The sequence below is a fragment of the Neptunicoccus cionae genome (assembly GCF_014643735.1).
In the GTDB taxonomy this organism is placed as follows: Bacteria; Pseudomonadota; Alphaproteobacteria; order Rhodobacterales; family Rhodobacteraceae; genus Amylibacter; species Amylibacter cionae.
This window is the reverse complement of the sequence record NZ_BMKA01000007.1, coordinates 1-57671: the sequence shown is the minus strand read 5'-3', so window position 1 is coordinate 57671 and position 57671 is coordinate 1. Positions and strand designations below refer to the sequence as shown.

Here is a 57671-nt window from a genome sequence, read left to right as displayed (position 1 = left end):
GTCCACGCCAGTGATTTTCCGGCCCTGTTTGCTCATTCCCGTGACTTTGGTGCGTTCAATCACGCGGGCACCGCGATTGCGCGCACCTTTGGCCAGCGCCAGTGCGATATTGGCCGGATCGCCCTGCCCGTCCAGCGGCAGCCAGACACCCGCCTTTACGTCGTCAATGTTGAGGTGTTCGTATTTGGCTTTCACCTCGGCGGGCGAGATTTCTTCAACCTCAACCCCGAAGGCCCGCGCCATGCTGGCTTGACGAAAGATTTCCTCGCGCCGTTCATCGGTCAGGGCAACGGTGATCGAACCGCAGCGCTTAAAGCCTGTGGCCACGCCTGTTTCCGCTTCCAGATTGCCGTACAATTCCTGCGAGTATTTCGCCAGTTTGGTCATATTTGCCGTTGCGCGAAGCTGCGCAATCAGCCCTGCCGCGTGCCATGTGGTGCCGCTGGTCAACTGCTTGCGCTCCAGCAGAACCACATCCTTCCAGCCCAGTTTGGTCAGGTGATAGGCCACGGAACAGCCGATCACACCGCCGCCGACAATGACCACGCGGGCCTGATCCGGTACATTGCTCATGGGTAGAACTCCGCAAATTTGGTCTTGTAGGTGGCGATCATTTCAGCTTCGGTTGCGCCGTCATCATAGGGTGGTGTGCTCAGGGGTTTTGCCTCTGACACAGGAATTTTCACGATCACATTGATCCGCGCTGCCAGATCACCCCACAGGGTTTCCCAATGGCCGATCAGCGTATCAAATTCCTCCGTCCCACGCCGCACCATCTGCGCTTCGCCGCGCACCCGCACACCTTTGCGGGTGAATTGATCCACGAAGTTCACTTCCAGTTCGGGCATGTTGGTCAGATTGGTTATGGTCTGCGGCGAACGGATTTCACCAAAGGCAATGGTTTGTTCGTCCAGCACCACGAACGTGCCTTTGGGTGAAACATTGGGTCGCCCCCCTGCTGTGACCGTGGCCACGAAACCAAGGCGCCACATTTCGATGGTTTCAATCGCTGATTTGGGCAGTTTCATCCTGCAAACCTCCGGCTGAGTTCGGCAATATGGTCTGGTCCGACCTCGCAACAGCCACCGATTATGGTTGCGCCAAGGCTGACCCATTCCGCCGCAAAATCGGCGTATGCCGCTGGCCCCAGATCGGTGCGTGCTTGCAATCCATCCACTGTTCCGCCGGGCTGTAAGGCCGAAATTGACGTGAACCCGTTGGCGTATGCGCCGAACCGAACGCCCCGTTGTGCCACCAGTGGCAGGGCAGCGCTGATCGCTTCGGGGATGGAGCAGTTCAGCAGGATCGCCGCCGCCCCCAGCCCCTCTACCGCGTCGAGCGCCTGTTCCAGTGGCTCGCCTGACCGCAACGTGTTGCTGGCATCATCAGCCACCGATAGGCCCAGCCAGACCGGAAGACCGGTTTCCACGGCTGCGGTACAGGCCGCCGTTGCCTCGGCGATGGAGGACATGGTTTCGCATTGGATCAGATCCACATGATCCTTTTGTACCGCCACGATTTCTTGGTAACGGCGCAAATTGTCTTCAAAATCCGGCGACAGGTCAGGACGATAGGATGCCCGCAACGGCGGCAGACACCCTGCGATCTTCACCGAAGGATCAATCCCGTCCCGCGCCGCCTTGGCCAGCGCAATCGCCCGTTTTTGCAGCGGCTCGAACCAGTCCGGCTTGCCGTCCCGCGTCAACCGTTCCGGTGTAGCGGAATAGCTGTTGAGCGTGATCACCTGCGCACCGGACCTGATGAAATCCTCGTGCAGGCCTTGCACAATTTCCGGTTCATCCATCAGCACCTTAGCAGACCACATAGGGTGGGCCGGATGGGCCGATCGGCGCAGCAGTTCCTGCCCCATGCCACCGTCAAGAATTGTAATCGTCATCGTAATCTCCCTTCTATCAGGCGCGCAAACGTTCGTTCTGCGGGTCCCAAAGCGGCGCATCTTCCTGCACCACGGCTTTGAACCGCTTGCCGTAGATTTCCACTTCCAATTCGGTTCCGGCTTCCGCCAGATCAGCCCGCACCATGCCCAGCGCAACCGAGGCATTCACGCGGTAGCCCCAATCCCCCGAAGTGGTTTCACCCACGACCTGCCCGTCATGCCAAAGCGTTGACATATATGGCGCATCGGATTCTCCAGCGTCCACCAGCAGCGTAACAAACGCCTTCTTGCGGCCCTGCTGCTTTTCGTTCTGGATCGCAGCCTTGCCTGTAAACTCAAACGGCTTGTCCAGCTTGACGAAACGCTCCAGACCGCCCTCCAGCAGGGTGTAATCCGTAGACAGATCGCCCTTCCACGCGCGGTAGCCTTTTTCGATCCGCAGGGAATTGAGCGCATACATGCCAAAGGGCTTGGCCCCCGCATCCAGCACCGCCTGATAGATCGGCGGCATATCGGCGTTTTCGGCGTGGATTTCCCAGCCGAGCTCCCCCGCAAAGGAAACACGGATCAGAAACGCCTTTTTCCCTGCCACTGTCGCCCACTGGTGGGTCAGCCAGCCCTGTTCCAGATCGGCATCTGTAATGCCCGACAGAACCGCGCGGGATTTCGGGCCGGTCACGATCAGCGTGTCCCGTTCGGTGGTGGTTTCGCGGACCGTCACGCCTTCGGGCACGGAATTGCGGATCAGCTCTCCGTCGTGCCACTGCGCTGTGGCGGCGGTGATCAGGACGAAACTGTTCTCTTCCAGACGAATGCAGGACATTTCTGTTAAGATCCGTCCACGGCTGTCCGATACATAGATTAGGTTCATCCGCCCTGCCTTGGGGATGCCGCCGGTACAAAATCCGCGCAGCCAGTCATCAGCGCCTTCGCCCTGTATCCAGAACCGCGAAAACCCCGGCAAGTCGAGCACACCGCAATGGTCGCGCACCGCTTCGCATTCCTCTTTCACGCGCTGGGTCCACGGCCCCTGTCGGTTCCACGTGTGGGTGGAGTCCTCCGAGGTGTCATCACCGTCCTTGGCAAACCAGTTGGCCCGCTCCCAGCCGTTATAGGCCCCCATGACGCCGCCCAGTTCGACAACCTTATCGTGGTTCGGGGACAGTTTCTTGTCCCGTCCCGCAGGCCATTCGTGGTGGGGGAAGTGCATGGCGTATTCGTGGCCGTAGACCTCCATCCCTTTCTGAACGCAGTAATCTTCGTCTGTGTAATCGGTATAGCGGCGCGGATCGACCGCCCACATATCCCACTCGGTCTCGCCCTCGGTGATCCATTCCGCCAGCACCTTGCCAGCGCCACCGGCCTGCGCGATGCCAAAGGTAAAGACACACGCCTCAAACGCGTTTTTCACACCAGGCATAGGGCCAAGCAACGGCAAGCCGTCAGGGGCATAGGGGATCGGGCCGTTGATCACCTTGTTAATGCCGCTTTGCCCCAGCAACGGCACACGGGCCATTGCGTCTTCCATATACCATTCCAGTCGTTCCAGATCATCGGGGTACAGTTGAAAGCTGAAATCCTCGGGCATCGGGTCTTCTGGTGTCACCCAATGGGCCTTGCAGTTGCGTTCATACGGGCCAAGGTTCAGGCCGGTCTTTTCCTGCCGCAGATAGTAAGAGGAATCCACATCTCGCAGCAAAGGCAGCTTGCCGTGTTCCTTGGTATAAGCCTCTATCTCGGGGATTTCTTCGGTCAGCATATACTGGTGGCTCATCACCATCATTGGCACAGTGCGCCCGCCATAGGGCTTGAACCATTCCCCCACACGCTGTGCGTAATAGCCCGCAGCATTCACCACAAATTCGCAGCGGATTTCGCCCTTTTCAGTCTCCACAATCCACTCATCGCCTTCGCGCCGCACGCCGGTTGCAGGGGTGAACCGCAAAATCTGCGCCCCCATATCCCGCGCGCCCTTGGCCAGCGCTTGCGTCAGCTGCGACGGGTCCATATCGCCGTCATAAGGATCGTAAAGCGTCCCTTCGAGATCGTGGACTTCAAGGAAAGGATACCGCTCCTGCGCTTCTTTCGGGGTTTCGATGGTAATATCCATCCCCTGATAGCGCCCCATCCCTGCGGCCCGTTCGAACTCTTGCATCCGTTCCTTGGAATGGGCCAGCCGGATCGAACCGGTGACGTTGTAGTTCATCGGGTAATCCACTTCTTCGCCCAGACGGCGATACAGCTCGGTGGAATAGCGCTGCATGTTCATGATCGACCAGCTGGTGGAAAACGTCGGGATATTCCCTGCCGCGTGCCACGTGGACCCGGCGGTCAGTTCGTTCTTTTCCAGCAGGACACAATCAGACCAGCCCGCCTTAGCCAGATGGTAAAGCGCGGACGCCCCGACAGCGCCGCCGCCGATGATGACCACGCGTGCAGTCGTTGGAAAATCAGCCATGTTGAACTCCTTAGTCGATCACCAGTCTGGCAGCGAGACCGCCAAACAGGATTGCTGTTATCTTGTTGAGGATTGCGACCCGCTTGCGCAGAGCCGCCGAAAAAGCACCTGCCGCTGCGCCAAGGCAGAGACAGAAAAGTAAGCCGAAGAACTGGAACACTGCGCCAAGCACAAGGATCTGCATCCAGATCGGGCCGATCATGGGATCGGTGAATTGCGGAATGAAGGCAAAGATGAACAGGGCGGTTTTCGGGTTCAGAACATTGGTCACAAACCCGCGCCGGATCGCGGCTGTACCGCTTTGGGCGGCACGGCCCCGCGCCACATCGCTATCCGCCCGCCAAGCCTGAACTGCCAAAACCAGTAGATAGGCCGCCCCCGCATAACGGATCGCGCTATAGGCGGCAGGGTGGGCCAGCAGCAAGGCAGACAGCCCCGCCGCCGCCATCAGGATATGCACAGCGATCCCGCAGTTGACGCCCACAGCAGCCGCCATGCCGATGCGCGGACCGCCCGACATGCCCGAGGCCGAGACAAAGACGAAATCAGCGCCCGGTGTCAGGTTCAGCAAAAGGCCAGCCCCGATAAAGGCCATCATCACCGCAGGGTCAAATCCGGTCAGAACATCCCACATCAGGTTTGTTCCTTCTGGGGCAGTCTGTCGGCAATCTCGTAATAATCGCCTTTATCCGCAACAAAGATATGTTTCTCTGTGTGCAGGCCCGTGTCCCCGTCAATGGTGCCGGTGCCAATCGACGTTGCCGCCTCGCTTTCCATTTCCCAGAACAGCGATGATCCGCAGACCGAACAAAACCCGCGCCGTGCGGTGGGCGAGGATTGATACCATTGCAGACCGTCACTTCTAGTCAGGGTCAACCTATCGCTTGGCACCTGTGTCGCGCTCCAGTAATGGCCGCTGGTCTTGCGGCATTGGGTGCAATGACAGGCAACCGAGGGACGCATTTCCCCGCTAACCTCAAAGGTAACAGCGCCGCACAGGCACGATCCGGTTTTCATCAGTCTCTCCCTTAAAGCTGCATCAGTACACTGGTGGCGCGATGGCCCAGACCGCCACCGCGTCCTGATCCCACGGATTGGCCCAGCGGTAAGGTTCGCCGCGAATGCGAAAACTATCGCCCGGTTGTAAGTCGAACTGATGCGCCCCAACCCACAGCCGCAGCCGCCCTGAAATCAGATAGCCGACTTCCTGCGTCGGGCGGCTTTCAAAATGGTCCATCTGCGCACCGGACTCAAATGTTGAATGGAACATCTCAAAGTCATCGGTCAGATCGGGCGACAGCAGTTCTTCGACCAACCCATCGTTGGTGGTCCCGATCTGACGCCGCGCGCCTTTGCGCACAACGTAGCCCTCTTCCCCCGCAATTGCGGGGGCTTGCCCGAAAAACAGTGATACGGATACATCCAGTGCTTGCGCGAGGGTCTTAAGCTCCTCAATCGAGGGATGGGAAATATCCCGCTCCACCTGACTGAGCCAGCCAACAGATTTCCCCGAAGCCTCCGCCAATGCGGTCAGGGTCACATTGCGCAGCTTGCGCAAGGCCCGCAGATCAGCCCCGAGAGATGCAGAAAGGTGGTGCGACGTATCCGGCATGATTCCCCGTGCATGAAATTATACATGAAAATTTCACCACATTTTTCATATCCGCAAGCCTAAATGCGACAAAATCAGGATTTTCAGCCGTTTTTGACCATTTGGGTGCTATTCTTGAATCCATACCCGCGCCATAGTGTCGGGAATACTGGGGAGAACCATGCAGCGAAACGAGCTGACATTTCCAAGCACGTCTTTCTTGGGCCGCTTAAGTGATGAGTCATGGAACGAGTTGTCGTCCCTGTGGACGGTAAAAACGTACCGTGCCCGTCATTTCCTGATTTCGGCAGACGACAAGGACAGTATGGACGTTTATTTCGTCATCGACGGTTCTATCCGTGCGACGGTCTACACCGATGCCGGACGAGAAGTGTCTTTGCTGACTTTTTCCAACGGCGACTGCATCGGAGAGTTCTCGGCGCTCGACGAAGCCCCCCGCTCCAGTGACGCCATAGCCGAGCGGGACAGTATCGTCGCGCGCATCACACCTGAACAGTTCAGGGTACTGGTGCGCAAGAATCCCGACCTCAGCTATACCTTGTTGATGCTGCTGGTGGGGCATTTGCGGCGGCTCTCCAAGCGGGTGATTGATTTCAATGCGAAATCCGCTGATGAAAGGCTTCGCGATGCGATCCTTGATTTGGTGGAAAAACGCGCAGGCAACGGCGATTCCGTGTTGATCGACCGCCCGCCGACCCAATCCGAACTGGCCGCTGTGGTGTTCTCTTCGCGCGAAAGCGTTGCCCGCGAAATGGGCCGGATGCGCAACGCTGGCGTATTGTTGCGGGTCAAACGCAGCCTGCATATCCCCAGCGTAACAAAGCTGCGCGAATACGTAGAAGCGGCTGCGCCCTAACTGTCTGTTCGGTTATCTGCGGGAATCATCTCGACTCCGCACTGCGAATCTTGATAAGAACAAAACAGGAACACAACTCTGTTAGTTTTATGCCGATCCGCCGAATCCTGTCCATCTGGTTTCCCCATCTTGCTGCCGAACGGGTGCTGCGCAACCATCACGGGGCTTTGCTGCACCCGTTTGCGATTGTGGCCCAGCAAGGCAACGCGCTATCACTGGCCTGTCTCTCGCCCGAGGCTGCTGCCGAAGGATTGCAGGTGGGACAGTCCCTTTCGGATGCGCGGGCGTTTTGCCCCGAACTGCTGACCGCGCCGGAAAACCCGCTGCAAGAAGCCGCTTTTCTGGCCAGTTTGCGTCGCTGGGCGGGGAAATATACCCCTTGGGTCGCGAGCGAGGCTCCGGCCTCGCTATTGCTGGACATCACCGGCTGCGCCCATCTGTTTGACGGGGAAAGCGGCATGGCCGAAAGCATCACGCAGGATCTGACCGATCTGCGGCTGACCGGGCGTTTCGGGATTGCCGATACGCCGGGGGCTGCTTGGGCACTGGCCCGCTATGCCGGACACTCTGCTGGCGCGCATCGCTCCGGTGATGCCATTGATCAGGAAGCCCGCGCCACCCGCTCCCGTGCCTTCAAACGGCGCAATTGGGAAAAGGGAGGCGCCGCACCAAGCCGGATTGCCGCCAACCCCGACGCTCCGAGCATTGCATCACCGGGCGAAACCCGCGCCGCCATTTCCCGCCTGCCGGTGGCCGCCCTGCGGTTGTCACAACAGGATTGCGTCAATCTCAACCGGTTGGGAGTGCGGATCGTCGCGGACCTGATCGGCCTGCCCCGTGCCGCCCTTGTGCGCCGCTTCGGGCGCGATGTGGTGATGCGGCTGGATCAGGCGCTCGGGGTGGATCCCGAACCGGTTTCTCCGGCGAAACGGACCCATCATTTTGCCACCCGCCTGTCCCTGCCTGACCCGATTGGTCTGGAAGATGACATAAGCGCCGGAGTGGATCGCCTGCTGCCCCCGCTTTGCGAGAAACTGCGCAAGGCAGGGCGCGGCGCACGCCAGTTGCGGCTGTGGTGTTTTCGCACCGATCATACGGTCCAGATCATCGAAATCGGACTGGCCCGCCCGAACCACGATCCCGACCGCATCCGCCCGCTACTGTTGCTGCGCCTGCCCGATATAGAGGCCGGTTTTGGCATCGACACCTTGCGGCTGGAGGCGTTCCTCACAGAACCTTTGTCCAACATCCAGCACAAAGGTCACGCAGATGCCGTGGCCGCCGCCCGCGAACGCCGCGACAATACCGACGCTATGAGCGATCTTTTGGGGCGGCTTGGTGCGCGTGTCGGGTTGGACAGCCTGACACGCTTGCATCCCGCCGACAGCCATATTCCGGAAAAGACCGCCACCCGTATGGCTGCAGCTTATTGCGCACCGGCAAAACACTGGCCCGAAACTTACCTGCACCGGCCTGTGACGCTTTTCCCGCCGGAAATTGTCACCCCCGTTACGGATCAGGCCACGCCGTCTTCTACCGCCACAACTCCGCCTGCCTCTGGTCCGATGCCTCCGCCCCCGTGCTTTCGCTGGCGGCGGCGGGAATTTTACACCCGCAATGCCAGCGGCCCTGAACGGATTTCCCCTGAATGGTGGCTGGACGACCCCAACTGGCGCAGCGGCACACGAGACTACTGGCAGGTGGAAACCCGCACGGGGGAACGGCTCTGGCTGTTTGAAACAAAAACACGCACGCGGTCAGGGGACTGGTTTTGTCAGGGGGATTTCGGCTAGGCCGCCCCCCGGTCACAGCCGCAGCCGCAGCAATCCGTAAACCGCCAGCGCAATGGCAATGCAACTGGCCACAGCATAGGGCATCCGCAGGGCAAGCTCCCGCCCGATCTGGGGCTCGGCCACAGAAACCACCCAACCGGCCAGCAGCGCGCCCAATGGCATCATCCCCCAGCCGAAAAACCGGTAAATGCTGTTCACGCGCCCCAACAACCCGTCTGGAATCAAGCGTTGGCGATAAGATACCGTCACGACATTCCACAACAAAGCAGCGAACATCTCGATGAACAACGCAAGGGCAACCAGCCAGGGATTGGAGGTCACATAGATGAGAATGAACATCACAGGAAACAGGCACAACACCACCTGCAAGCTGCGCTCTGCCCCTAAGCGCGCCGCAATACCGGGGCAGACAATCCCCCCGACGACACCACCCGCAGCCCCCGCAGTCAGCAGAAACCCGTGGCCCACGCCGCTTAGTCCGAGGATTTCCTGAGAGAACAACACCAGCACCGTCAGCGCCATAACCGCAAGCATATTGGACACACCCAACATAAGCGCAAGGCGCATCAGTTTGGGGTGTTGCATCAGCCACCTGAAGCCCTCAAGAACCTCCGCGCCCATGCTGCGCTTGGCTGGCATGGCGCGAGGCGGCACCACAATCAGCCAGACGACCCAAGCCGCAACCGCGAATGTCACAGCATCCAGCGCAAACGGCGCAGGCACCGCATAGGCAATCAGCACACCGGCCAGAGGCGGACCGATGAAGCTGCCCATAATCTGCTCGATGCTCCAGATCTGGCCATTTGCCCGTTCCAGATCTCCGGGCGCGACCACAGAGGGCAGCGCAGTCTGCGCCGCATTGTCCCGCACCACTTCGGCAGAGCCGAGCAAAAAGGCCAAGCCGCAGAGCGCCAAAATGTAAAAGTTCACCCTATCGTCGGGCGGCAGGTCCGGCAGAAAGGTAATCAGGGCAATCACACCGGACGTCAACAAAAGCCGCAGCAGATCGGCCATCACCATCAACCGCTGCCGGTCACCCCGATCGGTGATGACACCGGCCGGCAGAGAAAACAGCAACCACGGCAGGCGGGTCGCAAAAGCGACATAGCCGATTAAAACCGGATCCCGCGTGATCAGGGTCGCCAACCAGGGAAAGGCCAATGCGGAAACCCCATCCCCCAGATTCGAAATAGCAGAAGCTGAAAAAAGCAGCCGGTAATTCCGATTAGAATACAACAAAGACATGGGCTACTCTGTCCTGCCTTTCAGCTTCAAAGTCAACTACCACAAGTAGAAGGGACGCCGGTAGGTCGCGTCTGTTGCGAAAAAATGAACAAGGCGCTTCTGCTGGCAGGTACGGCACTGCGAACGAACCCTCCAGCCACCGGCGCCCGTTATGGTAGAATCATTAGCATTCCGAGCCGACACAGAAACCCGACAAATCTACTTCTATCCTGCCATTTCAGAGCGTCGCAGCCTGAAGGCGTCCCGCATCAGCCAGCACTGCGGGTAAACGTCAGGGTCTTTTCATCGGATAAACCCGGTTGGAACTTATATCCGTCCAGATCAAAATCCTTCAGGCCTTCTACCGTTTGCACGCGGTTTTTAATGATATAACGGGCCATCGCCCCGCGCGCGCGCTTGGCAAAGAACCCGATCATTTTCAATTCACCGTTGCGGTCTTCTTTGAAAGACGGGGTGATAACGGGCGAAACCATTTTCTTTTCTCTGGCCGCCTTGAAATATTCGTTACTGGCGAGATTGACCACAGGCGCACCACTAGAAGCCGCGTCGAGCGCACCGCAAAGTTTTTCGCCCCAATAAGCATAAAGCGTTGCACCCTCGTCATTTTTTAACTTGCTGCCCATTTCCAGCCGATAAGGCTGGATCATATCCATCGGGCGCAGCAGACCGTAAAGGCCGCTTAGGATCCGCAAATGATCTTGGGCATAACTGCAATCAGATTCATCAAAACCCGTCGCTTCGAGACCGGTATAGGTATCGCCCGCAAAGGCAAACATCGCCTGTTTCGCGTTATCCACCGAGGATTGCGCAGAGAACCCGTCGAACCGCGCTTTGTTCAGCTTGGCAAGGTCTTCACTGATGTGCATCAGGCTGCGCAAATCGCCCACGCTCAGCTTTTGCGCAATCGTTGCCAGCCGGTTTGCGTCCTCCTGAAACGCCGGATAGGTTTCCGGCATCGGCTTCGCAGGCCGGTCAAAGTTGAGCTTTTTTGCAGGCGAAAGCACGGCCAACATATCGGGTCTCCAAATTTTTATGGGCCGCTATTACATGAAGATCAGCCGGAAGACCAACCCCGAATAGCCAACGGGCCGTCATCTACGGCTAAGCCGTTCACGATCGTGCAAATTAAATCACTTTGCCTGATTAAGCGGCTTTGTCGGAATGAATTTCATCCAGAAACGCCGCGCCAAACCGCTCGGCCTTAACCTCACCAACACCCGAGATCCGTGACAGCGCGTCAAGATCCGCGGGACGGGATTTTGCAATTTTCGACAAGGTCGAATTGCTGCAATTGAGATAAGTATCCATGCCGCTCTCGCCCCGCGCCAGCCGCAACTGCGCCTCTTGCAAGCGGTCGAACAGATCGCCTGCCTCGCGGCCTGCCAGTTTGCGTCTGGCGGGATGGACCTGTTCGGACTCTCCGTTGATCACCTCAAGAAAAGCCGCGCCGTAGCGTTCCAGTTTCACCGCACCGACACCTGCAATCCGTGAGAATTCATCCAGAGAACCGGGCCGCGCCTCGACCATGCTGATCAGGGTGGCATCGGGAAAAACAACATAAGCTGGTGCCTGAATGGCTTCTGCCAAAGCGCGCCTTTTCGCCTTCAACGCGGAAAGCAGTGGCTCATCCTCTTCAGAAACCATCGCCCGCGCTTTGCTGGTTTTGCGGTTCTGCCGCTGGATCGTGTCTCGGCGCAGCTCTATGCTTTCCTCGCCCTTCAGGATCGGCCGAGCCCGTTGTGTCATGCGAAAAGCTCCGTGCCGTTCCATATCCGGGCGGATCAGGTCATACCCCATCATTTGCCGGAAAATCGCCTGCCACTGCCCTTTATCGTATTCTGCACCAACCCCGAATGTCGGCAAAGATTCGTGCCCACGCTGGCGGATTTTGTCTGTTGTGACCCCGCGCAGAATGTCGATCAAATGTCCCGCACCAAAAGTTTCTCCGGTGCGCAGCACAGCGGACAAGGCTTTGCGCACAGCATCAGTCCCGTCGAAAACCTCTGGCGGACTGGCGCAGAGATCACAGTTTCCGCATCCGTCGATTTCGTCCCCGAAATAGCGCAGCAACACACGGCGCCGGCAACGCCGCGCCTCAGCCAGCCCAAGCAGCGCGTTCAAACGCCCGTGATCTGCCTCTTTACGCTCAGGCGGGGCAAGCCCCTCATCAATCTGGGCGCGGCGCAAACGGACATCATCCGCACCATAGAGCGTCAAAGTATCCGCAGGCGCCCCATCCCGTCCTGCGCGACCGATCTCCTGATAATAGGACTCCATCGACTTGGGTAAATCCGCGTGGGCCACCCAGCGGATATCAGGTTTGTCGATCCCCATACCAAAGGCCACCGTTGCGACGACGATCAACCCGTCCTCCCGCTGGAAACGGGTTTCCGCCAGCCGCCTGTCATCCCGCTCCATTCCTGCGTGATAATGCAGCGCTGAGTGACCTTCCGCCCTTAAGGCAGTCGCGAGGGTTTCACACTTGTTCCGCGACGAACAATACACGATCCCGGATTGCCCCTTCCGCGCAGCTATAAACTCAAGCAACTGCCGGCGCGGGCTGTTTTTGGGTTGAAACGCAAGGTTTATATTCGGTCGGTCGAACCCCCGCAGAAAGGTCGAAGGTAACGCGCCATCAAAAAGGCGGGTCACAATTTCATCCCGCGACTGAGCATCAGCAGTCGCAGTAAAAGCCGCCAGAGGAACGTTCAACTCTTTACGCAGCGCCCCGATCCGCAAATAATCAGGGCGGAAATCATGCCCCCACTGACTTACACAGTGGGCCTCATCAACAGCGATCAATCGCGTATTTATCTTGCGCAGCAGCATCACCGTGCCCGGATTGGCCAACCGTTCCGGCGCAATATAGAGCAGTTTGAGCGCGCCATCCTCCAGCGCTTGAAATACCTCTTCCGTTTCCTCCTCGCTATTCCCAGAGGTCAGCGATCCAGCCCCGACACCCACGGCATTCAGCGCGCGAACCTGATCACGCATCAACGCAATCAAGGGCGAGATCACAACAGTCACCCCATCCAAACAGAGCGCTGGCAGTTGAAAGCACAAGGATTTCCCGCCACCTGTCGGCATAATCGCCAATACATTTTCACCGGCAAGGACCGCGTCCACCACTTCCTTCTGGCCATCGCGGAATGCGGTGAACCCGAATATTTCTGCCAGTAAATCCTGGGCTTTCGCCTGTCGGTCTAACATGTTTGTTTTTCGTCTGCTCGTTCACTTATAGTTTTGACAGGTTGATAAACGCTTAACAACCCGCAACCAACCGAAGGAATCCCCATTCCCAAGGGCAACTTCATCTATTAGAAGGCGCGGTATCATGGCGTCAGAAAAACCGAAATCCCTGTTATACTTCCTGCAATACCTACCCGTTGCGATGTTGCTGGCAGTCTCAAAACTACTGCCCTTTGATGCGCGCGGGACTCTGTCTGGTGCCGTCGTCAGCTTTGCGGTGCGCTGGCTTCCCCCCTTCCGCAAGCGGATCGAAGAAGGGTTATGCCGCGTTTATCCTGAAATGACACGGGCGGACAGAAATCGTATCGCAACGGCTGTTGGGCGAAACATGGGGCGGACCCTGACCGAGATTTTGTTCAACTCCGAATTTGCCACCAAAACCGACCGTTTTGTCGCAACAGGCCCGGGGTTGGCTGCGTTGCATAAGGCCCGCGCAGAAGGTAAAGGCGCGCTGATCGTCTCGGGCCATTTCGGTCAGTGGGAGGCAATTCGTCACTACCTAAAGGCAGAGGGGCTTGAAACTGGAGCGGTTTACAGGCCCAATTCCAACCCTTGGTATGAACCCCACTTTCTTAGGGGTATTCGCGATGGCGGCGCGCCAATTGTGCCACGCAGCAACTCCGGCACGCTCCAGATGGTGCGCCATATCCGCAAGGGCGGTTTCTTTGCAATTCTGGCAGACCAATACGTGCAGTGGGCCGAGAAAATCCCGTTTCTCGGGCATATCACCTCCACGACTACTTCCCCGGCTGAATTGGCACTCAAGTACAATCTGCCTCTGGTTCCCGCCTTCGGGTTGCGCGATTCTGATGGCCGGACCATTCATATTACATTCGAAGAACCGATCGCCCATACAGATGCGACAACTATGATGACAGAATTTAACGAGCGGATCGCTGCGCGGATACATGCCAACCCCGGTCAGTGGTACTGGTTGCATCGCCGCTGGAAAAACCTGTAACACCTCCACAATTGCCCGTATTATCTGGCCAAAACTGCCTTGGAAGAAACCGGTGCCGCACGTTGTGATCAAACTCCTAACCTTTCTGGCAACTATTCCGTTGCTGATCTGGGTGACACTTCAAGTCGTGCTCCGGCAGAGCAGCTTGGATACTGCAAAAAACCGCCTTGGTATTGCAACGGATCGTCCCCCTGAAAAGCCGGTGATCTGGCTGCACGCGGCGTCACTGGGGGAACTGACTTCGATCAAGCCGTTTTTGCTCTACCTCGCGCGTAATTTCCCTGATCATTTATTGCTGATAACCACGAATAATCCTGCGGCATTGAAAGCGGCACGGGGTTGGGCCGATCTTCCGATGATTTTACAAACCGCTCCGCTGGACATCCCGTTTGTGGTCAACCGATTTCTCGCTTACTGGTCCCCTGCAGGTTTTGTTAACATCGAAGGCGAAATCTGGCCGAACCGGTTCATATCGCTGGCTAAAAAACAGGTTCCTTCCATTATGTTGAATGCTCGCCTGTCGGATCGCTCTGCCAAGAAGTTGTCTAAACTCGGCGCAAGCGCACTGGGTCTGGTACATTTCAACCAGATCTATGCGCAGGACGCGTGTTCAGCGGATCACTTTTCAACACTCGGCATACCGCAAGACTGCGTCCGGACCATTCCGAATTTCAAGTCATTGGTTTCACTTCCTCCTCCGGATGTCCGCATGCAGGCGCGGTATGATCGTTGTAATACCTTATTAGCCGCATCAACCCATGAGGGTGAGGAGCCGTTGATTTTGGACGCGTTCCAATCATTATCCGAGCAAAATCCTAATTTAAGATTAATACTGGTGCCAAGACATCCAAATCGCGTACCCGAAGTGATGAAATTCGCGCAAGACAGGAAACTGGAAGTGGGGATCTACGGTGAAAAAAGCGAGCCGGAACAAGTCACTGTAGTAGATTCCCTGGGTAGCTTGCAGCGCATCTACCCGCTTGCGCAGGTGACGCTCGTCGGTGGCTCCCTTGTGCCTGACATCGGGGGACACACGCCCTACGAGCCGCTTCGAGCCGCCAGTGCTATTGTAAGCGGCCCATTCCATTCAAATTTTAAGCAAGAATACGAAACACTGACGCAAGCGGACGCTTGCATACTATCTAAGTCAGGCGAACTTGCGGACGCACTGAGCACCGCTTTCTCCCTTGCCGACGAATTGGCTGCAAGGGCCCAAAAAGTTTACCCTTCGGCCGCTGATCCGACGGTGCTTTTCAACGATATTGCGCGGAAGGTCGGGCTTTCATGATCTCACAGATAGCATTTACATTAAAACGTATCTTGTTTGGTGAGGATTTTCTGGCACAGCATTCATGTAGTCTTAACACTTTGCATGAAGACTTAGCAGGGAAGACCGTAGCAATTGTCGGGAATGCCCGCAGCCTGAGCAAGCAATCCTTCGGTAAGACGATCGACCAATATGATGTGGTCATCCGCATGCATGCGGCTCCTCTGCCGCAGGTGGAAAGCCACGGCACGCGCACGACCTGGTTGGCATTGGGAATGCCAGTGTCTCAGGAAATTATTGACGCGCGGGCCCCCGTTCGCCTGTTGTGGATGGCAAAGAAACGCAAACGCCTGCGGGCACGGTTTGCAAAAGCGAAAGGATTTTATCTTCATCCCAAAAACGAATGGGACCGTATGGCGACCGAACTGGCAGCCCCTCCAACCACGGGCGTCATGCTGATAGATTTGGTCGCACGGTCAGCGGCGGCAGAGATACACCTGTTCGGCTTTGACTTCTTCACCAGCCTGTCGCTGTCGGGGCGCCGCACAGCAGCGCAGGTGCCCCACGACTTTGCGGCGGAAAAACTGTTCACCCAGTCTTTGGTCGCGCGGGATCATAGGGTTGTACACCACACTGATTAACACTAACCACAGTCCCAAAGACAGATCAGGTGGACCAATGGACAAATCGGTATCAATTAAGGACGCGATTCAGACCAACCTAGTGGGGCTACGCGCGCTGGAAGAGCAACTTGAATCTTCCGAACTATCCGCAGCTTTGGATACTGCGCTGGACTTGCTTTTTGCAATGAAAGGCCGCCTTATTGTTGCCGGTGTCGGGAAAAGCGGGTTGATCGGACGAAAGCTTGCAGCGACTTTTTCTTCCACAGGAACGCCAGCCTATTTCGTCCACCCGGTAGAGGCCAGCCACGGTGATTTGGGGATGATCCAGTCCGACGATGTGGTGATGTTGCTGAGCTGGTCCGGCGAGACGCGGGAGCTTTCGGACTTGCTGGCCTACACCCGCCGCTTTGGTGTTCCAGTGATCGCCATCACCGGAAGCGCAAACAGCACATTGGCCCGTTCTGCTGATGCAGCGCTGGTTCTGCCCAAAGCGCCTGAAGCCTGCCCGCACAACCTGGCCCCGACCACATCGACGTTACTGCAACTGGCAATTGGTGATGCGCTGGCTGTAACCGTGCTTAAGATGAAAGGCTTCTCGGAAGAGAGCTTCCGTGATTTCCATCCGGGCGGCAAGCTTGGTGCGGCTTTGACGCCGGTGCAGGACATTATGTTTAAGGAAGCGAACCTGCCGACGGTACGAGAAGACGCGCCCATCATAGAGGTTCTGGGGGAGATTTCCCGCAAAACTCTCGGCATCGTCGGCGTGCTTGACGATACCGGCGTCTTAAAAGGTGTGATAACGGACGGGGACATCCGCCGCTATCTTGAAGCAAATTCCGCAGGCTCAATGAAGGAAGCCATGTGGGAGAAACTGGCGGCTTCCCTTATGACGCCCGGATCTGTCCATCTGGAGCCGCAGCGATCCTGCGCGCGGGCTCTGCATGTTCTGCAAAGCAATAAAATCTCTGCGGCTTTCGTTATCGAAAACGGCAAGCCGGTTGGCGTTGTCACTCTGATCCAGCTTCTCTCACTCGGCGTTGCTTAAGGACGGGGGTAAAAGCGGGTCACATATCGATGCACCCGGCGACCTCAACGCTGCCACTTTTCAGGATAGGACACCCTTTTGCCAGCTCCACGGCATGGTCGATCGTGTCTGCTGATACGATGGCATAACCGGATGCGGGATTAGAGCCCCCGTCGTCGGCAACACCGACTGCGTTAACAGTTTTGCTTTTGCCGACAGGCGCACCACCGTCTACGACAGCATCGCCCATGTCCCCGTACCATTTTTGCCAGGCCTCCATTTCCCGTGCGCCTTCTTCGGGGGTGTCAGGCATCTTTCCGCCATGAAATACAAAAAGAAAATTGGGCATATTATCCTCCAGTCGGGTTTGATTAAAATCGAACTGCGCGAAAACAGAAACCTGTGCGTCAAGGGGCGACAACTTTGGCAGCTGCGCTTGAACCTGGCACGCATGACCTGACAAAACCTGCGTCTTCCAGACTAGCACGTTTCGCCGCTTGAAAGTATGTAATTTACCAGTAAGGTCGGCCCGATACACCCCAAGCCCTTTCCCACCACAGGCCCCTGCGATGAAACTCTCGGATAACATGCAAGGCGCGGCTTTGATGACGGCCTCTATGGCGGGGTTTGCGCTGAATGATGCTGCGTTGAAATTCGGCGGCAGCGACATGGGGCTGTTTCAGGCTATTTTCATCCGCGGGATATTTGCCGTTCTGCTGATCGGCGGCTTTGCTTTTATGCGTGGCGCGCTATCGGCCTTGCCAGCAAAGCGAGATCTGCGCTGGATCTCGATTCGATCCCTCGCAGAGATCGGGGCAACGCTGTGCTTTTTGACCGCGCTTTTCCACATGCCGCTCGCGAATGTCACGGCAATTTTGCAGGTTCTTCCCCTAACGATCACGCTCGCCGCTGTGGTGTTTCTTGGCGAACCGATTGGCGGGAAACGCATTTTAGCAATTCTTGCCGGCTTTCTGGGAGTTTTGATCATCATCCGTCCCGGCACATCTGACTTTAACGCCTATGCGCTGCTTGGACTTCTGGCCGTGGGCTTTGTCACCCTGCGCGATCTGTCCGCCCGCCAGCTGAGCGTGAAGGTCTCCAGTCTTTTTGTCGCTTTTGTAGCGGCTTGTGTCATCACGCTGGCGGGGGCTGTTGGCGTATTCGTCAGCCAAAGTTGGACGCCCGTGGACCCGACGGAGCTAGGGATTCTCGCGCTCGCGGCCTGTTTCCTGTTTGTGGGTTATTACTGCTCTGTTGCGACCATGCGCGTGGGCGAAGTGGCGGTTGTGACGCCGTTTCGCTACTCCATCCTTTTGTGGGCAATCGCGCTTGGCTGGCTGCTGTTCGGGGACATTCCTGACGGCTGGTCAATCCTTGGCATGGCCATTATCTTCGGATCGGGCGTTTTCACCATGTGGCGCGAGCGTAAAGTTAAGCGCGCAGCAGAGCGTACGACAAAGCAACGGGAAACAGCTGTGAAAGCAGGGCTTGCAAGCGACATGCCTCCGGTTAACCTACGTTAAACACACGGGGCAGATGATCCTGCAATAGAAAGAAATTAAAATGCCGCAAACCATTACAAAACACGTCAAAGACATGGTCGCAGAGGCGAACACCCGCGTCACGACAATCCCCACAACAGAAGCGTTTGATCTGGTGGACAGCCCTGATCACGTGCTGATCGACCTGCGGGATTTTCGCGAACTAAAGCGAGGCGGCAAAATACCGGGTGCGTTTTCCTGCCCGCGCGGGATGCTGGAATTCTGGATCGATCCGGACAGCCCCTACCATAAGGACGTGTTTAATCAGGATAAAACCTATGTGTTTTATTGCGCCAGCGCATGGCGGTCCGCATTAAGCGCGCTGGTCGCACAAGAGATGGGGCTAAAACCTGTCGCCCATATCGAAGGCGGTTTCGGGGCGTGGGTGAAAGCCGGCGGTCCAGTAGAAACCATCGAGTAACGCCAGCCCCTTCGGTCAGGCACGGTAAGTAATGCGCCCGCCGCAGATGGTCGCTACGGGTCGGGCCTTACCCAGTTGGTCCGGCTCGATCCCTTCCAGATCAGTGTCCATCACCACCACATCTGCCATCATACCGGCCCGTAATTTGCCTTTGCGGGTCTCGTTGAACTCCACCCAAGCATTGTCGCGGGTATAAGACGCCAGCGTCTCGCGCAGGTCTTGGCGTTGGTCGGGCCAATGTTCCGGCAATTCAACACCTACCACGGCCCCTTGGATCGTGGGCATCACATCGACAGGCACCACCGGCCAGTCGGTTGAGAAGATCACCTTGGCGCCTGCGTTCCGGATGGTCTGCCATGCGAAGGCGTGTTCATATTGAAAGTCATGCAGAAGGTAGCCCTTTTCGTAGGGCGGGAAAAACCCGCCAAGGGGCGAATGTAATGGCTGGATTGACGCCACGACCCCAAGCTCTGCAAAGCGCGGAATATCGTCGGGATGCACCGTTTCGATATGTTCGATGCGGTGGCGACTGTCTCGTGGACCGTTGGCCCTGCGCGCGGCTTCGTAACCATCGAGCGTCTGGCGCACGGCGGCGTCCCCTATGGCATGAACCGCGATTTGCAATCCCATGCTATCGGCGCGGGTGCAGGCCTCGTCAAAGTGGTCGGGGGAAAACAACGGCGCGCTGCAACTGTCGGTGCCCGGATAAGGCTGCAACATATAAGCGGTGCGGCTGTCGATCACCCCGTCCATGAACATCTTGACCCGCGAAGACCAAACCATATCGCCGCTATAGGCCGCACGCATTTCTGCGGCTTCTTCGATCCGGTCGAGCGGATCTGTGTGTTTCAGATGCATCGGCACTTCGGTTCGGCACAGCAGATCGCCGTCTTCTTCTAGCGCGGTCAGCAGTTCAAGCTGATAGAAGTTACCGTCCATGTTATGCAGGCCGGTGATCCCGTGAGAGGCGCAATGCTCCAGTCCGCGCAGCATCACAGCTTTGTCCACAGCCCGTTCTTTGGCGGTTACAGGAGGTTCGGGATTGGCGCCAGTCATCAGACCCAGCATCTCCCGCCCGCCCAGCGCGGTACAATCCAGAACCGCCTTATAGGCCCCCGGCTCCCGCAGTTCGCCAACTGCGGTGCCATCTCCGGCCATGACAACTTCTGAACCTTCATCCACCACGGCGCCGTGCAACAGCCCAGCCATTTCCAGCGCTTTGGTATTGGCCCAGACCGTGTGATGATCCGAGGCCATTGCAGCAAAGGGACGGTCCGGCATTGCCGCATCCAGATCCTGACGGGTGATCGGGCGGTCGCCCATCGCGTGATAGTCGATGGCGCTTGCAAACAGCAGCGGATCATCAGGACGGGAGTTTGCATAAGGACGCACAGCCGCCGCGATTTCATCAACGCCTTCTGCGCCATAAAGATTCAGGTAATCCAGTTCTGCTGCGCCTTGAAACAGATGCACATGGCTGTCGATAAAGCCGGGGAGCACGGTGCCGCCTTCGGCGTCGATCACTTTGGCCGTACCTGCAATCTCTTTGATTTCAGCGGCACTGCCAACGGCTGCGATGATGCCGTCCTTAATTGCCAATGCCTCGGCGTCCGGCCCGTCAAAGGTGATGACGCGGCCATTCAGGATTACCAGATCCATAATTTCGGTCCTTTAAATAAAAAACGGCGCACCCGTTCACCGGATGCGCCGAAATGGGTATTACTTTTGCAGTTCGGTCCAGATTTTTGTATAAATCTTGGTGGCCTCTGGCGGGCAAACTTCGGCGATATAGGCCGCTTCTTTCAGGTCCGCAGGGATATTCACCTCAGGGGCATCTGCCATATCTGCTGGCATGAACTCCGCAGAACCTGCGATCCCGTTTGCATAACGTGCAAATTCAGAGATCAGCGCCGCATTTTCCGGTGCCATGATAAAGTTCATGAACGTCTTGGCGTTATCGGGATTCTTCGCATCAGCCAGAACCGCTACGTTGTCCATCCACACCGGATAGCCTTCTTGCGGGTACCCGAATACGATGTCCTCATTTTGAAGACGGGCGCGGAAGGATGCGCCGTTCCAGTTTACACCAGCGGACAGGTCGCCCTTGGCGTATTTCTCAATCGCGCCGTAATCAATCGACAGCCAGTGCGGTTTCGCCGCCATCAAAGTGTCGCGCACTTTCTTGAGCACGTCTTTGTCAGCGGTGCATTGGTCCCCGCCCACGTATTTGATCGCCATGCCCATCACGTCGTTCATTTCGGGAACCACGTTGATCTTGCCCTTCAGCTCCTCCGGTGGATCAAGGATGATAGACGAGGTGTTCGGGTCGCCGCCATAAACAGCGGTGTTCACCGTCACGCCCACGGTTCCCCATTGCCACGGCACAGTATAATTGCGGCCCGGATCAAAGGCGACGTCTACCCACTGCGGGTCCATGTTTTTGAAGTTGTCCATTTCGTTGGGCTTCACTTCCATTAGCAGCCCTTCGTTGATCCAGATTGGAACATAGGTGCCGGATGGAACAACAATGTCAAACCCGTGACCGCCCGCCTTGATCTTTGCCAGCGCCGTATCGTTGCTGTCGTAATCCGTCACAGTCACCTTGATGCCGGTTTCTTCTTCGAATTTGCTGATCAGATCGGGGTTTGTGTAGTTGCCCCAGTTATAGATGTTCAGCTCGCCATCTGCAAAAGCAGGCACGCCCAGCGCAGCCGCAATCCCGATCGCAGTTACCAACGTTTTCATGTCAGTTACTCCCTGTTCGTTTGTGTTCCGCTCTTGGAAAGTAGATAGAACGCGATCACAAGAGCGACTGAGATCGCGAGCAAAGCTGTCGATATGGCGTTGACTTCCGGTGTGACCACGCGGCGCATCTGCCCGAGCATATAGGTCGGCAGCGTATCCTGCCCCGCGGATTTCACAAATTCGGTAATCACCACATCGTCCAGCGATATCACAAAGGCCAGCATACTGCCCGCCAGCACACCCGGCCACAACTGGGGCAGCGTCACACGGCGAAACACCCGCCACGGCGTGCCGTAAAGATCTGCCCCTGCTTGTTCTAGGTTCAGGTCCATACCCTGAAGCCGCGCACGGATCGGCATATAGGCAAACGGAATACAAAAGGCAGAGTGCGCGATGATAAGATACATCAATCCGGTGTAGCCCGTCGCCACTTTGATCATCGCAAAGAAGATCAGCAGCGCCACCGCCGTAACAATTTCGGGGATCATCAGGGGCTGGTTGATCAGGGCAAACACAAAGGTATAGCCGCGAAACCCTCTCGTGCGGGTTGTGGCCAGCGCTGCCATAACCGCCGCACTGGTGGCAATCACCGACGCACTGGCAGCGATGATAAGCGACAGGATCGTTGCGTCCTGCACCTTTTCATTCTGCCATGCCTTCACGTACCACTGCCACGAAAAGCCTTCCCAGATCGCAATGCTTTGACCCGCATTAAAAGAATAGACCACCAGAAGGATGATCGGCAGGTACAGCACCGCAAAACACAGCAGCGCAAGCGGGACAAAACCGGTCTGGCGGCGGACATCAAAAGCGCGCGATTTAGCCATGGGACATCTCCTCGCGGCCAGCGGCGCGCACATAGACAATCAGCGCGACCATCACGATGGCCAGCAAAGTAATCGACAGCGCCGCACCAAGGGGCCAGTTCCGGCCCTGCCCGAACTGCAATTCTATCAGATTGCCAAGCATCAACTGTTTGCCACCGCCCAGCACACGCGGCGTGACATAGGCCCCAAGGGAGGGCACAAAGACAAGGATTGACCCTGCAATCACACCGGGTTTCACAATCGGGAAAATCACCCGCCGCAGCACCCGCCACCGCGAGGCGTAGAGGTCATAGGCTGCCTCAACCAATGAGAAGTCAAACCGCTCCATCGCGGCATAAATCGGCAGCACCATAAGCGGCAGATAGACGTAGAACATGCCCAAGGTGATCGCAAATTCGGTGAACAGCATCTGGATCGGCTGGTCGATAATCCCCAGCCCGATCAGCAGCGAATTGACCACCCCCTCGTTGCGGATAATCTCCATCACCGCGAATGTGCGGATCAGCAGGTTCGTCCAGAACGGGATCATGATCAGCAACATCCAAATGTCCCGCTTGTCCTTGGGGCGTGTTGCAATGAAATAGGCGGTTGGGAAGCCGACGATAAAGGCCACCAGTGTCGTCATCAGCGACAGTTTCACAGACCGCCAGAAAATCGACAGATGGGCATCCGAAAAGGACAAAGTGTCGTCGAAAAAGTCCCGCTCCACGACCACATTGAACCAAGCGTCGGTGGAGAATTTCCAGACCACCCCGCCGTAATCACCGGGGGTCAGGAAGGAATAGATCACCACGATCAGCAAGGGACCAGAGGCTGCGAACAGAAGGATCAACAGCGCTGGCGAAAGCAAGAGCCAGCGGCGGCGGGTGGCTTGAGTGTCGGATGCCTGTGCCATCAGTCCCTCAGCACCTGACCGACGCCGGCCTCAAAGCTGATGCCAACGGTATCGCCCACTTCACAGAGCTCACCAGCGTTTGGTTGGTTCTGTTCGCGCACCACAAAGGCCGAACCCGCATCAAGCGTCACGTGGTAATGTGTGTCAGTGCCAAAATAGACGATGTTTTGCAAAACCCCGTCGAGCAGGCCGCTCTCTTTGGTCAGTGTCGCGTGTTCGGGGCGCACCGCCAGTGTGACCGCACCGGACTGGCTACCGCCCTGCACTGCCCGCGCCGCAACAGATTTGCCAGACGGCAGGGTCACGGTGGCGACGTCTCCGTCAACGGATTGAAGCGTGGCGTCCAGAAAATTCGTATCCCCGATGAAATCGGCTACAAACCGTTCGGCGGGATGGTCGTAGATGTCTTTCGGCCCGCCGATCTGCAAAATACGTCCCGCGCTCATCACTGCGATCCGGTCGGACATGGTCAGGGCTTCTTCCTGATCATGTGTCACAAAGACAAAGGTAATGCCAGTTTCCGATTGCAGGCGCTTCAGTTCGATCTGCATTTCCTTGCGCAGTTTGAAATCGAGCGCCGACAAGGGTTCGTCGAGCAGCAGGACTTTCGGGCGCGGGGCGAGCGCACGGGCCAGCGCGACCCGTTGCTGTTGGCCGCCGGAAATCTGGCTGGTCATCCGGTCGGCCATTGCCGTCATCTGCACCAGCTCCAGCATCTCGCCAACGGTCTGTTTGATCTCTGCCTTGGGACGGTCCTGCATTTCCAGACCAAACCCGATATTCTGGGCCACAGTCATATGGGGAAACAGCGCGTAGTTCTGAAACACCGTGTTCACAGGCCGCGCATAGGGCGGCAGCGGCAGCACATCCTGCCCTTCGATCGTCAGAGACCCCTTGGTCGGATCCACAAACCCCGCGATAGAACGCAACAAAGTGGTTTTGCCACAGCCAGAGGGGCCAAGAAGGGTGAAAAATTCGTTTTGACGTATCTCTACATTGATGTCGTCAAGGGCGGTGAAAGCATTGGCGCCTGACCCGAAGGTTTTCGACAGACCGGAGATTTCAATCATTGTGCCTCTATTAAATGGCTTGAGCGGTGTCAGTCCGAATGGCCCCATTTTTGGGCCATCCACCACCTACCTTAGCGTCAACTGTCCGCCCCGAGTCAACGTGTTTGTTTTAATTAAACGGCTGAAATTAAGGCACTCTGCTTAAAGGGCGAACATTCGCCTAAGGCCCATAAAAGAATTTCAAGACAATAACTTACAACCCGTTCACGGGAACCTTTAGCATCGGGTTACCGTCGTCATCGGTTGGCATCACGCCGGCGCGCATGTTCACTTGTAAGGACGGAATAATCAGCTTGGGCATCGCCAGTTGCGCATCCCGTTCGGTGCGGAATTTGATAAACTCCTCGCGCGTTTTCCCGCTGCCTACGTGGATGTTGTGGACCTTCTCCTCGCCCACGGTGGTTTCCCATTTGATGTCCCGACCATTCGGGCCGTAATCATGACAGATGAACAGGCGCATATCGTCGGGCAACGCGAGAACCTTCTGGATACTATCATAAAGCTGCCCCGCATCCCCGCCTGGAAAATCCGCCCGCGCAGAGCCTCCGTCCGGCATGAACAGCGTATCGCCGGTAAAGGTCGCATCACCGATCACATGGACCATACAGGCAGGGGTGTGACCGGGGGTATAGATAGCGAAAGCCTCCATCGTGCCGATCTGGTAGGTATCACCGTCCTGAAACAGCGCATCAAACTGCGACCCGTCCCGCTGGAAAGCAGTGCCTTCGTTGAAGATCTTCCCGAAGGTTTCCTGCACCTCCATGATCTTTTCACCAACGCCGACCTTCCCGCCGAGCCTTTCCTGTATATAAGGTGCGGCGCTCAGGTGGTCCGCATGAACGTGGGTTTCTATAATCCAGTCGAGCGTCAGCCCGCGGCGGGTGATTTCGGCGATCAACGCATCGGCGTGGTCATAGGTGATCCGTCCTGCGGCGTAATCAATGTCCATAACACTGTCGATAATCGCACAATGATCGCTGTTTGGATCTTTGACGATGTAGCTGACAGTGTTGGAGGCTTCGTCAAAATGGGCCGAAACCTCGGGTTTGACGTCCATATTTACCGGATAGGCCATTTGCATCTCTCCACAATTCGGGGTGTCTCCCCGCGAGTGTTGCACAAGGGGCGCAATCTTCGCAAATGCAAATCCGGTTTAATCCAGCGCCGCCACAAGGATTGCCACAAAAGCCCCACCCAGAACAAACCACGCCATCTGACGCCAGCGCGACACAGGGCGGCGGGTTTCAGGCGCCGCGGCCGTGCGCAGCAAGGCGTTTTCCACCAGTTGGGGCAGTTGCGGGCCAAACCGGGACAGGGTGCGCACGGTGCGCCCAAGATCCCGCACAATCGCCTTTGGTCCCAGATTGTCAGTGATGTAAGTTTCAACTACCGGCTTTGCCACTTCCCAGATGTTCAGCGACGGATCGAGCGAGCGGCCAACCCCTTCGACCACAACCATCGTGCGTTGCAGCAGGATCAGTTCGGTGCGGGTCTCCATACCAAAGCGCTCGGTCACATCAAACAAATGCCCAAGCAACCGCGCCATCGAAATCTTGGTGGCATCCTGCCCGAAAATAGGCTCCCCAACAGCGCGCAGGGCAAGAGCGAACGCCTCGACGTCCTGATGGGCGGGGACGTAGCCTGCCTCAAAATGCACTTCGGCGACACGGCGGTAATCCTTGCGTATGAAACCGATCAAAATCTCTGCATAAACGCGGCGGGTGTATTCGTCGATCTGCCCCATGATCCCGAAATCAAGCGCGACCAGCTCCCCCCCGGGTCCGGCTTTCAGGTTCCCCTGATGCATATCTGCATGGAAGAAACCGTCCCGCAGCGCATGGCTAAGGAAAACCTGCACAATCCGTGCACCCAGCGCAGGCAGGTCATATCCCGCTTCGCGCAGCGCATCTACATTGCTTAATCCGATGCCATCGACCCATTCCAGCGTCATCACAGCGCGGGCGGAGTGTTGCCAGACCATACGGGGTACGCGAAAGCCTTCGTCCCCTTCGGTATTGGCGTGGAACTGGTCGGCGGCACTCGCCTCCATTCGCAGATCCAGCTCCCCTTTGACGACGGATTCAAAGTGGTTGATCACCTCGGTCGGATGCAAACGCCGACTAGAGGGGGACAGAAGTTCGATCATCTGCGCGGCAAAATGAAAAGCGTCGACATCTTTGCGAAATGCCCGCTCAATACCGGGACGCAGGATTTTGACGGCAACGTCCTGCCCTGTATCCTTCAAACGCGCGTGGTGTACCTGCGCAATCGAAGCTGCCGCAACGGGTTCGGAAAACTCTGAAAAAATCTGCTCGACCGGTGCGCCAAGCGAATGTTCGATTTCGGCGCGGGCCTCTTCCATCGGGAACGGTGCGATCTTGTCCTGCAAGACCTGCAATTCCCGTGCCATATCAGCACCAACCACATCGGGGCGGGTGGACATCAGCTGACCGAACTTGATGTAAGCCGGACCGAGCGCTGTAATCGCCCGCAGCATCGGGGGCTGTGTCGGATCGCCCTTCAGGCCAAGCCATGCAAACGGCCAGCCGAGAATACGCGCAGCAAAGCGGACTGGTGCAGGGGCGTCCACGGCCTCTAGCGCCATTTTCATGGCACCGGAGCGTTCAAACGTGGCGCCTGTGCGGATCAACCGCCAGATATTATGAGGTCCGCGCATATTAGATTTTCCACCCGCTGTGCAGTGCGGCAATGCCCAGCGTCAGATTGCGGTACTTGGCGTTTTCAAACCCGGCGTCCTTCACCATCTGCAAAAACGTGTCTTGGTCTGGAAACTTGCGGATCGATTCCACCAGATACTGATAGCTGTCCGCGTCGTTGGCGATTATCTTACCCATCGGCGGAATCACATTGAAAGAGTAGCGGTCGTAGGCCCATTGCAGAGCGGGGTTCGGAATTTGCGAGAACTCCAGAACCATCAGACGACCACCCGGGCGCAACACGCGGTAGGCTTCGTTCAGTGCTTCCTGCGGGCGGGTGACATTCCGGATGCCAAAGGAAATCGTGTAAACGTCAAATGTGTTATCCGCAAAGGGCAGCGCCATCGCATCGCCGCAAACCCAATCCAGATGATCGGCCATATCCTCGGCCTCGGCCCGCAGACGCCCCGCATCAAGCATGCCTTGCGTCATATCAAACACGGTTGCATGGGCCTCGGGGGCGCGCTTCAGGAAGCGGAAGGAAATATCGCCAGTGCCGCCTGCAACATCCAACAGCTTTTGTGGACCGCGCGGCGCTAACCAGTCCATCATCGCATCCTTCCAGATCCGGTGAATGCCCATAGACATAGCGTCGTTCATTATATCGTATTTCGACGCCACATTGGAAAACACCCCATGCACCATGCCGGCTTTGGCGTCTTCATCCACGGTCTGAAACCCGAAATGGGTGGTCTTTTGCGATTCGGTCATGGTCTGGCCCTCGGGTCTTGTGTTCGGACTATATATAGGGTGATTGAAACAGAGGAAATGCGGCATGGTTGTTTGTCGCAGTTTAACCCCATAAATGGAGGGGCGTATGCCTGAACTTCCAGAGGTCGAAACAGTACGGCGCGGGCTGGAACCTGCAATGGTGGGCAAACGCATCGCCTTGGCAGACGTGCGCCGCCCCAACTTGCGCTGGCCGTTTCCCGATGGCATGGCCGACCGCCTGACTGGCGCACGCATTGAACGGCTGCGCCGCCGCAGCAAGTATATTCTTTGCGATCTGGATACCGGCGAAACGCTTCTGATCCATCTTGGCATGTCGGGCCGGATGCTGATTGCTCCGCCAAATGCAGAAAACGGGCGCGATATGCTGGGGCAGTTTCATCACCTTCACCCTGCCCCCGAAAAACACGATCACGTTGTACTGGATATGGAAGACGGCACACGGATCACCTTTAATGATGCGCGCCGCTTCGGGGCGATGGACCTTTTCGCCACCGAACTGGGCGAGACGCATAAATTATTAGCAGTGCTCGGGCCGGAGCCTTTGGGCAACGGGTTTGACGAAGCCTATTTCAAAGCGGCGCTGAAAGGAAAGAACACCCCGATCAAATCTGCCCTGCTCGACCAGCGGATCGTGTCAGGTCTGGGCAATATTTATGTCTGTGAAGCCTTGTGGCGCACCGGCATATCCCCCCTGTGCAAAGCCGGCGGCATCAGCGGCAAACGCATCGCGTCTCTGGTGCCAGCGATCCGTCAGGTTTTGGCAGAAGCTATCGAATCAGGTGGTTCCTCTTTGAAGGATTACCGGCAAACCGACGGTGAACTGGGTTATTTCCAACACAGCTTTGCGGTTTACGGGCGCGAAGGCGAAGCCTGCAAGACGCCAGATTGCGCGGGCAATATCAAACGTGTGGTGCAATCGGGACGGTCGAGCTTCTTTTGTAACACCTGCCAGCGGTGATTTTGCGGCAGACTTGAAACCGGTGCTGGGCGTGGTAAGGCTAAACGCTTGAGAAACAGCAAGTGAGTGCACACATGGGCTATGAAACCCTGATTGTAGACATCGACGACCACGTGGGTGTGATCACCCTGAACCGGCCGGATGCTCTGAACGCCCTGAACCAGCAACTGCTCAAAGAGCTGGCTGCCGCCCTTGGCGTTATGCAAGAGAACGAGAAAGTGCGCTGCATCGTTCTGGCAGGAAGCGAAAAAGCCTTCGCCGCCGGTGCGGACATTACAGAGATGTCCGAACAATCCTTCGTTGATATGTTCTCGTCAGATTATTTCACTGCCGAAACCGAAGCGATCCTGCGCTGTCGCAAACCGATCATCGCAGCCGTATCAGGCTATGCGCTTGGCGGTGGTTGCGAACTGGCAATGATGTGTGACTTCATCATCTGCTCGGACACCGCGAAATTCGGCCAGCCCGAAATCAATCTCGGCGTAATTGCCGGAATCGGTGGCTCCCAGCGTCTCACCCGCTTTGTCGGCAAATCCAAATCTATGGAAATGCACCTGACAGGCCGGTTTATGGACGCAGAAGAGGCAGAACGCTCCGGTTTGGTCAGCCGAATCGTCCCCGCCAAGAAGCTTATGGAAGACGCGATGGCCACTGCGGCCAAGATTGCGGAGAAATCCACCTTGGCCACAATGGCAGTAAAAGAAGCTGTCGACCGCTCCTATGAAACCACTCTGCGCGAGGGCATTTTGTTCGAACGCCGTTTATTTCATTCACTTTTTGCCACGGAAGACCAATCCGAGGGCATGTCCGCCTTCATGGAAAAACGCTCTGCGAAATTCCGAGGCAAATAACCCGCAAACTTTCGCGCTTCAGACCGTTGACTTATTGGCAAACTGGTCCTAGAAGCGCGTTTCATCTTTCGACTCCGTAAGATCAGGATATTTATAATGGCTAACTCGCCACAAGCGAAAAAACGCGCGCGCCAAATCGAACGCCGCACTGAAGTAAACAAAGCCCGCCGCTCGCGGATCCGCACTTTTCTGCGTAAAGTAGAAGAAGCGATCACTGGTGGTGACCAGGCTGCTGCCGCTGATGCACTGAAGGCTGTTCAGCCAGAAGTAATGCGCGGTGTCTCTAAGGGTGTTCTGCACAAGAACACAGCCAGCCGTAAAATCTCGCGCCTGTCCGCACGCGTGAAAGCAATGGCCGCCTAAACCAGGCTGCCATCGGCGTACACAAAAGATGCAGGGCTTATGGGCCCTGTTTTTTTGTGTCTGAACGCCAAAGATTGCACTGTAGAAACCCTGCTGTGTATTTCGGACACACCTGCCACCCTTCCTGCGTTATCGCGGATGTTCCGCTTTTAGTCCCGTTGCCGGAATCGGTGGCGTTTACTAGATTGACCGGACAGCTGCGGACCTTGCACCCGGGGCATTTCTAAGATGGGAAAATATGTAAAACACCACTTAACAGTGGTGAAATTTTGCATGCGCATCCAAAATTTATCCAGCATTTCCAAGATGTTAAATAAGTACAGATTCGGAAACCAATTTGCGAGTCAACAGAGAAGAGTCATTGTCCGCTGCGCCTCGCAGTTGCTATCAACGACGAGTGATTCACCGCCAAGCGGGGAATCGTAGAACAGAATACTCTTTGAATCGGGGCAGACACATCATGACAAACAAGGTTTCAGAAGTTGAACCTATGCTGGCTTGGGAAATGCTGCGCGATCACGAAGATTCCGTATTGGTGGACGTGCGTACGCAGGCCGAATGGTCTTTTGTGGGTCTCCCCGATCTTTCTGAACTGGGCAAACAACCGCTGCTAATCCAATGGATGACCTTGCCCGCAATGCAACCGAACCCGGACTTTCTGGACGGGCTCGTAAACCAGCTGGACGGTGCTGCGCCGTCCCGTATCTTCTTTCTCTGCCGATCAGGTGCCCGTTCTATGGCTGCTGCATCACTCACCGCTGAGGCCTTTGCTGCGCAAGGCAAAACAGTGGAATGCGTGAATATTGCCGAAGGGTTTGAAGGGGATTTGAACGAGAACCGACACCGCGGGGCTTCGAATGGCTGGAAAGCAAGAGGATTGGCCTGGCGGCAATCTTGAATACTTTTTGGGGACAGAATGAAGACTGATGTTTGGGGCTCAGTACAGGACCGGCTGCGCGATGATTTAGGGGCAGATGCTTATAAGAACTGGATAGAACCACTGGTTTTTGAAGGTTTTGAAGCAAATGTCGCACGTTTCAAAGCGCCCACCGGATTTCTGGGTAATTGGGTATCGCGGAACTATTCCGACAAAATACAAATGCTCTTTTCGGAGCATGGTGCCGATGTGGCGCGCGTTGAATTTGCGACCAGTGTTGCAAAGAAAGCCGTGGCCGCGAATGGCAGTGCTGGGAAGGCGCCAAAGGTTGCGGAACCTGTGGCCCAGTCCCGTGCAACCGGTTCACCGGAACTGCCCGGTGCGCCTTTGGATGCACGCTTTACCTTTGACGCCTTTGTCGTCGGCAAACCGAACGAGCTGGCCCATGCCGCAGCCCGTCGTGTGGCCGAGGGCGGTCCCGTCACGTTCAATCCGCTGTTCCTTTATGGCGGCGTTGGTCTTGGTAAAACCCACCTGATGCACGCCATCGCTTGGGAAGCCCGCCGCCGTAATCCTGACGCGCGTGTTCTGTATCTTTCGGCAGAACAGTTCATGTACCGCTTCGTTCAGGCACTGCGCTTTAAGGACACGATGAGCTTTAAGGAACTGTTCCGCTCTGTTGATATCTTGATGGTAGATGACGTGCAGTTCATCGCCGGTAAGGACAGCACGCAGGACGAATTCTTCCACACATTCAACGCGCTTGTGGATCAGAATAAACAGATCGTGATTTCTGCGGACCGTGCGCCCGGTGAAATTGACGGGCTGGAAGAACGCATCAAGTCCCGCCTGCAATGGGGGCTGGTGGTTGACCTGCACCCGACGGACTATGAACTGCGGTTGGGCATCCTGCAAACCAAGGCGGAATCCCAAGCCCAGCACTATCCCGAAGTCAGCATCGCCTCCGGCGTTCTGGAGTTTCTGGCCCACCGGATTTCCACCAACGTGCGGGTGCTTGAAGGGGCGCTGACACGGCTTTACGCCTTTGCCTCGTTAGTTGGTCGCGAAGTAACGCTGGATGTGGCGCAGGAATGTCTCGCGGATATTCTGCGCGCAACCGATCGCAAGGTTACGATTGATGAAATCATCCGCAAGGTTGCGGACCATTACAACATCCGCATGACAGATATCCTCAGCCCGAAACGCGCCCGCGCTGTGGCCCGTCCCCGTCAGGTTGGCATGTTCCTTGCAAAAACGCTGACGTCTAAATCCCTGCCCGAAATCGGCCGCAGGTTTGGTGGGCGGGATCATACAACGGTGATTCATGCGGTGAAGAAAATCGAAGAGCTGCGCTCAGTGGACAGCCAGATCGCAGAGGACGTGGAAATGCTGCGCCGGATGCTGGAAGCTTGATAAACTGCTGATACGGCAAACAGTTTTAAGCGGGCGGTCCAGCGACTGCCCGTTTTTTTGTGCCGACTTGATAGGCACTTAGGGCGTTTTGCCGGACTCGCCTATTACCTTGGCAACGCGGGCAGCAATCGCAGCGCTGCCTTTGCGGGACGGGTGGATCATATCACCGCTGTGAAAGCTGCGATCTCCGTAGGGAACCATATCCTTTAGCGAAACCATGTGAACGCCTTCATCATAGGCTGCGAATTTGGCGATCCTGCTTTCCAATTCGTCCCCTTCATCGCGGCAATGTTCAATCGGAGAGCCACGCCCCGGACTGCGCAGATAGCCGACATAGACAACCTTAGCGCCAGTTTTACGAATATCGGTGATCAAGGAAGGGATTTTCCCGCCCTTCCCGTCCTTGCGCGCCAGTTTGTCCAGTTTGTTCTTACACACCACGCAGCCACAGCCGAGCCACAGGTCGTTCCCGCCCCCGTTCAGCACGACCCAATCCCAATCCCCCGCACGATACTGTTTGCCAATATTCAAACCGGCACTGCCTGAAATCGGGAGGTGATAGATGATACGTGCCCCCATGACGGATCGATCAATGACCGGCAGGCCCAGCGCCTGCTCCAGCACATCGGACACGGCATTCCCGCTCATGCCGTGGGACGCCAGCATAGAATCACCCATAGTTAGAATCCGCGCCGAGGAATCCCGTGACACAGATTCGGTGCAGCCCGACAGCAACAAGGACAGCACAGCGAAACAGGTGGTAGAAAATTTCATCAGGCGATCAACTCCGTTGGTTCTTAAATTAATATCCACGCCGGAGCGTTCGGGAAGAATTTAACGAAAAACATGTGCAGATTTTGTGACGTTGAAAAGGAAATAGCAAAGCCAACAAAGGCAAAACGCACTGGACAGGGGCAGGCCAAGGGCCGTTCTGTGGCATCCCCGTATGATTGCAGGGTTTTTTGCCTCTTCGATTCGCCTTCCGCTTGACCCTTCGCGTTATCCCGTGCTTTGTGAAACAGAGCTTGAAATCGAAGCCATTTGGCGTAGAGTTTGCGACCCACGCAATCTGAGGAGCGGGACATGAAGGTCAGTATTGAACGCAGCGCTTTGCTTAAAGCGATGTCACAGGCGCAATCCGTAGTGGAGCGTCGCAATACGATCCCTATTCTGGCCAATGTGCTGATCGAAGCCGAAGGCAACACCGCCAGCTTCCGCGCTACGGATCTGGACATAGAGGTCGTGGACAAGACACCTGCGATGGTTGAACGGGCCGGCTCCACAACGGTTGGCGCCCATACCCTGCACGAAATTGTGCGCAAACTGCCTGATGGTGCGATGGTTGATCTGACGGACGACGGCGCATCTGGTCGCCTTGAGGTCAGCGCGGGTCGCTCAAACTTCTCTCTGGCGACGCTGCCGAAAGAAGATTTTCCTGTGATGGCCTCGTCTGATTATGAATGCAACTTCACCGCCAATGCGGCTGTGCTGCGGCGCCTGTTCGACAAATCGAAATTTGCTATCTCAACCGAAGAAACCCGTTACTATCTGAACGGTGTGTATATGCACGCGTCAGATCGGGACGGCGAGAAAGTTCTGCGCTGCGTGGCAACGGACGGTCACCGCCTTGCGCGCATTGATGCGCCTCTGCCCGAAAACGCGGAAAGCCTGCCCGGTGTGATTGTCCCGCGCAAAACCGTGGGCGAGTTGCGTAAGCTGCTGGAAGATGACGACGCGGATATTGCCGTGTCTGTGTCCGAAACCAAAGTACGCTTCGCCACGCCGGAAATCACGCTGACATCCAAAGTCATCGACGGATCCTTCCCCGACTACACGCGGGTGATTCCCCAAGGCAATACACGCCGTCTGGAAGTAGACGCTGCGGAGTTCGCCAAGGCTGTGGACCGTGTCTCAACCGTATCAAGCGAACGCTCCCGCGCGGTGAAGCTGGCACTGGACGAAGACCGTCTGATCCTGTCCGTTAATGCGCCCGACAGTGGCGCTGCCGAGGAAGAGCTGGCCGTTGCTTATGGCGACGAGCGTTTGGAAATCGGCTTTAACGCAAAGTATCTGCTGGAGATTGCCGGACAGGTGGACCGCGAAAACGCTGTGTTCATGTTCAACTCCTCCGGCGATCCAACCCTGATGCGGGAAGGCAACGATGAAACCGCGGTCTATGTCGTGATGCCGATGCGGGTGTAAGTTGCCCGCAGCCCCGACACTCGCGCTGCAAAGCCTGACGCTTTCCCATTTCCGATCCCACAAGATGACCCGTCTGGAAACAGACGGGCGTCCGATTGCGATCTACGGGGCAAACGGGGCGGGCAAGACCAATATCCTTGAAGCGATTTCCCTGCTGTCGCCCGGTCGCGGGCTGCGGGCTGCCAAGGTGGACGAACTGGCCCGTGCGCCGGAATCAGTGGGCTGGAAAATCTCGGGCGTGTTGCAAAGCCTGAACCAGATCCACGAAATCGAAACCACCTTTGCGGGCAGCGGGTCGCGGGTGGTGCGGATTGATGAAAAAACCACATCGCAGGCTGCCTTGGGGCGTGTCGGTCGGGTGGTCTGGCTGGTGCCAGTGATGGACCGACTGTGGGTCGAAGGGGCTGAAGGGCGGCGGCGGTTTCTCGACCGGCTCGCGCTCAGCTTTCATCCAGGGCATGCAGATGCAAGCCTGACTTACGAAAAGGCCATGCGCGAACGCAACCGGATGCTTAAGGATCAGGTGCGCGATCCTGCTTGGTACAGCGCGGTGGAATCGCAAATGGCGCGTGCCGGTGCACAAATCCACGCCAACCGCACAGAGGCGCTGTCTCTGTTGCAGGCCGCGCAAGACAAAGCGGACACGGCCTTTCCCGCAGCCCACTGCACCCTGATCCACGCCGACGGAATTGCCCTGCCCGAAACTGACGAAGACCTCGCAGCCGCATTTGCGAGCAACCGGAACCGCGATCTTTCGGCTGGACGCACCCTGATCGGACCTCACCGCGCCGATCTGGAAGCGGTTTATGTGGCTAAGGGAATCGCGGCACGCAATTGTTCCACCGGAGAGCAAAAAGCCCTGCTGATCTCGCTCATTCTGGCCAACAGCCGCGCGCTGGCGCAGGAGTTTGGCGCACCGCCGATCCTGCTGCTGGACGAAGTCGCAGCGCATCTGGATGCCAGCCGCCGCGCCGCACTTTTCGACGAAATCTGCGCCCTTGGCGCGCAGGCATGGATGACCGGCACTGGACCGGAGTTGTTCACCGATTTCGGTCCCCGCGCAATGCGTCTTGCAGTGCGTGAAGAAAACGGGCTTTCTGTGGTTGATCCACATTAATGGAGTTTTGAGACTTCGGTGGTTTCCATAAGTCCCGGCACTCGTCAGAAAGGCAGCTCCATGACACCCCAGCGCGTCACGATGATTACCCTATCGGTCCTGAACATCGCGGTATCGCGCGAATTTTATCTCAAACTGGGGTGGCAGGAGGCTAAGGGCGGCAATGACAAGATCGCGTTCTTTAAACTGCGCGGGCTGTACCTGTCCCTTTACAGCCGCGACGCGCTGACCAGCGATATCGGCATGCCAATCGCCACACGCACAACCGGCGCGATCACACTGGCGACGAACTATGAAAGCCCCGACGCCGTGGATGCCGCCTATGACACAGCACTTAAGGCAGGTGCCATAGATGTCACGAAGCCGGCGAAAACGGATTGGGGCGGGTATTCCGGTATGATTGCCGATCCGGACGGACATTTGTGGGAATATGCACATAATCCTTTCTGGTCCTTTGACGATGACGGGTACCTGACGGGCAACGCATGAGCATTTCCCCCGTCGACCTGCTGCTTTACGCCGGAGCCATATTCCTGCTGTTTCTAACACCCGGTCCTGTCTGGGTGGCCCTTATCGCCCGCGCGGTGAGTGGTGGCTTTCACAGCGCATGGCCACTGGCGCTTGGCGTGGTGGTGGGCGATGTGCTCTGGCCGCTGGTGGCAGTGTTCGGGGTCAGCTATCTTGTGTCGGTCTATGCAGACTTCATGATCGTGCTAAAATACATTGGCGCTGCGTTGTTTCTGATCATGGGCGTCAGCCTGCTTCGCAAACCGATGCAAACGCTTGAGGACGGCAATTCCCGTCTGACGCGCCCGGGCATGTGGGCCGGTTTCATTGCTGGAGTGCTGGTCATCCTGTCTAACCCCAAAGCGATCCTGTTTTACATGGGCGTGCTACCCGGTTTCTTTGACTTTCGCACGATTACCGCACTCGACATTGCGGCGATCTGCATGATCTCTCTGGTGGTGCCGCTTTTGGGGAACTTGATGCTTGCGCTGATGGTGGACCGGATGCGGCGGTTTCTGTCCTCTCCCCAAGCGGTGCGAAGGCTAAATCAGGTTTCCGGCGCAGCTTTGATCGGGGTCGGGGTGCTGATCGCGCTGACCTGAACCGGCGCGATGGACTGCAAGATTTCTATTGGATATTTAAAGAAAATGGAGCCTGCCCGCACCCCTTTTTATGGTCCTCCAGGCCATGCCCGCTGCAAGCGGCTTTCCACCACAAAATATTGTGTCTTTGACGTGACAATCTCTCTGTAAACCGCTATAAATTGGGAAAAATCCCAGAAGGCGTATTCATGTCAGAAGAGCAAATTTCACCGGAAGAATACGGTGCCGATTCTATTAAGGTTCTCAAAGGCTTGGAGGCTGTACGCAAACGGCCCGGCATGTATATTGGCGATACCGATGACGGGTCGGGTTTGCACCATATGGTTTACGAAGTCGTGGACAACGGCATTGACGAAGCGCTCGCGAAACATGCGGACTTTGTTTCGGTCACAATCCACGCGGATGAAAGCGTTTCGGTACGCGACAACGGGCGCGGCATTCCGGTCGGCATTCACGAAGAAGAAGGCGTTTCTGCGGCCGAAGTGATCATGACCCAGCTGCACGCTGGCGGCAAATTCGACAGCAACTCCTACAAGGTGTCGGGCGGTTTGCACGGGGTTGGTGTTTCGGTTGTGAACGCGCTGTCGGACTGGCTGGAATTGCGCATCTGGCGGGACGGCAAGGAACACACCGCCCGCTTTGAACACGGCGATACCGCACGCTCTTTGGCTGTTGTGGGGGATGCGAACGGTGAAAGCGGCACCGAGGTGCGCTTCATGGCCTCAACCGACACGTTTTCCAACCGCGAGTACAGCTTTAAGACCCTTGAAAACCGGCTGCGGGAACTGGCGTTTCTGAACTCCGGCGTGAAGATAATACTGCGGGACGAACGCCCTGCCGAACATCTGGAGAGCGTTCTGGAATATGAAGGCGGCGTTCGGGAATTTGTGAAATTCCTCGACCGGTCTAAAACCGGCCTGCTGTCCGACCCGATCTACGTGGTTGGCGAAAAAGACGACATCGGCGTCGAAGTCGCGATGTGGTGGAACGACAGCTATAACGAAATGGTGCTGCCGTTCACCAACAACATCCCGCAACGGGACGGCGGCACCCATATGGCCGGTTTCCGTGGCGCGCTGACTCGCACCATCAACAACTACGCCCAGTCCAGCGGTATCGCCAAGAAAGAGAAGATCTCCTTCTCTGGCGATGATGCCCGCGAAGGTCTGACCTGTGTGTTATCAGTCAAGGTACCGGACCCGAAGTTCAGCTCGCAAACTAAGGACAAACTGGTCAGTTCTGAAGTTCGCCCCGCGGTTGAAGGTCTGATGAACGAAAAACTGGCAGAGTGGTTTGAAGAAAATCCCGTTGAAGCCAAAAACATCGTTTCCAAAATCGTAGAGGCCGCATTGGCCCGTGAAGCCGCCCGCAAGGCCCGCGAGTTGACGCGGCGCAAGACGGCCTTCGGCGGCACTGGCCTGCCCGGAAAACTTGCGGACTGTCAGGAACGGGATCCGTCCAAGTCCGAAGTCTTCATCGTGGAGGGTGATTCCGCGGGTGGCTCTGCCAAACAGGGACGTTCCCGCGAAAATCAGGCGGTTCTGCCCCTGCGCGGTAAAATCCTGAACATCGAACGGGCGCGCTTTGACAAAATGCTATCGTCCGAGCAAATTACCAACCTGATCACAGCCCTTGGCACCGGCATTGGCCGCGACGAATTCAACATCGAAAAACTGCGCTACCACAAGGTCGTCATCATGACCGATGCGGACGTTGATGGCGCCCACATCCGCACCTTGCTGTTGACCTTTTTCTTCCGCCAGATGCCTGAACTGATCGAAGGCGGTTATCTGTATATCGCGCAACCCCCGCTGTTCAAAGTGGCGCGTGGCCGGTCCGAAGTTTATCTTAAGGACCAGCAATCTCTGGAAGATTACCTTATTAGCCAAGGCGTTGACGGCAGTTCACTGCGCTTGTCCGACGGGTCCGTCATTACCGGCGCCGATCTGGCCCGTGTGGTAGAAGAGGCCCGCAAGGTCCGCTTCTTGCTGAACGCTTTCCCCACCCATTACAACCGCCACGTTCTGGAACAAGCGGCGATTGCGGGCGGTCTGGTGCCCGGGCGGGTTGACGATAACGCCCAAGGCGTGGCCGATGCAGTTGCTGCACGTCTGAACAAGGTGTCACTGGAATATGAACAAGGTTGGACGGGTCGCATCACACAAGATCACGGACTGCGTTTTGCGCGCATCTTGCGCGGTGTTGAGGAAAGCCACACCCTTGACGGCAATTGCCTGCGCAGCAGCGAGGCACGCAAGCTTGGCGGCCTGACCGAGAGCCTTCAGGAAATCTACGGCTCGATTGCGACCTACACGCGCAAGGATAAATCCCAGCCCGTATTTGGCGCCACCGACCTGTTGTCCTTGGTGATGGAGGAAGGCGAAAAAGGTCTTTCTCTACAACGGTATAAGGGTCTGGGTGAAATGAACCCCGACCAATTGTGGGAGACCACGCTCGACCCTGAAGCGCGTACATTGCTACAGGTTCGCGTCGAGGACATTGCCGATGCGGATGACCTGTTTACCAAGCTGATGGGCGATGTGGTTGAACCGCGCCGCGACTTCATCCAGCAAAACGCACTGAGCGTGGAAAATCTGGATTTCTGATCCATCACGACGGCAAGCCGCAGAACCTTGCGGCTTGCCGATTACCGGACATTTCCGGACTTCAGGGCCGAGTATTATCGGCAACTGAAGCCCCGATGCGGAACCCTTTCCTTCCCCATAAGTTGCCCTAGGTATGGTGTTAACGACGGCGTCCTTGTCGTCCTGCAAACCTTTCGAAAATACACACACAAGGGCTATATCTTATGAAAATCCTAATGGTACTCACCTCTCACGACGAACTTGGCGACACGGGCAACAAAACCGGCTTCTGGCTGGAAGAATTCGCAGCCCCTTATTACGTCTTCAAAGACGCAGGCGCCGAGATCACGCTCGCCTCTCCCAAAGGGGGGCAACCGCCGCTTGATCCGTCCAGCAACACGGATGATGCCCAAACCGAAGCGACCAAACGGTTCAAGGGCGACGACGCGGCACAGGACCATCTCGCTAACACCAAAGTTCTCGGGGATATCTCGGCTGACGGATTCGACGCTATCTTCTACCCCGGTGGGCACGGCCCTTTGTGGGATCTGGCCGAAGACGCCGACAGCGCCCGTCTGATCGAAACTTTCGCCAGCAGCGACCGTCCGGTTGGTGCCGTCTGCCACGCCCCTGCCGTGTTCAAGCACACCAAAGGCGTCGATGGAAATCCGCTGGTTTCGGGCCGCAAAGTGACAGGCTTCACCAACACCGAAGAAGAAGGCGTTGGCCTGACCGACGTGGTGCCGTTCCTTGTGGAAGACATGCTCAAATCCAACGGCGGAGAGTACCACAAAGGCGACGACTGGGCGTCCTTCGTGGTGACCGACGGCAAGCTGGTCACAGGACAGAACCCCGCTTCTTCGGAAGAAGCGGCTGAACGTCTGCTGTCCCTGCTGTCTTAAATTAACCAGATGCGGAGGGTGTAGAGCCCTCCGCACCTCGGGTAGATTCGCCGGTCCCAAGTACGGCGCGCCGCACAATCGAAGAAAAATTCCCGCCCATTTTCCGAAAAACCTTTGTAACTGTGCGCTTTATGGCACCGCAGTGCGAAGTCTTCGCCCCGAGCGGGCCTTTTCGCTTGATATTTTGCCGCTTTAGGATCATGTAGCCCCGCATGAATGGCGGCTACGCTACTGGACGCCAATACTGGAGAAAACATGGCTAAAGAAGAACTTCTCGAATTCGATGGTGTCGTTGTCGAGCTTCTGCCGAATGCGACATTTCGGGTAGAGCTGGAAAACGGCCATGAAATTATTGCTCATACTGCTGGCAAAATGCGGAAGAACCGCATTCGCGTGCTGGCAGGGGATAAGGTTCAGGTGGAAATGACCCCTTATGACCTGACCAAAGGGCGTATCAACTATCGCTACAAGTAATCCGCCATGCGTTTGACCGCATGAGGCTGATACTCGGATCTGCCAGCCCGCGTCGGCTGGACCTGCTGGCGCAGATATCCATCGCGCCCGCAGAAGTGCGCCCTGCCGACATTGACGAAACACCGCTCAAGGATGAGGCCCCCCGCGCCTACGTCCGCCGCCTTGCTGTGGCCAAAGCCGAAGCCATCACGCTTCAGGATGGCGAAGTGGTGCTTTGCGCGGATACCACCGTCGCGCTTGGCCGCCGGATCATGGAAAAACCCCGGGACCGCGCCGAGGCTGAAAAGTTCCTTTCCCTCCTGTCAGGTCGCCGTCACCAGGTAATAACAGGTGTGGCGGTCCGCTCAAATGACCGGCAGATCCACCGCGCCGTGATGACCCGCGTTTCTTTCAAGCGCATCTCTGAGAGCGAAATGACAGCGTATCTCGACAGCGACGAATGGCAGGGCAAGGCTGGCGGCTATGGCATTCAGGGCCGCGCTGCTGCTCTGATCCCAGCCATCAACGGCTCTTATTCTAACGTGGTTGGCCTGCCTCTGGCGGAAACCGCCGCAATGCTATCAGGATTTGGAATACGATGAGAAAAGGCCGGCTGGTTATTCTGGACGAGATTGAGGGCCGCACCTGCGCCGCCCTGATCGACAATGGTGTGTTGACCGATTTGCTGGTAGATCCGGCAGAGGATACATCCCCCCGCCCCGGCGCAATCTACCGTGCCGTGACCCAGCGCCCGATGAAGGGGCAAAGCGGCATGATGCTTGATCTTAGCAATGGCCAGACCGGCTATCTGCGGCAGGCCAAGGGCATTCCTCCCGGGCAGACTATGCTCGTGCAGATCTCTACCCATGCCGAGGGCAATAAAGCGGCGCCCGTATCACCTAAGCTGCTGTTTAAAAGTAGGTATTGCATCGTCACACCGGATGCGCCCGGCCTGAACATCGCCCGCAAAATACGTGACGAGGACGAGCGGGACCGCCTGCTCGAAATCGCCCATGACGCGCTGGATGATGCAGATGAAAGCTTCGGTCTGATTGTCCGTTCCGTGGCTGAAGGCGTCTCGGACGATGCAATTTTTGACGACATCAGCGCCATGCGCGATGCTGCCCGCGCCGTCCTGGAACAGGCCGACGGCGCGCCTGCCCTGATCCAACCGGCCGAGGCAGCGCATCAGGTCGCTTGGCGTGAATGGGTTGACCCTGACCCAGACGAGGTAATGCAGGAACACGGCGGGCTTGAACTGCTAGGCTTTCGCGATGCTGTGGATGATCTTCTCGCCCCACCCGCAAGGCTTTCAGGCGGCGCGTGGATGGCGATAGAGCCGACCAGCGCCCTTGTTGCAGTAGATGTGAACACCGGCGCCGACACCTCCTTTGCCGCCGGCCTAAAGGCCAATCTGGCCGCCGCAAAAGACCTGCCCCGCCAGTTGCGCCTGCGCGGCCTTGGCGGACAGATCGTAGTGGATTTCGCCCCGATGCCCCGCAAGGACCAGCGACAGGTCGAACAAGCCCTGCGCGCTGGATTTCGCGCCGACGGCATTGAAACCGCGCTGGTCGGCTGGACCGGACTCGGCCATTTCGAACTGCAACGCAAACGTGAACGCCTGCCCCTGAAAGAGGTGCTGTCCTGATGAGTAGCTGCCCGATCTGTGACAAGGAAACCAACCCGAAATACCGCCCCTTCTGCTCCAAACGCTGCGCGGATGTGGATCTTGGCAAATGGCTTAACGGAAGCTACGCCATTCCGGGGGGAAACACGGACGAGGAAGACGGTTTTTCGTCAGACACAGCGCCAAATGAACCAAAAATTCACTGAGGCGCAAGAAAGCGCTTGCCACCCCAGCCAGCCTATCCTAAAACGCCCCGACCCACGAAAGGCCAAGCGCCCTTCGAAACCCGTGCCCGGGTAGCTCAGGGGTAGAGCAGTGGATTGAAAATCCTCGTGTCGGTGGTTCGATTCCGCCCCCGGGCACCATTTAACTATCTGTTATTAAAGTAACATTGCAGATCAAGGCTGTGGTTTGATTATCGCATTCATAAACTTGGGTGCCGTATGGGTGTCACTTCGTGCCTCCATCTCAGCAGGCCCGTCCAAATATTTCTATATGGTTAGCTGTTTGGGCTTATTCTCTTGATTACTAAGAGAAACTGTTGAAGCGTTGACATGAAATTCAACCATGAGCGGAGCAAATCTCATTGCGGGCAAGTTCCAGTGGGCAGTAATGTTATTAGCAGAACAACTTGAAACCTTCCTAGGCAATTTTAGTAGCCTATCGAGCCGAATACGCCACTTGAATTATGATACCGATTCACTTGGTGATCGCATTGAAGTTCGCTGTAGCTACATTGCGTTCAGAGATGGAAAACAGACATGCGACGAGTTTCTTGAGGTCCTGTATCACCAGATCGTCTCGTTCTGCTTACCTCGGTCTGAGATCACGTCTGCTCACGACAGGATGAAACAAGCGCTTACTGACAATGATACAGTTTTGGTCAATCAGGTTTCGACGCAATTGCATGAGCGTGCTCGCAGTCTCTTTATAAAGGCGAAAAAGGGAAGTCACAGGTCAGGAGAAGCTGGTGAAATCTTGCTTTTCATATTGGTCGAATGGCTGCTTGAGGCACCGCAAATTGTCTCAAAAATGTACCCTAAAACTAACAATAACATGCCAGTGCACGGAACCGACGGTATTCATGCCAAATTCGATGAGCAACAAACACTCTCTTAGCAATTCGCCCTATTTGGTCCCATAAGTGCTGGCGTCAGACAGGTTTTTTGGGAGAGCTGGCGCGCGCCGTTCAGGACCAAGGTAGTAGCAAAGACATTCCTGCAATTGTCGCAGAAATGCGCGATCTTGTAGACGGGCCTGAAATGGAAGACCTGCTGTTGGCCACACTTTCGGATCTTTCTGATTGGTACCAAGACGATGTATTAAAGGCTGCGATGTTAGAAAGGGAGCTCTCGATCAATCCGTCTGACATATCAAATCGCTTCCAGCTGGCCTACCTTCATGCGCAAACAAGCAGTGACGCTCTCGCCATGTTTCACTATGAAAAAATTCCTGCCAACCAGAGGGATGGAACAGTCTGGAACAACTTAGGGGTCGTTTATCGGCACTTCTCGTTGCGCGGGAAATCAATTGATGCTTTCCGGAAGGCTGCGAGAAGAGTTGAAACACTCGCGATGAGCAACCTTGCATACGAGCACATGAGCTCTGGTTTCTTATCTGAAGCTGACGAGATACTGAAAGAAGCCCAGAAGCATCCGAGCTACCATGACAACGTGGCGTCGGCGCTTGTACGGTTGAGAGAAATTCCAGAAGAGGAAGATAAAACCCATAAAGACAAGTTGAAAGGGGTGAGTTCAAAGAGTGTCTTTTTAAGCCATGTAGGAGAACACCTTTGGCAGCGTGCGCGCCATGACGTTCCTAAAACGATTATTGACCCCAATTGTGAATTGGATGTCAGGTTAGAAGGTGAGAATTTTATTGCCATCGGGACTTATCAGAAGAACGAAGCCTCTGTGGTCAGTGCATTGGCCAGTACTTCCAATCCGCCCAAGAGTGTCACCTACACTGTCGAGTACCGAGGACGCATTGTTGGAAAAGTAATAATCGGTGAGCGCACGGAAAAGAAGAAGGATAGTGGGCCAATGGTTTCTGCGCTTCTCGGCCTCGCCGCCAGTACGCGAAAATTCATCTTAGTGTTGCCCGATGGCGCGAAAAAAGCTCGCGGAATGATAGGCGACGATTTGTTAGATTTTCAGCTAGGAGACTAAAACATCAAATGACCACTTGAAACAGCCGCTGGAAGCGGTCGTCCAATGCAAATTTCCGAACGGTGGGTATGTCCCATATTGACGCGTAGCGTCAATATAGTGCCAGTCTTCCCAAGCTTTAAGGTCCAATTTTGGGGGCCAGATGCAACGCTTACTTGCGGTCTTGGTTTTATGATCAGAAATCTTGAGTATTCCGTTCTAAGTCGTCAGTCCTTCCCACGCCCACGTCCAGTCAATGACTGCTTTCTGTCCCTGTTGAGAGACAGCTCGCAACCGCAGCGAAAGTCCGGTTTCCGCCGTTATGTCAAATTTACATGTCAGCGGTCAGCAATAAAGTGACCACCCCAACTGTAGCAAGATTACAGCACCCGATTCCATCGCCGCAACCTTCCACAACTCTTCCATGGGCAATCTATCAACGCAAAAAGCCACCCGAGGGTGGCTTTTAAGCGACTGATATTACATCAGAACATTGGTTGCGGGGGTAGGATTTGAACCTACGACCTTCAGGTTATGAGCCTGTGTGTCAAACTGCCCAATTCCACAAAAAAAACCTTTACTTTCAATCAATTTCTGGAAATTGGATAGACGCTTATTGACCCAAAAAGACATTTAGTGCCAACTGTGTCCGACAAAGGCCGGACACAGAGCGGACATATGACAAATATTAACGAGACCTTCACGAAAAGGGCAGATGCTCCTGAGAAGGGCAACAAAATCCATTACGATGCTGCAATTAAAGGCTTTGGACTTCGCATAACTAAGGCAGGAACCAAATCCTTCATTCTAAATTACAACATTAACCGACGCGAACGTAGAATGACTATTGGTAGTCATCCAGCTTGGAGCGCGGCGGCAGCTCGCGAGGAAGCCAAGCGATTGCGGCGTTTGATCGATCGAGGTCAAGACCCACTCGAAGACCGGAACAAGCGCAAGGCGGCCCCAAATGTTGCAGACCTTTTCTCCGAGTATGAACGCGCCCACCTGCCAACTTTATCTAAACGAAGCCAATCGGATCAACGCAGTATGTGGTCAAAATTCATCTTGCCAGAGCTCCAATTCATCCAAGTTCGAGAACTCACCAGCAATCATATCGACCGCTTGCACGCTCGCGTGAGCGAAGCTGGTCCGACGCGCGCAAACCGCGTTCTAGAGGTTCTTAGAAAAGCTCTCAATTTGGCAATTAGATGGGGCTGGATTGAAAAAAATCCAGCAGATGGCTTTCGCAGAAATACAGAACAACCTCGCGAACGGTATTTGACACCGGCTGAATATGAACGGGTATTCAGTGCTCTCGATCGTATGCCAAACCAACGCGCAGCCAACGCTATAAGGCTCTTAGTCCTTACAGGTGCTCGCCGAGGAGAGATTCTCTCTTTGGAATGGTGCGATTTGGATCTTGAGCAAGGCCTATTAAATCGCCCGCCGCACAAGAGCAAAGATAGGAAACGAAAACGCATCCCACTCTCAGATGAAGCACTCCTGCTTTTAAAGACAATGAAGGAAGGCGCAACCAGTAACTATCTCTTTCCGACCGCGACTGGCACTCACATGTCAGATTTAAACCGACCTTGGACATGGCTCAAAAAAGAAACGAACCTACAAGATTTGCGCATTCACGACCTACGCCATTCCTTTGCATCCGTCCTTATCTCCGGCGGCGCCTCACTTGAGGCCATCGGAAAACTTCTAGGCCACTCACAATATCAAACTACCCTACGCTACGCTCACTTAATGGATGACCCACTACGTAAAGCCGCAAACTCTTTTTCCGCAGCTGCGGGCAGAAAATAAATGCTCGGAGAATTTCAATTTCGGGAAATCATTGATAAATAAGCCTAATTTCTAGAAACGCCATCTTTAAAAATATGCACAACTCGCTACTTCTCCTCTTGTCCAACAAAAGGAGAAACTTATGGATACACAAAACGCATACATGAAACCTTTGGAAGTAGCCTCCCTGTTAGGTGTTTCATTACGTACGCTCAGTCGCTGGCATGCTCTCCGCCTCGGCCCAGCGCGCTGCAAAGTAGGTCGGACCGTACTCTACCGTAAAGAAGCCGTCGAATCTTGGTTAGAACAAAACGAAATGCGTCCGGTTCAAACTTTCGCCCAAGCCTCGTGGTAACAAGGCGTTTTTTTTTTGCCCATAACCCCACCCAACTAGCACACTTAACGAAATATGCTCGCACTTAATGTGCCAGCTACACCACATGGAGAATGTCCGATGCCCTCGGTAACCTATGAACAGCAATTACTCGCCCATCTTGCACAACATCCTTGGCAAACAACCGAGGAAATTCATAAAAATGTGAAAATGCCACTTATTGCTACAAACAACACAGTCCACTCTTTACTTCGAGCAGGCCTGATCGAACGCTACGAGTACGACAGAACGATTGTAAGTGGCCTCCCTTGCAAGCCCCTTCTGGACCCACGTTTTGTTCGACTTGACTAGCCGGGATTGTGTCTTCAAATCATCGAACCAAGTTTTGACTAAATTTGTTTTTGGTCGATTTGGGCACGCCACTTCGCAATAAGTGTTAAGGACCTTATCTCAACTTTCTTTACTAACAATTCTTCAATTTCAAGAAGAAGATAATAAATAAGATAAGAGAGATAGGATAAGGTCCGTCACACTTTCCAAAAGTGAAATTCCCTTTTGGCCAAGCCAAAACAGATTCATCAAATACAGTATGTTTTCAACTTACCAACAGTTTTGAAAACAATCAAAAATAGGCGAACCCAAAACAGATGGGAGATACTCTAAATGAAAATTGAAATCCTGGCTAAACGTGTTGCACAAAAAACAAAATCACCAATTCTCGAAAAACTTATTTTAGGAGAAGTAGGACGAGATGATCTTCCGGAAAATTGTATGATTTGGACTGGGGCCAGTACCGGAAGGTCCGGACCCCGTATGCGTTACAAACGAGGCTACGACAACATCCCAGAACTTACTATTATTATGGACCGTCCAAGGCCAGTGGTCAATTTTAGTGGCAAAAGGCATTCCGTAAACAGGTTACTGTTCGACTTTGCAACGAAGCTCGATTACCCTTACAGACTGGAAAGTTCTTGTGGTGAAGCCATGTGCGTAAATCCTGTTCATTACCTGCCTAAGGCAATTCGACCGGGAGGTTTCGCCGCCCAAGAAACCTGCGACATGGAACTATCACAGGTTCAAGACGGGCCCGCGTTTGTAGAGGATCCTTGGACGCTTCAAGAAGTTGGAGAATTTGTTGAAACAGCCTTAGAGGAACACTCGCCCACATCTTGGCAGTCGCTCATTGAGCTTACTTTCTTGGGCGAAGTCCCTCACGTTTTAATTGATGAATACTTGAAGAAAATTGGAAAGGATCACCTTTGTCTCCCTGCCACCACTAAGTGATTGAACCTTCTATGGAATCGTTTGTACAGGTTCTATAAGCAAGGAAAGAGCCGCCCCCGTTATCTTAATGTAGACTTAGGTCCAGAGTTCTAAGTCTTCACTTACTTTTCCAAACTAGGTCATCTGCTAGGCGCTGTTTTTCAGGTGAGAGACAATAGCTGAGCATTTGGCAAAACTTGGTAACGTTTGGAGGATGGAGGCACGACACCGAACAAGTTGCGTGGTTTTTAAACAATGCCTACCTTCTATGTTTGCCGAATATGTTGAGCTATCTCCTAACACCAGCCTCGGAGAGCCCTTGAGGAGGCTAATCAGCCCCCTGAGCGAGCACACCTAGGTCTTGCTGGGGTAACTGACCTCCCCACTCAGGCGGCCTCACATGAACGCTGACGCAGGATCTAAAAAGAAGCATAACACTGGACTTGCCCCCCCACACACAGAATCGAAGTTTGAGAATCTGAAGTTAACTATGGTCGACACCGCCAATCTCAATGTATACTTATCATGGTGTATGATAAGGTGATAGAAGTCCTTCGCTGTAACAGCGAAATTTGAACTCGTGACCACTTGTTTAAGCCATGCCTTGCCGAACATGGATCAGCTGTTGGTTTAGCCTCTGCAAAGTATGTTCATTTTGAACTCTTGCAGATTTTTAATAAGATCGTCGATAGATTGAGACAATAATATACTTGAGCGCTCTTCAGGTTCTAAGCTTTCAAGTTTCAGCTCTTCTTCAGCGTTCTTTTTTTCCTGCTCGTTTTTATCGAAGACAACATTGATGACGGGAGTCGTTGGCTTTTGCTGCTCCAAAAAACTCAGCCAACCACCTAACGCCATTATGAATTGTTGTTCTTCTTCAGCAAGATGTTCGAAGGTGTCAGCTGTATATTTGGGGATCTCTTTTTGATTAGAAACGAATATCACCCCATGAGCGACTAACTTACGCAAATCGTCGAATAGCGAGGCTAGGTCACGTTCAAGCATATTCTGACTGTCCCGAAAAAATGGAGAGGAGTTAGGGCCGATGCGATCAAGAACGCCAATTGCTCCGTTCAAAGCTGACATTGGGTCGGCCGTACCCAACATCGAAGCTCGGTGCTCCCAGAGCCTGATTATCAAATCAACGGCTTCTTGTCTGGCTGCAGTTTGCGCGCCATCCGAGCCTTCGGCGTCTTCGATGAGAGACGCAAGATGATGTGCCATCCATTTTCCTAGGGTATCCCCCCCATCAGTCAGTTCCAGCTCTCTTACAATCTTCTCGCCAAGAGCCAAAACTTTGTTCGGCTCCCTTAAGTTGTCCGGATCGCTCGAGGAGAAGTAATCTGTTGTAGGTTGCCGACCCCTTTTTTTCTTCAAAATCGATCTGTTTTCCTTGGCTTTTGTCACGTTTTGTTAGTCCTATATCTGCAATGAGTTCAGCCCCTTGATCGTCTAAGAACCTCTCCAAGGCGCTCTTCGACATGAGTAGCCGATGACCGGAACTTACGACACTGTCTCCCAAGTAGCGATTTCGCTCATCAGCACCTTTATCGCCCCACATTTCCAACCGAAAGATTGCGTCACCGGAAGATGGATCAATCCATTTGAGGCCATCCTCAAGAACTTCTTGTAGACCAAAATATTCTACTGCGCTCGAGCCGGGTAGGTGGCTGAGTTGCCCAGTTCCAAGTTGTAGGGGGTCCTTATCTTCAATCCTACGATCACCTTCATTTAGATGTATCCATCCTTCAAGTTTGAAGTTTCCCTCGTCAATTTCGAGATCATGGCCTTCGGGATAAATATAGAAGTCGAAGGCATTTGGGCAGGTTTGCAGCGCTCGCACGAGTGATATCGCGGTGCCTGGTGAGACTAGTCCAGTACTGATTTTTGCGTTCAATTCCCAGCGCTCTGATCGAGTGTCAGTGTATTGATCAACGACAATCCAACCCGGTTCTGACTCTGGGAACAACTCGCGAAGAAACTCAGCTTCAGCGATTTCTTCAACCCATTCGGCGGCATCAGCGAAGCTTTTGGACCAATGGTGGATTTCAAGCGGACGGTTCGTCACGAAATCTGCCAACCAAAACGGAGGTTTGGTGAGTTTGCCGTGCGATATTTGATAGTCCAACTCACTGAATTCATCCGCGTCGCTATACTCCGACTTTTTTAAAGGGCGCTGGGCAAGAAATTCGCCCGCCGCACACCACTTTGCATTCCATTCAAGATGAGATCGATATCGCTCTAGTGTAGGAAGAGAACCATGGCTTGTGCTGCTAAGATAATTGTCTCGCTCGCTGAACCTATTTTCGCGAGGCTCTCGGAACCCGTAGGGTTTTTCATCAATCACGCCCCATGCGTCTACGATCCAATTTTCCGCTGAGTTCAGAAAGTTTTCAGTTGTTGCTCCCTCAAATACTCTCAACCAAGGAGCGTACCAGTACCGAAGAGTGTCCATTGTATCGAAATGAAATCTCTCGTTGTTTCGGTCTACCTTGAAGAAATCATACGAACCCGTGGGCACGGTATCTGCGCCGGTCGTTGCCATACCGGAGTTGATCGATACCAAATCTGCCAGTTGACCATCGTCCAAATGGAACACGTCGGCTTCACGCAGCTTGCGACACGCATCCGCCGCAAAATCTCTGATAAGGATGTGGGGAAAAGATGAATCCAAGGCAATTTGATAGAGATGTTTACCAGCATGTTCCACGGTCGAAGGCATCTCCAGACATATGCGATCAAACATAATCATCATCCATAGACGAGCGGCCAGCCAATAATATGGCATCTCGGGTGCCCGAAATACGTTGTCTTCCGCTCTTTCGTAGAGTTCCAAAATCGCTTTGAGTTCTTCAACGTGCCCAAGTCGGGCAAGGCGACGCCCTGCGTGGGCGGCCTTCCATCTCAGACGAAGATCGACGTCACTCAGGTAAGCAACGACGAAGTATGCGACCGCATTAGTTATGGTATCGGGAACTCCACGTTGATCGACATTCTCTTTGTCTTCAGGTGCAATCCGATCAACCAAACGATCTAAGTACCATGAGAGGAGGGACGAGCTTTCACTGTCGTCAAGGAATTTGGCCAACCGTTGTACTAGCCCGAAAATCTGATGAGAACTCAACCAAAGACCGTTTCTTTCAAGCCCTTCTAGGATGATCTCTTCGGCGGCTTTTGCAGTTAGTTTGGCAAGTACTAGTGCTTCTTCGAGTCTTCCGGCGTCGCCGGCATAGCGGCTCACCAGATAGGGAAACGCATCCCCGATGAATTGCGGCAACCTGGTTTCGCACCATGCCTCAACCGAGAGCTGTAATTTCCAAGCCTTGATGGAACCAAGCAGAGTTTCGACGAGCTGCGGTTCATCATACTCCACAATAATCTCAACCAATGCGCTCAAGAATTTTGTGCGATTCCCAACCTGAACCTGCAGTGACGCATGATGCAGCACTCCCGACAGTGATATGTACTCTTTATTGACCCGAGTTTCTTTTAACAACGCCTCTGCGACAGGGTACAGAATCTCGGCTTGGGATAGTGTTTCTTGGTCCCAGCTCTTCTTAGTTAGCACAGACTCTGGTCGCGCTTGTTTTCGTTGCTTCACGCATTTTTCTTCTGGTGGGTCCTCAATGCTGTTTTTGAGGTCGTTCAAGCGTCGTAGGCGATCAAGCCAGACGTCTCCCTTTTGAGACAGGAGCAAAATCTCTGTTTCATTGGACACGTCTATCGCTTCCGTGACTAAGTCACGCGCAAACTCTTCGACAAGCTTTCGTTTAATGGAAGCTTCTAGACCGTTTGTTTTGTTGAGAATCGCTGAGATTGTACGTGCGCTAGGACGCCCGACCAGCTTCAACAGCGCAGCAGCTTGAACTGGGTCCAAGTCGCCGCGATCTACTCCGAAGTGCAAGGCAGGCTCGAATGTTTCGTGGGCGCTCACATAACTGCTGTCGTCCCATCTTGCTGAACAGGCTAGGGCAGTAGGAAAGTGCAGCGCCGCAATGCTTTCCATAGTTTCTTTCCAAGGAAAGTGTTCAACGTTTTCTAGCCGGATTCCCGCATCAACGAAGAACTCGGCGGCCACCGAAGCATAGTGTTTTTTGTCAAATGAGGGGCAGATTTCTTGATTAAGTACGAGAGTATGGAGGAACCGGATTTGGTCGATCGCCTCGGAGTCCAACTCGTGTGCGACTGCAATTGCCTTCTGAAATATGACATTGGCATCGTCAGAACTTACGGGAGCAATCAACTCGGCGAAATTTGCGAGTGCTTCTGATTTTTCTCTCGCACCCATTCTTTGCTTTGCGAGGTTGTTAACAGCATCCGTAGTGCGGTCGAGTAGTTCGTCGTGCAGCGAACCAAACGCTGTCAAAGAGGAAAACAAATTTGTAACGCTGGTTTCACCTTGTGGCCAAAACCCCTTCAGGGTTTCGAAACTAAACTTGGAAAGAGGTTTGATCGGAATATTCGCTGCGACCAAAACAACCAGGCCTTCCGCCATCACTGACCTTAGTTTAAGTGTCCTATTGTTTTGATCAAACCTCCAACCGTCTCGTGAAAACGATTTCAAAAGCTCAGCTAAGCACTCTTCCGATGAAATGTCGCTCGCTCGGTGAATTAGATATTCAGCTCTTCTTGAGTAGAAGGGTGCCACATACTCTACAACGCTTCTTATACGTCTTTCGCTATCGGATTCGGTTCGCTTTGTTTTGGCACCTCTATCCGTTGCTACCTCCTGCGGTTCAACTAGCATGTTCTTATGGTCGATACTGCCTGAGACCAATAGTTCCTGAAGGCAATACGATCGCAGTATGCCGTCCATTAACCTCGTTTGATGGTCATATAGCTTATCAATGCGTCTTGCCGAGGCGACCGACAGAGGCGTTGTGATCGCCTTGACCAGTTCTAGGTCGGCATTATGAGCCGCGAGCACCTCAGCGCCGTTAAGCAGTACCTCTGAGATGGCTCGTTTAAGAGAGCTACTGTTGCCGAGATCATCTAGAGTTTTAGCAGAGATAGGATACCTTCGAGATAGCAATCTAAGTCCTTGTGCAAGTTTTTTCAGATTAACCGGTTGCCCGGCCAGTCGAAGCGGAACCAATATGAATGGTGCCAACAGTGGGCTGAGTTCGTTGCCAATGTCTTGCAAGATTTTGAAGCGCTGATCTGCCACCAACCTTCTGATCGCGATGCGAGCAGTGCTAGCCGCAAACTCAACAGGCCAGTGGCGGAATAGTTGGATCGCGGACTGAGCACCCTCTTCCAATGCCCTAGCAATAAGTGCATTCGCCATATCTTCCGAACCAATATTCCACCCGGATGCATGACCAAATTGTTCCTCATGATCTCGTAAAGCGTCTTCTCGCACTTTGAACCATGCTGAAATTCGCCTGCGAACCTCGCGAACCTGGCTCAAGTTTCCGAGCTCTGCTTCCTTAGAAAGAATGCTCAAGAGAAGCGGGCCCTGCTGTTCAACTTGATCTGGGTCGCTGAGAATTAGTCTGCTGCCAGTCGGTCCTGTAAAGCGGGCTGTAAGATTTGGAAAATCTGTCAGTATTTTGCGTGTGGCATCGTCTGTTTCAAGCGCTTCCGCCCCAATCAGTACAAACCGAACCGCTTGCTCTAAATTGCCAGCGGATCGACAGACACTTATAGCATTAGTCAGGCGTTGATTTCTTATCTCCATCCTGAGTACGGGGTCCCGTACGTTGCTAGTTGAGGGTTCAGGTTCGCTCTCTACCAAGCCTAGCAGTTCCGCTCCCATTTCGGCTTTCAATAGTAGCGGAACGACGTTCAATGCGGCGTATTCAGAATTTCGGTAGTCAGCCAGCATCCGCCGGGCGACTTTGGAGCGAATTTCAGGTATCGACTTTTGGCCTTTTACAAGTGCGAAATGTTCAAAATCCTCGTCTGCGAAGCTGATGGTATTTTCTGAAACCCGGATACCAGGTTCTAAGTCGGAGCAAATGTCCAAAATTTGTGCATCGGACAAATTTAATGCATGCGCGATTTCCCCAACTGGAATTGGTCTCGGTAGAACTGCCAACGCCGCACAGGTTTCTTCGACTTTGGTTGCCCCTCCAGCTTTCTTCACGGCTTCGTCAAATTGCTCGTGGAAAATAGCTTCCAAGGTTTTGCCATTTGGCCGAAGGGGATCCAACGCCTCGCTCGGTTTGCCAGAAGTTTTTCCAAAGGCATAGTTCTGTACCCTAGGTGTGCCATTGGTGAGTCTGTGAAAATCGTCTACCCACTCTTCTGGCGCCTCCCAGAAATGAGCAACGAATTCACCAGTTTCTGGGCGACTAAAGGGCGGTAACTCGAAAGGTTTGAAAGAGCTTGGTAGCTTCAAATCGTCTCGCCGTCCGGTCCGTGCACTTATGACAAGTGCAACGTTCTTCGGTAGATCTTCAAACGAGATCAGTTCAGCTACAAAACTCTCCTCTTTCGGCACACGAGCATTCGCTGCACTAATTGAGTTATCGGCAGCGTCTACGACTATCACGAGCCTCGCTCCGGGTCTGACTTTGGAAAGTGTTTCGGAGGCTAAGATCAGTCTCCGGTGAAATGCGCGCGCAAAGTCCAAACCCGATCTTGGCGCAAGGAAGGCGGGAATATTGAGGCGATTGGCAAGTTCATTCGCCAGCTGCACGAATGCATCGCGCGGTCTATGGCGCATCGCGCTTGCATCCATATATGACCCTGCACCGTAACAATCGAATACGATAACTTCGGAACCCTCAGGCAGAAGGCCCTGAAACTCCTGAATAATTGTACTTTTTCCAACACCTCCTGATCCATGCAACAAAATTCGTTGATCACTGTCGATGATGCAGTTGCAAAGTTCTTTAGAAATCTCGCGCGATACAAGATCAGTGACCGGCTTGACCTTTGCTGGGCATGGGAACAATGCTCGTATCTCAGAGACGCCGAACTGCAATAGAACCGACTCTTTGTTTATGATCTCCCCAGCCGTTTCAGGCATCATCATTTCGTTTCGAATGAAATTTCGCAGCCTTAGAGCCACTTCAGCGAACTCTGACTCTGTCCAAGCTGAAACCTCCATCAACATCTTCTCTTCCAAAAGGAAACGAGAGTTTGTTTGGCTGACGAACTTCAAGCACTTAGAGAAATCTTGAAACTCCTTCGGAGACAGCCCACTGGCATGAACTAACCGGTGCAGTTTATCACCGCCACTCTGCCATTTGGTCTTAAAAGACCCTGGAACACCGTCACTTTTTGCTCTGTTGATTGCGCTTACAACGAGGTCGGAAACAGGCTGATTGGTCACCAGTTCTACTGAAATATCGCTGAGTGGCCTACCTTTTCTAAGCTTTACTGTCTCACGGAAGGCCTTACCCAATCCTCGCATAAGCGACGATGAGGGGTCGGTGGATGAAGGCCCATAACATGCCCTCGAAGGCGACCATGATGTATTCGGTTCACTCGCTGAATACTTCAGCTGTTGAAGCGTCACGCGGTCTGCCGTCTGAATGCTAGTTCCACCGTACAGTAACGTGCAGTCTACGCCGTCCCACTGATGACCGAAACCGTCAGCGGATGGAACACCCTCCACTGTTACCGCTTCTAGTTTGCTCGTGCTGTCTAACAGCTTCAGGGCCGAACGAACGGCCCAAAGTTCATGATAGACATCACCTGTGTTCGAACCTCGTGCCCCTCTAAACTCCAATTCACCACTCATCCTTAATAAACTTCCAAGGCAACGACCCAACTTGATTTTTTCCTAGAACAATAGCCCCACAAGTTCAGGAATAAACAGAAAAAGTTCGAAATTCGTTGGTTCCTACAGCCGTTGAAATGCTGAACCCAGACTAGAATACTTATAGGAGCGAAGCGCGGTTGCAGGTCGGTACTGCCAGTCGAAAGGAAACGGCACGCATCGGAACGATCAAACCCATGAAAACTAAACCAAAACGAACCGTCTTGAATTTTCAAAATTTTCTAAGTGTGAAGAGCCCACAGTGCTCCAATCAAAGTGGCGGAAACTTCATTAATATGGTGTAGTGGGTGTGATTGCGCTTCGATCTTTCCAGTTTCATGCTGGGAATAGTCCGTTTGATTCATCCTTTCCTGACGGACACCAGGCGGACACACCACGTCACGAACGCAAAAAGCCACCCGAAGGTGGCTATTAAGCATCTGATTTAAAATCAGAATATTGGTTGCGGGGGTAGGATTTGAACCTACGACCTTCAGGTTATGAGCCTGACGAGCTACCGGGCTGCTCCACCCCGCGTCAATGGGTGTGATGTAACGGTCTTAGCGGTGGGGTTCAACGGGAAAATGAAGGTTTCTTGACAGTTTCTTCACATTTTTCATCTAAGCTACCAAAGAGGGTCGCGCGTTTAGGCCTTCAACGTCAAAACCGGCGATGGCTTTGTATTGGGATGCTACTTTGGCCAGCGCTTCGTTGCTTAAGACGTCGTTAATCTGGTTAAATCCTTCAGGGGCGAGCTCTGCCACCTCGTCTAAAATTTTATCGGGACCATCGCCTCTATTGGCGAGCACGATTCGATTCACGGTTTCTCGCCGTATATTTTCGTACTGCTGCAACGCAGCCTGAGACTCCCCCCGTTCCACCAAACATTGGGTGAGCACTCTTGCATCCAGAATGGCCTGACTGGCCCCGTTAGACCCGATAGGATACATCGCATGCGCGGCATCCCCAAGCAGGCCTGTCCTCCCAAACACCCATTGATCCAGCGGGTTTCGATCAACCATCGGGTATTCGAACACAGCGCCTGCACCGCGGATCAAAGCCGGAATATCCAACCAGTCAAATGCCCAGTCCTCAAACATTGGTAAGAAATCTACGATATCGCCTCGCCGATTCCAATCCTCGCGGTTCCACAGATATTCCGGCGGCTTGGTCAAATCAGCGATCCAGTTCACCAATTGCCGCCCATCTGGAAGTGTTTCAATCGGATAGACGACAAACTTCTGGTTCTTTTGCCCTGCCATCGCCATCGTGGCGCCACTCAAAAACGGCACTGCGATCGTGGTCCCCCGCCACATGATTGTACCGCCCCAGTGGGGCGACCCTTCCTGCGGAGCATTCTGTTTACGCAAGGCCGAGTGGATACCGTCAGCCCCAATGCAAACTTCCCCTACTTCACGCGTACCATCCGTAAAAAGCACTTCGACCGCGTTGTCGAGGTCATCAGAGCGCTTTACCCTGCGTCCGGTTTCGACAACATCGCTCCCAGCACGGGCCTTTATCGCTTGCAACAACATCAGTTGTAGTTTGCCGCGATGAACTGAGTATTGAGGCCAGTTATACCCAGCAAACTCGCCGCGGGGCTCGGCCCAGATATAACCACCTTGCTGGGAGAAATAGGCAACTTCCCTCGTTCGAATGCCGATAGCATCCAAGGGATCAGCAAGCCCCATCTCGGTCAGTTCGCGCACAGCATGGGGTTGCAAGTTTATCCCTACGCCCAAAGGCGCCACCTCCTCTACCGCTTCAAAAATGCGGAAAGGAATTTGCTTTTCATGCAAACTGAGAGCGAGCGTGAGCCCCCCGATTCCAGCTCCAGCGATCAGTACAGTCATCTTAATCTCTCCCTCATGACAATGTGTCAAAGGCGATCAAAGGGGACCATAGAAAAAAGTCTTATAGTTATATTTTTTTTCTTTTTAGAACGTCAAAAGCCGCCCCTTTTGGGCGGCTTTAGGTTGATTCTTATATCGTTTAGAGATTTTTTTATCGAATACTTACTAGGTTTGGCAGT

Annotated in this window: 51 protein-coding genes and 2 tRNA genes (1 of these 53 running past the window's edge); 29 read left to right on the top strand and 24 right to left on the bottom strand. The window is 54.7% G+C overall.

The annotated features are described in order from the left end of the window. The 7 genes in view from IEX10_RS17260 to IEX10_RS17230 are tightly spaced (at most 22 nt apart) and all read right to left on the bottom strand, a layout consistent with a single transcriptional unit that may run on beyond the window. A protein-coding gene (locus tag IEX10_RS17260) for a GcvT family protein (protein WP_188678241.1) crosses the window boundary here: on the bottom strand, nt 1-573 show its start. The gene continues 1875 nt to the left of window position 1, outside the view; only the first 573 of its 2448 coding nucleotides appear in the window; the start codon lies at nt 571-573; its stop codon lies beyond the left edge, outside the window. Further along, nucleotides 570-1028, bottom strand: coding sequence for a pyridoxamine 5'-phosphate oxidase family protein (locus IEX10_RS17255; protein WP_188678239.1), 459 nt, complete (start codon nt 1026-1028; stop codon nt 570-572). Before IEX10_RS17255 ends, IEX10_RS17260 begins: the two co-directional genes overlap by 4 nt. Next, nucleotides 1025-1897 (bottom strand): homocysteine S-methyltransferase family protein, encoded by an 873-nt coding sequence (locus tag IEX10_RS17250; RefSeq protein ID WP_188678237.1) that lies wholly within the window; start codon nt 1895-1897, stop codon nt 1025-1027. The genes IEX10_RS17255 and IEX10_RS17250 overlap by 4 nt, the downstream gene beginning before the upstream one ends. A 16-nt stretch (nt 1898-1913) precedes the next feature. Then, entirely contained in the window at nt 1914-4355 is a 2442-nt protein-coding gene (locus IEX10_RS17245) for a GcvT family protein (protein WP_188678235.1), read from the bottom strand. A 10-nt stretch (nt 4356-4365) separates the two neighbouring features. Beyond that, nucleotides 4366-4989, bottom strand: coding sequence for a LysE family translocator (locus IEX10_RS17240; RefSeq protein ID WP_188678233.1), 624 nt, complete (start codon nt 4987-4989; stop codon nt 4366-4368). Further along, complete coding sequence (locus IEX10_RS17235; protein WP_188678231.1) at nt 4989-5372, bottom strand: GFA family protein; 384 nt, start codon at nt 5370-5372, stop codon at nt 4989-4991. Before IEX10_RS17235 ends, IEX10_RS17240 begins: the two co-directional genes overlap by 1 nt. 22 nt (nt 5373-5394) lie before the next feature. Next, the gene (locus IEX10_RS17230; RefSeq protein ID WP_188678229.1) at nt 5395-5967 is read right to left on the bottom strand and encodes a helix-turn-helix domain-containing protein; all 573 of its coding nucleotides are present in this window, start codon (nt 5965-5967) and stop codon (nt 5395-5397) included. Nucleotides 5968-6127: 160 nt separating this feature from the next. Here IEX10_RS17230 and IEX10_RS17225 point away from each other — a divergent pair, with 160 nt between their 5' ends. Next, entirely contained in the window at nt 6128-6823 is a 696-nt protein-coding gene (locus IEX10_RS17225; protein ID WP_188678227.1) for a Crp/Fnr family transcriptional regulator, read from the top strand. 89 nt (nt 6824-6912) lie between these two features. Further along, nucleotides 6913-8616, top strand: coding sequence for a Y-family DNA polymerase (locus IEX10_RS17220; protein WP_188678225.1), 1704 nt, complete (start codon nt 6913-6915; stop codon nt 8614-8616). Between the two features lie 12 nt (nt 8617-8628). Here the strand turns inward: IEX10_RS17220 and IEX10_RS17215 are convergent, their stop codons facing one another. From IEX10_RS17215 to recQ, 3 genes are all read right to left on the bottom strand, one after another. After that, nucleotides 8629-9861, bottom strand: coding sequence for an MFS transporter (locus tag IEX10_RS17215; RefSeq protein WP_188678223.1), 1233 nt, complete (start codon nt 9859-9861; stop codon nt 8629-8631). Between the two features lie 248 nt (nt 9862-10109). Then, nucleotides 10110-10874, bottom strand: a complete 765-nt coding sequence (yaaA, locus tag IEX10_RS17210) for a peroxide stress protein YaaA (RefSeq protein WP_188678221.1) — start codon at nt 10872-10874, stop codon at nt 10110-10112. Between the two features lie 130 nt (nt 10875-11004). Further along, nucleotides 11005-13071 carry a DNA helicase RecQ gene (recQ, locus tag IEX10_RS17205; RefSeq protein ID WP_188678219.1) on the bottom strand — a complete coding sequence of 689 codons (2067 nt, stop codon included), beginning with the start codon at nt 13069-13071 and terminating at the stop codon, nt 11005-11007. A 124-nt stretch (nt 13072-13195) separates the two neighbouring features. On the opposite strand from recQ, the gene IEX10_RS17200 reads away from it, so the two are divergent. The 4 genes from IEX10_RS17200 to IEX10_RS17185 are packed head-to-tail and all read left to right on the top strand — an operon-like array spanning nt 13196 to nt 17006. Continuing rightward, nucleotides 13196-14071, top strand: coding sequence for a lysophospholipid acyltransferase family protein (locus IEX10_RS17200; protein ID WP_188678217.1), 876 nt, complete (start codon nt 13196-13198; stop codon nt 14069-14071). Next, on the top strand, nt 14019-15359 hold the full coding sequence (locus tag IEX10_RS17195) for a 3-deoxy-D-manno-octulosonic acid transferase (RefSeq protein WP_188678215.1): 1341 nt from the start codon (nt 14019-14021) through the stop codon (nt 15357-15359). Before IEX10_RS17200 ends, IEX10_RS17195 begins: the two co-directional genes overlap by 53 nt. After that, nucleotides 15356-15979: a glycosyltransferase family 29 protein gene (locus tag IEX10_RS17190; protein ID WP_188678213.1), complete on the top strand. Its 624-nt coding sequence runs from the start codon at nt 15356-15358 to the stop codon at nt 15977-15979. Before IEX10_RS17195 ends, IEX10_RS17190 begins: the two co-directional genes overlap by 4 nt. Nucleotides 15980-16016: 37 nt before the next feature. Next, nucleotides 16017-17006, top strand: a complete 990-nt coding sequence (locus tag IEX10_RS17185; protein WP_188678211.1) for a KpsF/GutQ family sugar-phosphate isomerase — start codon at nt 16017-16019, stop codon at nt 17004-17006. A 19-nt stretch (nt 17007-17025) separates the two neighbouring features. On the opposite strand, the gene IEX10_RS17180 is transcribed toward IEX10_RS17185, so the two are convergent. Next, the gene (locus IEX10_RS17180; protein ID WP_188678210.1) at nt 17026-17334 is read right to left on the bottom strand and encodes a YciI family protein; all 309 of its coding nucleotides are present in this window, start codon (nt 17332-17334) and stop codon (nt 17026-17028) included. Between the two features lie 220 nt (nt 17335-17554). Between IEX10_RS17180 and IEX10_RS17175 the strand changes: the two genes are divergently transcribed. Further along, nucleotides 17555-18508, top strand: coding sequence for a DMT family transporter (locus IEX10_RS17175; RefSeq protein WP_188678208.1), 954 nt, complete (start codon nt 17555-17557; stop codon nt 18506-18508). Between the two features lie 40 nt (nt 18509-18548). Then, nucleotides 18549-18947 (top strand): rhodanese-like domain-containing protein, encoded by a 399-nt coding sequence (locus IEX10_RS17170; RefSeq protein ID WP_188678205.1) that lies wholly within the window; start codon nt 18549-18551, stop codon nt 18945-18947. A gap of 15 nt (nt 18948-18962) precedes the next feature. Here IEX10_RS17170 and IEX10_RS17165 read toward each other — a convergent pair whose 3' ends face one another. The 8 genes from IEX10_RS17165 to ubiE all read right to left on the bottom strand — a co-directional run bounded on the left by IEX10_RS17165 (nt 18963) and on the right by ubiE (nt 27912). Further along, nucleotides 18963-20606, bottom strand: coding sequence for an amidohydrolase (locus IEX10_RS17165; protein ID WP_188678203.1), 1644 nt, complete (start codon nt 20604-20606; stop codon nt 18963-18965). Nucleotides 20607-20666: 60 nt separating this feature from the next. Then, a complete protein-coding gene (locus tag IEX10_RS17160; RefSeq protein ID WP_188678201.1) occupies nt 20667-21692 on the bottom strand; it encodes an ABC transporter substrate-binding protein in 1026 nt (341 codons plus the stop codon). Nucleotides 21693-21697: 5 nt separating this feature from the next. Then, nucleotides 21698-22519 carry an ABC transporter permease gene (locus tag IEX10_RS17155; protein WP_188678199.1) on the bottom strand — a complete coding sequence of 274 codons (822 nt, stop codon included), beginning with the start codon at nt 22517-22519 and terminating at the stop codon, nt 21698-21700. Then, nucleotides 22512-23414 (bottom strand): ABC transporter permease, encoded by a 903-nt coding sequence (locus tag IEX10_RS17150; protein WP_188678197.1) that lies wholly within the window; start codon nt 23412-23414, stop codon nt 22512-22514. The genes IEX10_RS17155 and IEX10_RS17150 overlap by 8 nt, the downstream gene beginning before the upstream one ends. Beyond that, nucleotides 23414-24484 carry an ABC transporter ATP-binding protein gene (locus IEX10_RS17145; protein WP_188678196.1) on the bottom strand — a complete coding sequence of 357 codons (1071 nt, stop codon included), beginning with the start codon at nt 24482-24484 and terminating at the stop codon, nt 23414-23416. The genes IEX10_RS17150 and IEX10_RS17145 overlap by 1 nt, the downstream gene beginning before the upstream one ends. A gap of 193 nt (nt 24485-24677) precedes the next feature. Next, nucleotides 24678-25559 carry an MBL fold metallo-hydrolase gene (locus IEX10_RS17140; RefSeq protein WP_188678194.1) on the bottom strand — a complete coding sequence of 294 codons (882 nt, stop codon included), beginning with the start codon at nt 25557-25559 and terminating at the stop codon, nt 24678-24680. A 78-nt stretch (nt 25560-25637) separates the two neighbouring features. Beyond that, on the bottom strand, nt 25638-27161 hold the full coding sequence (ubiB, locus tag IEX10_RS17135; protein WP_188678192.1) for a 2-polyprenylphenol 6-hydroxylase: 1524 nt from the start codon (nt 27159-27161) through the stop codon (nt 25638-25640). A gap of 1 nt (nt 27162) precedes the next feature. After that, nucleotides 27163-27912 (bottom strand): bifunctional demethylmenaquinone methyltransferase/2-methoxy-6-polyprenyl-1,4-benzoquinol methylase UbiE, encoded by a 750-nt coding sequence (gene ubiE / locus IEX10_RS17130; protein ID WP_188678190.1) that lies wholly within the window; start codon nt 27910-27912, stop codon nt 27163-27165. Nucleotides 27913-28018: 106 nt separating this feature from the next. On the opposite strand from ubiE, the gene mutM reads away from it, so the two are divergent. From mutM to dnaA, 5 genes are all read left to right on the top strand, one after another. Further along, complete coding sequence (mutM, locus tag IEX10_RS17125; protein ID WP_188678188.1) at nt 28019-28891, top strand: bifunctional DNA-formamidopyrimidine glycosylase/DNA-(apurinic or apyrimidinic site) lyase; 873 nt, start codon at nt 28019-28021, stop codon at nt 28889-28891. 74 nt (nt 28892-28965) lie between these two features. Then, nucleotides 28966-29742 carry an enoyl-CoA hydratase gene (locus IEX10_RS17120; RefSeq protein ID WP_188678186.1) on the top strand — a complete coding sequence of 259 codons (777 nt, stop codon included), beginning with the start codon at nt 28966-28968 and terminating at the stop codon, nt 29740-29742. A gap of 96 nt (nt 29743-29838) precedes the next feature. Further along, nucleotides 29839-30105 (top strand): 30S ribosomal protein S20, encoded by a 267-nt coding sequence (gene rpsT, locus IEX10_RS17115; protein ID WP_188678184.1) that lies wholly within the window; start codon nt 29839-29841, stop codon nt 30103-30105. A gap of 460 nt (nt 30106-30565) precedes the next feature. Next, complete coding sequence (locus IEX10_RS17110; RefSeq protein WP_188678183.1) at nt 30566-31003, top strand: rhodanese-like domain-containing protein; 438 nt, start codon at nt 30566-30568, stop codon at nt 31001-31003. A gap of 18 nt (nt 31004-31021) precedes the next feature. Then, on the top strand, nt 31022-32395 hold the full coding sequence (gene dnaA, locus IEX10_RS17105; protein ID WP_188678181.1) for a chromosomal replication initiator protein DnaA: 1374 nt from the start codon (nt 31022-31024) through the stop codon (nt 32393-32395). A 78-nt stretch (nt 32396-32473) separates the two neighbouring features. Here dnaA and IEX10_RS17100 read toward each other — a convergent pair whose 3' ends face one another. Further along, complete coding sequence (locus tag IEX10_RS17100) at nt 32474-33169, bottom strand: SGNH/GDSL hydrolase family protein (protein ID WP_229678611.1); 696 nt, start codon at nt 33167-33169, stop codon at nt 32474-32476. A 309-nt stretch (nt 33170-33478) separates the two neighbouring features. Between IEX10_RS17100 and dnaN the strand changes: the two genes are divergently transcribed. The 16 genes from dnaN (at nt 33479) to IEX10_RS17020 (ending at nt 47949) form a co-directional block, all read left to right on the top strand. After that, nucleotides 33479-34597, top strand: a complete 1119-nt coding sequence (dnaN, locus tag IEX10_RS17095) for a DNA polymerase III subunit beta (RefSeq protein WP_188678179.1) — start codon at nt 33479-33481, stop codon at nt 34595-34597. Nucleotides 34598-34661: 64 nt separating this feature from the next. Then, nucleotides 34662-35714, top strand: a complete 1053-nt coding sequence (gene recF, locus IEX10_RS17090) for a DNA replication/repair protein RecF (protein ID WP_229678616.1) — start codon at nt 34662-34664, stop codon at nt 35712-35714. A gap of 60 nt (nt 35715-35774) precedes the next feature. Further along, the gene (locus IEX10_RS17085; protein WP_188678174.1) at nt 35775-36203 is read left to right on the top strand and encodes a VOC family protein; all 429 of its coding nucleotides are present in this window, start codon (nt 35775-35777) and stop codon (nt 36201-36203) included. Next, a complete protein-coding gene (locus IEX10_RS17080) occupies nt 36200-36823 on the top strand; it encodes a LysE family translocator (RefSeq protein WP_188678172.1) in 624 nt (207 codons plus the stop codon). Before IEX10_RS17085 ends, IEX10_RS17080 begins: the two co-directional genes overlap by 4 nt. A gap of 188 nt (nt 36824-37011) precedes the next feature. Beyond that, nucleotides 37012-39429: a DNA topoisomerase (ATP-hydrolyzing) subunit B gene (gyrB, locus tag IEX10_RS17075; protein WP_188678170.1), complete on the top strand. Its 2418-nt coding sequence runs from the start codon at nt 37012-37014 to the stop codon at nt 39427-39429. Nucleotides 39430-39632: 203 nt separating this feature from the next. Further along, nucleotides 39633-40310: a type 1 glutamine amidotransferase domain-containing protein gene (locus IEX10_RS17070; protein ID WP_188678168.1), complete on the top strand. Its 678-nt coding sequence runs from the start codon at nt 39633-39635 to the stop codon at nt 40308-40310. Between the two features lie 255 nt (nt 40311-40565). Beyond that, the gene (gene infA / locus IEX10_RS17065; RefSeq protein WP_069301276.1) at nt 40566-40784 is read left to right on the top strand and encodes a translation initiation factor IF-1; all 219 of its coding nucleotides are present in this window, start codon (nt 40566-40568) and stop codon (nt 40782-40784) included. A gap of 20 nt (nt 40785-40804) precedes the next feature. Continuing rightward, the gene (locus tag IEX10_RS17060; protein WP_188678166.1) at nt 40805-41365 is read left to right on the top strand and encodes a Maf family protein; all 561 of its coding nucleotides are present in this window, start codon (nt 40805-40807) and stop codon (nt 41363-41365) included. Beyond that, the gene (locus IEX10_RS17055; protein ID WP_188678164.1) at nt 41362-42411 is read left to right on the top strand and encodes a ribonuclease E/G; all 1050 of its coding nucleotides are present in this window, start codon (nt 41362-41364) and stop codon (nt 42409-42411) included. Before IEX10_RS17060 ends, IEX10_RS17055 begins: the two co-directional genes overlap by 4 nt. Beyond that, the gene (locus IEX10_RS17050) at nt 42411-42596 is read left to right on the top strand and encodes a DNA gyrase inhibitor YacG (protein ID WP_188678161.1); all 186 of its coding nucleotides are present in this window, start codon (nt 42411-42413) and stop codon (nt 42594-42596) included. The genes IEX10_RS17055 and IEX10_RS17050 overlap by 1 nt, the downstream gene beginning before the upstream one ends. Before the next feature lie 84 nt (nt 42597-42680). Then, nucleotides 42681-42755: transfer RNA gene (locus IEX10_RS17045), tRNA-Phe, on the top strand. Between the two features lie 202 nt (nt 42756-42957). Continuing rightward, complete coding sequence (locus IEX10_RS17040; RefSeq protein ID WP_188678159.1) at nt 42958-43509, top strand: HamA C-terminal domain-containing protein; 552 nt, start codon at nt 42958-42960, stop codon at nt 43507-43509. Nucleotides 43510-43556: 47 nt separating this feature from the next. After that, nucleotides 43557-44558 (top strand): tetratricopeptide repeat protein, encoded by a 1002-nt coding sequence (locus IEX10_RS17035; protein WP_188678157.1) that lies wholly within the window; start codon nt 43557-43559, stop codon nt 44556-44558. 657 nt (nt 44559-45215) lie between these two features. Further along, a complete protein-coding gene (locus IEX10_RS17030; protein ID WP_188678155.1) occupies nt 45216-46352 on the top strand; it encodes a tyrosine-type recombinase/integrase in 1137 nt (378 codons plus the stop codon). Between the two features lie 121 nt (nt 46353-46473). Then, nucleotides 46474-46686 carry a helix-turn-helix transcriptional regulator gene (locus IEX10_RS17025; RefSeq protein WP_188678153.1) on the top strand — a complete coding sequence of 71 codons (213 nt, stop codon included), beginning with the start codon at nt 46474-46476 and terminating at the stop codon, nt 46684-46686. 642 nt (nt 46687-47328) lie between these two features. Beyond that, nucleotides 47329-47949 (top strand): hypothetical protein, encoded by a 621-nt coding sequence (locus IEX10_RS17020; RefSeq protein WP_188678151.1) that lies wholly within the window; start codon nt 47329-47331, stop codon nt 47947-47949. A 609-nt stretch (nt 47950-48558) separates the two neighbouring features. On the opposite strand, the gene IEX10_RS17015 is transcribed toward IEX10_RS17020, so the two are convergent. The 4 genes from IEX10_RS17015 to IEX10_RS17000 all read right to left on the bottom strand — a co-directional run bounded on the left by IEX10_RS17015 (nt 48559) and on the right by IEX10_RS17000 (nt 57492). Then, the gene (locus IEX10_RS17015; protein WP_188678149.1) at nt 48559-49152 is read right to left on the bottom strand and encodes a hypothetical protein; all 594 of its coding nucleotides are present in this window, start codon (nt 49150-49152) and stop codon (nt 48559-48561) included. Between the two features lie 25 nt (nt 49153-49177). After that, nucleotides 49178-55621, bottom strand: a complete 6444-nt coding sequence (locus IEX10_RS17010) for an ATP-binding protein (RefSeq protein ID WP_188678147.1) — start codon at nt 55619-55621, stop codon at nt 49178-49180. Between the two features lie 478 nt (nt 55622-56099). Beyond that, nucleotides 56100-56176: transfer RNA gene (locus IEX10_RS17005), tRNA-Met, on the bottom strand. Between the two features lie 83 nt (nt 56177-56259). Then, a complete protein-coding gene (locus IEX10_RS17000) occupies nt 56260-57492 on the bottom strand; it encodes a flavin-dependent oxidoreductase (RefSeq protein WP_188678145.1) in 1233 nt (410 codons plus the stop codon). Nucleotides 57493-57671 lie beyond the last annotated feature (179 nt).

Bases quoted from the DNA above. Each gene is read 5' to 3' on its own strand.
- IEX10_RS17100 (WP_229678611.1), bottom strand. From the start codon at position 33,169: ATGAAATTTTCTACCACCTGTTTCGCTGTGCTGTCCTTGTTGCTGTCG.
- ubiB (WP_188678192.1), bottom strand. From the start codon at position 27,161: ATGCGCGGACCTCATAATATCTGGCGGTTGATCCGCACAGGCGCCACG.
- IEX10_RS17160 (WP_188678201.1), bottom strand. From the start codon at position 21,692: ATGAAAACGTTGGTAACTGCGATCGGGATTGCGGCTGCGCTGGGCGTG.
- IEX10_RS17120 (WP_188678186.1), top strand. From the start codon at position 28,966: ATGGGCTATGAAACCCTGATTGTAGACATCGACGACCACGTGGGTGTG.
- IEX10_RS17000 (WP_188678145.1), bottom strand. From the start codon at position 57,492: ATGACTGTACTGATCGCTGGAGCTGGAATCGGGGGGCTCACGCTCGCT.
- IEX10_RS17235 (WP_188678231.1), bottom strand. From the start codon at position 5,372: ATGAAAACCGGATCGTGCCTGTGCGGCGCTGTTACCTTTGAGGTTAGC.
- mutM (WP_188678188.1), top strand. From the start codon at position 28,019: ATGCCTGAACTTCCAGAGGTCGAAACAGTACGGCGCGGGCTGGAACCT.
- IEX10_RS17180 (WP_188678210.1), bottom strand. From the start codon at position 17,334: ATGCCCAATTTTCTTTTTGTATTTCATGGCGGAAAGATGCCTGACACC.
- IEX10_RS17145 (WP_188678196.1), bottom strand. From the start codon at position 24,484: ATGATTGAAATCTCCGGTCTGTCGAAAACCTTCGGGTCAGGCGCCAAT.
- IEX10_RS17230 (WP_188678229.1), bottom strand. From the start codon at position 5,967: ATGCCGGATACGTCGCACCACCTTTCTGCATCTCTCGGGGCTGATCTG.
- dnaN (WP_188678179.1), top strand. From the start codon at position 33,479: ATGAAGGTCAGTATTGAACGCAGCGCTTTGCTTAAAGCGATGTCACAG.
- ubiE (WP_188678190.1), bottom strand. From the start codon at position 27,912: ATGACCGAATCGCAAAAGACCACCCATTTCGGGTTTCAGACCGTGGAT.
- IEX10_RS17195 (WP_188678215.1), top strand. From the start codon at position 14,019: ATGCCAACCCCGGTCAGTGGTACTGGTTGCATCGCCGCTGGAAAAACC.
- IEX10_RS17025 (WP_188678153.1), top strand. From the start codon at position 46,474: ATGGATACACAAAACGCATACATGAAACCTTTGGAAGTAGCCTCCCTG.
- IEX10_RS17245 (WP_188678235.1), bottom strand. From the start codon at position 4,355: ATGGCTGATTTTCCAACGACTGCACGCGTGGTCATCATCGGCGGCGGC.
- recQ (WP_188678219.1), bottom strand. From the start codon at position 13,071: ATGTTAGACCGACAGGCGAAAGCCCAGGATTTACTGGCAGAAATATTC.
- IEX10_RS17200 (WP_188678217.1), top strand. From the start codon at position 13,196: ATGGCGTCAGAAAAACCGAAATCCCTGTTATACTTCCTGCAATACCTA.
- IEX10_RS17055 (WP_188678164.1), top strand. From the start codon at position 41,362: ATGAGAAAAGGCCGGCTGGTTATTCTGGACGAGATTGAGGGCCGCACC.
- IEX10_RS17110 (WP_188678183.1), top strand. From the start codon at position 30,566: ATGACAAACAAGGTTTCAGAAGTTGAACCTATGCTGGCTTGGGAAATG.
- IEX10_RS17060 (WP_188678166.1), top strand. From the start codon at position 40,805: ATGAGGCTGATACTCGGATCTGCCAGCCCGCGTCGGCTGGACCTGCTG.
- IEX10_RS17050 (WP_188678161.1), top strand. From the start codon at position 42,411: ATGAGTAGCTGCCCGATCTGTGACAAGGAAACCAACCCGAAATACCGC.
- IEX10_RS17185 (WP_188678211.1), top strand. From the start codon at position 16,017: ATGGACAAATCGGTATCAATTAAGGACGCGATTCAGACCAACCTAGTG.
- IEX10_RS17085 (WP_188678174.1), top strand. From the start codon at position 35,775: ATGACACCCCAGCGCGTCACGATGATTACCCTATCGGTCCTGAACATC.
- rpsT (WP_188678184.1), top strand. From the start codon at position 29,839: ATGGCTAACTCGCCACAAGCGAAAAAACGCGCGCGCCAAATCGAACGC.
- yaaA (WP_188678221.1), bottom strand. From the start codon at position 10,874: ATGTTGGCCGTGCTTTCGCCTGCAAAAAAGCTCAACTTTGACCGGCCT.
- IEX10_RS17190 (WP_188678213.1), top strand. From the start codon at position 15,356: ATGATCTCACAGATAGCATTTACATTAAAACGTATCTTGTTTGGTGAG.
- IEX10_RS17010 (WP_188678147.1), bottom strand. From the start codon at position 55,621: ATGAGTGGTGAATTGGAGTTTAGAGGGGCACGAGGTTCGAACACAGGT.
- IEX10_RS17140 (WP_188678194.1), bottom strand. From the start codon at position 25,559: ATGGCCTATCCGGTAAATATGGACGTCAAACCCGAGGTTTCGGCCCAT.
- IEX10_RS17255 (WP_188678239.1), bottom strand. From the start codon at position 1,028: ATGAAACTGCCCAAATCAGCGATTGAAACCATCGAAATGTGGCGCCTT.
- gyrB (WP_188678170.1), top strand. From the start codon at position 37,012: ATGTCAGAAGAGCAAATTTCACCGGAAGAATACGGTGCCGATTCTATT.
- IEX10_RS17080 (WP_188678172.1), top strand. From the start codon at position 36,200: ATGAGCATTTCCCCCGTCGACCTGCTGCTTTACGCCGGAGCCATATTC.
- IEX10_RS17175 (WP_188678208.1), top strand. From the start codon at position 17,555: ATGAAACTCTCGGATAACATGCAAGGCGCGGCTTTGATGACGGCCTCT.
- IEX10_RS17215 (WP_188678223.1), bottom strand. From the start codon at position 9,861: ATGTCTTTGTTGTATTCTAATCGGAATTACCGGCTGCTTTTTTCAGCT.
- IEX10_RS17040 (WP_188678159.1), top strand. From the start codon at position 42,958: ATGAGCGGAGCAAATCTCATTGCGGGCAAGTTCCAGTGGGCAGTAATG.
- IEX10_RS17240 (WP_188678233.1), bottom strand. From the start codon at position 4,989: ATGTGGGATGTTCTGACCGGATTTGACCCTGCGGTGATGATGGCCTTT.
- IEX10_RS17020 (WP_188678151.1), top strand. From the start codon at position 47,329: ATGAAAATTGAAATCCTGGCTAAACGTGTTGCACAAAAAACAAAATCA.
- IEX10_RS17070 (WP_188678168.1), top strand. From the start codon at position 39,633: ATGAAAATCCTAATGGTACTCACCTCTCACGACGAACTTGGCGACACG.
- dnaA (WP_188678181.1), top strand. From the start codon at position 31,022: ATGAAGACTGATGTTTGGGGCTCAGTACAGGACCGGCTGCGCGATGAT.
- IEX10_RS17225 (WP_188678227.1), top strand. From the start codon at position 6,128: ATGCAGCGAAACGAGCTGACATTTCCAAGCACGTCTTTCTTGGGCCGC.
- IEX10_RS17150 (WP_188678197.1), bottom strand. From the start codon at position 23,414: ATGGCACAGGCATCCGACACTCAAGCCACCCGCCGCCGCTGGCTCTTG.
- IEX10_RS17165 (WP_188678203.1), bottom strand. From the start codon at position 20,606: ATGGATCTGGTAATCCTGAATGGCCGCGTCATCACCTTTGACGGGCCG.
- IEX10_RS17220 (WP_188678225.1), top strand. From the start codon at position 6,913: ATGCCGATCCGCCGAATCCTGTCCATCTGGTTTCCCCATCTTGCTGCC.
- IEX10_RS17155 (WP_188678199.1), bottom strand. From the start codon at position 22,519: ATGGCTAAATCGCGCGCTTTTGATGTCCGCCGCCAGACCGGTTTTGTC.
- recF (WP_229678616.1), top strand. From the start codon at position 34,662: ATGACCCGTCTGGAAACAGACGGGCGTCCGATTGCGATCTACGGGGCA.
- IEX10_RS17170 (WP_188678205.1), top strand. From the start codon at position 18,549: ATGCCGCAAACCATTACAAAACACGTCAAAGACATGGTCGCAGAGGCG.
- IEX10_RS17030 (WP_188678155.1), top strand. From the start codon at position 45,216: ATGACAAATATTAACGAGACCTTCACGAAAAGGGCAGATGCTCCTGAG.
- infA (WP_069301276.1), top strand. From the start codon at position 40,566: ATGGCTAAAGAAGAACTTCTCGAATTCGATGGTGTCGTTGTCGAGCTT.
- IEX10_RS17015 (WP_188678149.1), bottom strand. From the start codon at position 49,152: ATGGCACATCATCTTGCGTCTCTCATCGAAGACGCCGAAGGCTCGGAT.
- IEX10_RS17250 (WP_188678237.1), bottom strand. From the start codon at position 1,897: ATGACGATTACAATTCTTGACGGTGGCATGGGGCAGGAACTGCTGCGC.